Origin of the sequence: Burkholderia sp. RF4-BP95 (genome assembly GCF_001521985.1) — a bacterium.
Classification (GTDB): Bacteria; Pseudomonadota; Gammaproteobacteria; order Burkholderiales; family Burkholderiaceae; genus Burkholderia; species Burkholderia diffusa.
Map to the genome: position 1 here is coordinate 168607 of NZ_LOSX01000087.1, position 49408 is coordinate 218014.

The 49408-nt window shown below is 65.0% G+C and carries 48 protein-coding genes (1 of these 48 cut by a window edge); 24 read left to right on the forward strand and 24 right to left on the reverse strand.

The window, feature by feature from the left end; all coding sequences use genetic code 11:
• From WS46_RS29255 to WS46_RS29280, 6 genes are all read right to left on the reverse strand, one after another.
• Positions 1 to 1639, reverse strand: partial view of a hypothetical protein gene (locus tag WS46_RS29255; protein ID WP_059692634.1) — the 5' portion only. Its footprint begins 296 nt before the window's first position; the window shows 1639 of its 1935 coding nt (coding positions 1-1639); the start codon lies at positions 1637 to 1639; its stop codon lies beyond the left edge, outside the window.
• A gap of 458 nt (positions 1640 to 2097) precedes the next feature.
• The gene (locus WS46_RS29260) at positions 2098 to 3396 is read right to left on the reverse strand and encodes a dicarboxylate/amino acid:cation symporter (RefSeq protein WP_059692637.1); all 1299 of its coding nucleotides are present in this window, start codon (positions 3394 to 3396) and stop codon (positions 2098 to 2100) included.
• 345 nt (positions 3397 to 3741) lie between these two features.
• Positions 3742 to 4947 (reverse strand): MFS transporter, encoded by a 1206-nt coding sequence (locus WS46_RS29265; protein WP_059692640.1) that lies wholly within the window; start codon positions 4945 to 4947, stop codon positions 3742 to 3744.
• 10 nt (positions 4948 to 4957) lie between these two features.
• On the reverse strand, positions 4958 to 5143 hold the full coding sequence (locus WS46_RS29270) for a DUF1289 domain-containing protein (protein ID WP_059508013.1): 186 nt from the start codon (positions 5141 to 5143) through the stop codon (positions 4958 to 4960).
• 2 nt (positions 5144 to 5145) lie between these two features.
• A complete protein-coding gene (dmeF, locus tag WS46_RS29275) occupies positions 5146 to 6441 on the reverse strand; it encodes a CDF family Co(II)/Ni(II) efflux transporter DmeF (RefSeq protein WP_059692643.1) in 1296 nt (431 codons plus the stop codon).
• An 11-nt stretch (positions 6442 to 6452) separates the two neighbouring features.
• Positions 6453 to 6725: a metal/formaldehyde-sensitive transcriptional repressor gene (locus tag WS46_RS29280; RefSeq protein WP_059692646.1), complete on the reverse strand. Its 273-nt coding sequence runs from the start codon at positions 6723 to 6725 to the stop codon at positions 6453 to 6455.
• A gap of 160 nt (positions 6726 to 6885) precedes the next feature.
• On the opposite strand from WS46_RS29280, the gene WS46_RS29285 reads away from it, so the two are divergent.
• From WS46_RS29285 to WS46_RS29310, 6 genes are all read left to right on the forward strand, one after another.
• Entirely contained in the window at positions 6886 to 7863 is a 978-nt protein-coding gene (locus WS46_RS29285) for a chromate resistance protein ChrB domain-containing protein (RefSeq protein ID WP_059692648.1), read from the forward strand.
• Positions 7860 to 9038: a chromate transporter gene (locus WS46_RS29290; protein ID WP_059533591.1), complete on the forward strand. Its 1179-nt coding sequence runs from the start codon at positions 7860 to 7862 to the stop codon at positions 9036 to 9038. The genes WS46_RS29285 and WS46_RS29290 overlap by 4 nt, the downstream gene beginning before the upstream one ends.
• Positions 9039 to 9212: 174 nt before the next feature.
• A complete protein-coding gene (locus tag WS46_RS29295; RefSeq protein ID WP_257130075.1) occupies positions 9213 to 10373 on the forward strand; it encodes an MFS transporter in 1161 nt (386 codons plus the stop codon).
• Between the two features lie 98 nt (positions 10374 to 10471).
• Positions 10472 to 11527, forward strand: coding sequence for a YncE family protein (locus WS46_RS29300; protein ID WP_059692734.1), 1056 nt, complete (start codon positions 10472 to 10474; stop codon positions 11525 to 11527).
• Between the two features lie 210 nt (positions 11528 to 11737).
• Complete coding sequence (locus WS46_RS29305) at positions 11738 to 12355, forward strand: LysE family translocator (protein ID WP_059692651.1); 618 nt, start codon at positions 11738 to 11740, stop codon at positions 12353 to 12355.
• Positions 12356 to 12465: 110 nt separating this feature from the next.
• Positions 12466 to 12714: a hypothetical protein gene (locus tag WS46_RS29310; protein WP_059533587.1), complete on the forward strand. Its 249-nt coding sequence runs from the start codon at positions 12466 to 12468 to the stop codon at positions 12712 to 12714.
• Positions 12715 to 12837: 123 nt separating this feature from the next.
• Here the strand turns inward: WS46_RS29310 and WS46_RS29315 are convergent, their stop codons facing one another.
• The 7 genes from WS46_RS29315 to pobA all read right to left on the reverse strand — a co-directional run bounded on the left by WS46_RS29315 (position 12838) and on the right by pobA (position 19756).
• The gene (locus WS46_RS29315) at positions 12838 to 14196 is read right to left on the reverse strand and encodes an MFS transporter (RefSeq protein ID WP_059692653.1); all 1359 of its coding nucleotides are present in this window, start codon (positions 14194 to 14196) and stop codon (positions 12838 to 12840) included.
• Positions 14197 to 14345: 149 nt separating this feature from the next.
• Complete coding sequence (gene pcaC / locus WS46_RS29320) at positions 14346 to 14732, reverse strand: 4-carboxymuconolactone decarboxylase (protein WP_059692656.1); 387 nt, start codon at positions 14730 to 14732, stop codon at positions 14346 to 14348.
• A 10-nt stretch (positions 14733 to 14742) separates the two neighbouring features.
• Positions 14743 to 15528, reverse strand: coding sequence for a 3-oxoadipate enol-lactonase (pcaD, locus tag WS46_RS29325; protein ID WP_059533583.1), 786 nt, complete (start codon positions 15526 to 15528; stop codon positions 14743 to 14745).
• Entirely contained in the window at positions 15528 to 16901 is a 1374-nt protein-coding gene (locus WS46_RS29330) for a 3-carboxy-cis,cis-muconate cycloisomerase (RefSeq protein WP_059692659.1), read from the reverse strand. The genes pcaD and WS46_RS29330 overlap by 1 nt, the downstream gene beginning before the upstream one ends.
• A gap of 88 nt (positions 16902 to 16989) precedes the next feature.
• Positions 16990 to 17646, reverse strand: coding sequence for a CoA transferase subunit B (locus WS46_RS29335; protein WP_059692661.1), 657 nt, complete (start codon positions 17644 to 17646; stop codon positions 16990 to 16992).
• 18 nt (positions 17647 to 17664) lie between these two features.
• Positions 17665 to 18378 carry a 3-oxoacid CoA-transferase subunit A gene (locus WS46_RS29340; protein WP_059692663.1) on the reverse strand — a complete coding sequence of 238 codons (714 nt, stop codon included), beginning with the start codon at positions 18376 to 18378 and terminating at the stop codon, positions 17665 to 17667.
• Between the two features lie 145 nt (positions 18379 to 18523).
• Complete coding sequence (gene pobA, locus WS46_RS29345; RefSeq protein ID WP_059692666.1) at positions 18524 to 19756, reverse strand: 4-hydroxybenzoate 3-monooxygenase; 1233 nt, start codon at positions 19754 to 19756, stop codon at positions 18524 to 18526.
• A gap of 116 nt (positions 19757 to 19872) precedes the next feature.
• On the opposite strand from pobA, the gene WS46_RS29350 reads away from it, so the two are divergent.
• The 3 genes from WS46_RS29350 (at position 19873) to WS46_RS29360 (ending at position 22333) form a co-directional block, all read left to right on the forward strand.
• Complete coding sequence (locus WS46_RS29350; protein WP_059692669.1) at positions 19873 to 20799, forward strand: LysR family transcriptional regulator; 927 nt, start codon at positions 19873 to 19875, stop codon at positions 20797 to 20799.
• 101 nt (positions 20800 to 20900) lie between these two features.
• Positions 20901 to 21530 carry a GTP cyclohydrolase I FolE gene (folE, locus tag WS46_RS29355; protein ID WP_059692672.1) on the forward strand — a complete coding sequence of 210 codons (630 nt, stop codon included), beginning with the start codon at positions 20901 to 20903 and terminating at the stop codon, positions 21528 to 21530.
• Positions 21530 to 22333: an SDR family oxidoreductase gene (locus tag WS46_RS29360; RefSeq protein ID WP_059692675.1), complete on the forward strand. Its 804-nt coding sequence runs from the start codon at positions 21530 to 21532 to the stop codon at positions 22331 to 22333. Before folE ends, WS46_RS29360 begins: the two co-directional genes overlap by 1 nt.
• A gap of 114 nt (positions 22334 to 22447) precedes the next feature.
• Here WS46_RS29360 and epsC read toward each other — a convergent pair whose 3' ends face one another.
• Entirely contained in the window at positions 22448 to 23368 is a 921-nt protein-coding gene (gene epsC, locus WS46_RS29365) for a serine O-acetyltransferase EpsC (RefSeq protein WP_059533573.1), read from the reverse strand.
• Between the two features lie 137 nt (positions 23369 to 23505).
• The gene (locus WS46_RS29370; RefSeq protein WP_011659947.1) at positions 23506 to 23739 is read right to left on the reverse strand and encodes a hypothetical protein; all 234 of its coding nucleotides are present in this window, start codon (positions 23737 to 23739) and stop codon (positions 23506 to 23508) included.
• A 278-nt stretch (positions 23740 to 24017) separates the two neighbouring features.
• On the opposite strand from WS46_RS29370, the gene WS46_RS29375 reads away from it, so the two are divergent.
• The 3 genes from WS46_RS29375 to fnr all read left to right on the forward strand — a co-directional run bounded on the left by WS46_RS29375 (position 24018) and on the right by fnr (position 26115).
• The gene (locus tag WS46_RS29375) at positions 24018 to 24428 is read left to right on the forward strand and encodes a DUF3005 domain-containing protein (RefSeq protein WP_059692678.1); all 411 of its coding nucleotides are present in this window, start codon (positions 24018 to 24020) and stop codon (positions 24426 to 24428) included.
• A 340-nt stretch (positions 24429 to 24768) separates the two neighbouring features.
• Positions 24769 to 25236, forward strand: coding sequence for a universal stress protein (locus tag WS46_RS29380; protein WP_059533566.1), 468 nt, complete (start codon positions 24769 to 24771; stop codon positions 25234 to 25236).
• Between the two features lie 132 nt (positions 25237 to 25368).
• Positions 25369 to 26115 (forward strand): fumarate/nitrate reduction transcriptional regulator Fnr, encoded by a 747-nt coding sequence (gene fnr, locus WS46_RS29385; protein ID WP_059447453.1) that lies wholly within the window; start codon positions 25369 to 25371, stop codon positions 26113 to 26115.
• 60 nt (positions 26116 to 26175) lie between these two features.
• Here fnr and WS46_RS29390 read toward each other — a convergent pair whose 3' ends face one another.
• Positions 26176 to 27069, reverse strand: a complete 894-nt coding sequence (locus WS46_RS29390) for a LysR family transcriptional regulator ArgP (protein ID WP_059598694.1) — start codon at positions 27067 to 27069, stop codon at positions 26176 to 26178.
• Between the two features lie 106 nt (positions 27070 to 27175).
• Between WS46_RS29390 and WS46_RS29395 the strand changes: the two genes are divergently transcribed.
• A complete protein-coding gene (locus tag WS46_RS29395; RefSeq protein WP_059692680.1) occupies positions 27176 to 27796 on the forward strand; it encodes a LysE/ArgO family amino acid transporter in 621 nt (206 codons plus the stop codon).
• 325 nt (positions 27797 to 28121) lie between these two features.
• On the forward strand, positions 28122 to 29069 hold the full coding sequence (locus tag WS46_RS29400; protein WP_059692683.1) for an aldo/keto reductase: 948 nt from the start codon (positions 28122 to 28124) through the stop codon (positions 29067 to 29069).
• A gap of 85 nt (positions 29070 to 29154) precedes the next feature.
• Here the strand turns inward: WS46_RS29400 and WS46_RS29405 are convergent, their stop codons facing one another.
• Positions 29155 to 30687 (reverse strand): fatty acid desaturase family protein, encoded by a 1533-nt coding sequence (locus WS46_RS29405; protein ID WP_257130070.1) that lies wholly within the window; start codon positions 30685 to 30687, stop codon positions 29155 to 29157.
• Between the two features lie 182 nt (positions 30688 to 30869).
• Between WS46_RS29405 and WS46_RS29410 the strand changes: the two genes are divergently transcribed.
• On the forward strand, positions 30870 to 31433 hold the full coding sequence (locus WS46_RS29410; RefSeq protein ID WP_257127770.1) for a hypothetical protein: 564 nt from the start codon (positions 30870 to 30872) through the stop codon (positions 31431 to 31433).
• On the forward strand, positions 31426 to 32544 hold the full coding sequence (locus tag WS46_RS29415; RefSeq protein ID WP_257130071.1) for a hypothetical protein: 1119 nt from the start codon (positions 31426 to 31428) through the stop codon (positions 32542 to 32544). Before WS46_RS29410 ends, WS46_RS29415 begins: the two co-directional genes overlap by 8 nt.
• Here the strand turns inward: WS46_RS29415 and WS46_RS34690 are convergent.
• Together WS46_RS34690 and WS46_RS29425 are read right to left on the reverse strand one after the other, a co-directional pair.
• Positions 32532 to 33287, reverse strand: a complete 756-nt coding sequence (locus WS46_RS34690; RefSeq protein WP_257130072.1) for a hypothetical protein — start codon at positions 33285 to 33287, stop codon at positions 32532 to 32534. The two genes, WS46_RS29415 and WS46_RS34690, sit on opposite strands and share 13 nt — an antisense overlap.
• Positions 33288 to 33448: 161 nt before the next feature.
• Complete coding sequence (locus tag WS46_RS29425) at positions 33449 to 34435, reverse strand: metal-dependent hydrolase (protein ID WP_257130073.1); 987 nt, start codon at positions 34433 to 34435, stop codon at positions 33449 to 33451.
• An 11-nt stretch (positions 34436 to 34446) separates the two neighbouring features.
• Between WS46_RS29425 and WS46_RS29430 the strand changes: the two genes are divergently transcribed.
• The 3 genes from WS46_RS29430 to WS46_RS29440 are packed head-to-tail and all read left to right on the forward strand — an operon-like array spanning position 34447 to position 38091.
• A complete protein-coding gene (locus WS46_RS29430) occupies positions 34447 to 35382 on the forward strand; it encodes a fatty acid desaturase (protein WP_059692693.1) in 936 nt (311 codons plus the stop codon).
• A 13-nt stretch (positions 35383 to 35395) separates the two neighbouring features.
• On the forward strand, positions 35396 to 36976 hold the full coding sequence (locus WS46_RS29435; RefSeq protein ID WP_059692695.1) for a GH3 auxin-responsive promoter family protein: 1581 nt from the start codon (positions 35396 to 35398) through the stop codon (positions 36974 to 36976).
• 41 nt (positions 36977 to 37017) lie between these two features.
• Positions 37018 to 38091: an aromatic ring-hydroxylating dioxygenase subunit alpha gene (locus WS46_RS29440; protein ID WP_059692736.1), complete on the forward strand. Its 1074-nt coding sequence runs from the start codon at positions 37018 to 37020 to the stop codon at positions 38089 to 38091.
• Between the two features lie 71 nt (positions 38092 to 38162).
• Here the strand turns inward: WS46_RS29440 and WS46_RS29445 are convergent, their stop codons facing one another.
• From WS46_RS29445 to WS46_RS29460, 4 genes are read right to left on the reverse strand one after another with little or no spacing between them, the layout of a single operon-like run.
• Positions 38163 to 38423 carry a PAAR domain-containing protein gene (locus tag WS46_RS29445; RefSeq protein WP_059692698.1) on the reverse strand — a complete coding sequence of 87 codons (261 nt, stop codon included), beginning with the start codon at positions 38421 to 38423 and terminating at the stop codon, positions 38163 to 38165.
• A gap of 19 nt (positions 38424 to 38442) precedes the next feature.
• Complete coding sequence (locus tag WS46_RS29450) at positions 38443 to 40062, reverse strand: DUF2875 family protein (RefSeq protein ID WP_082725419.1); 1620 nt, start codon at positions 40060 to 40062, stop codon at positions 38443 to 38445.
• Positions 40063 to 40076: 14 nt separating this feature from the next.
• The gene (locus tag WS46_RS29455) at positions 40077 to 42251 is read right to left on the reverse strand and encodes a DUF3274 domain-containing protein (RefSeq protein ID WP_059692704.1); all 2175 of its coding nucleotides are present in this window, start codon (positions 42249 to 42251) and stop codon (positions 40077 to 40079) included.
• Positions 42252 to 42262: 11 nt separating this feature from the next.
• Positions 42263 to 45046: a type VI secretion system Vgr family protein gene (locus WS46_RS29460; RefSeq protein ID WP_059692706.1), complete on the reverse strand. Its 2784-nt coding sequence runs from the start codon at positions 45044 to 45046 to the stop codon at positions 42263 to 42265.
• Between the two features lie 418 nt (positions 45047 to 45464).
• On the opposite strand from WS46_RS29460, the gene WS46_RS29465 reads away from it, so the two are divergent.
• From WS46_RS29465 to WS46_RS29475, 3 genes are all read left to right on the forward strand, one after another.
• Positions 45465 to 46175, forward strand: coding sequence for a PadR family transcriptional regulator (locus tag WS46_RS29465; RefSeq protein WP_059692738.1), 711 nt, complete (start codon positions 45465 to 45467; stop codon positions 46173 to 46175).
• A 37-nt stretch (positions 46176 to 46212) separates the two neighbouring features.
• Positions 46213 to 47034: a siderophore-interacting protein gene (locus WS46_RS29470; protein ID WP_059692709.1), complete on the forward strand. Its 822-nt coding sequence runs from the start codon at positions 46213 to 46215 to the stop codon at positions 47032 to 47034.
• 119 nt (positions 47035 to 47153) lie between these two features.
• Entirely contained in the window at positions 47154 to 47378 is a 225-nt protein-coding gene (locus tag WS46_RS29475) for a hypothetical protein (RefSeq protein WP_059533537.1), read from the forward strand.
• A gap of 26 nt (positions 47379 to 47404) precedes the next feature.
• On the opposite strand, the gene WS46_RS29480 is transcribed toward WS46_RS29475, so the two are convergent.
• Entirely contained in the window at positions 47405 to 47986 is a 582-nt protein-coding gene (locus WS46_RS29480) for an undecaprenyl-diphosphatase (protein ID WP_059692712.1), read from the reverse strand.
• A gap of 456 nt (positions 47987 to 48442) precedes the next feature.
• Between WS46_RS29480 and WS46_RS29485 the strand changes: the two genes are divergently transcribed.
• Together WS46_RS29485 and WS46_RS29490 are read left to right on the forward strand one after the other, a co-directional pair.
• Positions 48443 to 49183: an acetoacetate decarboxylase gene (locus tag WS46_RS29485; RefSeq protein ID WP_006485181.1), complete on the forward strand. Its 741-nt coding sequence runs from the start codon at positions 48443 to 48445 to the stop codon at positions 49181 to 49183.
• Positions 49184 to 49235: 52 nt separating this feature from the next.
• Positions 49236 to 49408: SDR family NAD(P)-dependent oxidoreductase (locus tag WS46_RS29490; protein WP_156441434.1), on the forward strand; the 173-nt coding region annotated here is incomplete at its 3' end.

Below are 49408 nucleotides of genomic sequence, written 5' to 3' on the forward strand. Positions count from 1 at the left end.
CCGGATTCGGCTTCGTCGTGTTGCCGGCGCGCCAGCCGTGATACACCTCGATGCGCGTGCCGATCGACGTCCAGTCGGGACTCCCGATCACACCCTGCGCAAGCACCATCGTGTCGCTGTCGGCGAGATAGACGATGCGCGTCAGCGGCTGGATGCTGGCCGGCACCGGCGTCGGCACGCCCGGCCCCCACGAAGGCTTGCCGCTCGCATCGAAACCGGTCAGCGGATAGTGATAAATGGCGCCGGTCTTGTCGAGGCCGGCCCAGACGCCGCCCTTGCCGTCGAGGCTGAAGCCGGCCGACACGCGCCGGGTCGTGTTGAACGCGGGCCCGGGGATCGACCCGTCGGGAATCGCGACGTAGCCATTGGCCGCGTTGAAGTGGAAGAAGTAGTAAACCGGCGGATTCTGCCCCGCCGCGACGAGGATGCGGTTCGCGCCGACCGACGTCAGCAGCCCGAAATGCTCGTCGCGCTGCGTGTCGCTCATGTTGATGCGCGGGTCCGACGGATACGCGAACGGATCGACGGTGTTCGCGACGAAGGTGCCGCCCGCGGTGCCGCCGTAGACGTGGGTGCCGCTGTAGAACAGCGCGCCGTCGGTGGCCGGATCCGGTGCGGCGATGCCTTCGAAGTTGAGCGACTGCAGCGTCCACCGCAGGCTGCCGGCGCTGCTGTACGCGTGAATGTCGGTCGCGCCGTTGCGTCCGAGGTCCCAGCTGCCGCCCCACGGGTTGTTGAGCACGTAGAGGTTGCCGGCCGTGTCCTTGCCGATGCCGGCGACGCGGGTGAAGCGCTTCGCGCCGACCTGCCCCTTGATGCCCGTCGTCGTGTCGAGATAGCCGCCGGGCACGCCGAACGTGCCGGCCAGCGCGGGCCGGCCCGAGACGGCATAGCGCTTGATGTTCATGTCGGGCCCTTCGTCGCCGACCATCAGCTGCCCCGCCGCCGCGTCGAAATAAAGCGCCGACGGCTGCGACCCGGCGGCCAGCCGGATCGTGTTCAGCGGCGCGCCGGCCGGACTGAATTCGACGATCGAACCCGCGCTCTTCTGCGCGACCCAGATGTTCCCCGCGCCGTCGACCGCGAGCGCGCCGGGTGCCGACACGCCGATGTCGCGCTGCCACACGCCGTCGGTCGTGAACACGCGCACGCGATTGCCGTAGAAATCGCTCGCATAGAGCAGCGAGCCGGCCGTGGCGAGCCCGGTGACGACGTCGATACGCGGCTGGTTGGTCGCCGCGGTGACCTGAATCAGCTTGTCGCGGAACCGCGTGGCGCGGTTGTAGCGCCCGACCGCGCCGCTGCCGTATCCGTTGCCGGGCTGCAGCGCGACGAACAGCGACGTCGCGTTGCCCGTGATCGCGCTGCCCTGGAATTCCGAGTGCGAGCCGATCGAGCCGGCGCTCTTGCCGTTCTGGTAGATCGCGACGCCGCCCTCGTCCTCGTCCCACATCGACGCCGTGTAGATCACACCTTCGGGCGCGACCCACATCGCGCGTGCGACGTTGCCGACGTGCGCGGCGAGCGTGCCATAGGTATTCGCGATCCAGTCGGTGGTATTCGCCGCGTTTCCGGCCGGCGCGATCGCGGCGATCGCGGCGGCGAGCAGCACGGCCTGAATCGGTTTTCTGGCAACCATGGCTGATGCTCTCCTGAATGGTGGAGTCATTCACATGAGGGGCAGCCGGATGGTTTTAAAATCTGCAATGCGTAAATACTTCCGCTAAATCACCCGGTGCAGTCGGTATTACATCGCGCGTGCATTCGATAATCGGCAACGCCGAGAATAGCGTCATATAAATCGAAAAAAATTGCGGGCTGCTCGCGCAGGCGGGGCGCGCGACTGCGCGAGAGTGAACGATCACTTGCGCGTTCGCGTGTGCTATCGGGGGTGTGCAGCTTTCGATGGCGGGAATATCGCCGCGGTGTTGAATGCGGCGAATCGGAAATGGCGGAACGTTTTTCGGCGAATCGGGAAAATCGCCGGATGCGGGTAAAGACGGGTAAAGGAATGACCGCTGGCGGTTATCACACCGGCCCGAATCCATGTGGAATCCGGGCCGGCGCATTTCATTTACAGCAGGGAAATCACGCGGACTACGCCGTCTCCCGTGCCTTCACCTGCTTGATCTCGCCGCCGCCGTCCGAATCCGCGTCGTCGCGCGATTCGCCGAGCTGGCCTTCCCACTTCGCGACCACCGCCGCCGCGATCGAATTGCCGACGGCGTTGGTGGCCGAGCGGCCCATGTCGAGGAACATGTCGACGCCCATGATCAGCAGCAGCCCGGCTTCCGGCAGATGGAACTGGTTGAGCGTCGCCGCGATCACGACGAGCGACGCGCGCGGCACGCCCGCCATCCCCTTCGACGTCACCATCAGCATCAACAGCATCGTGATCTGCGTGGCGAGCGGCAGGTCGATCCCGTACACCTGCGAGATGAACAGCACCGCGAACGTGCAGTACATCATCGAGCCGTCGAGGTTGAACGAGTATCCGATCGGCAGCACGAAGCTCGAAATCTTGCGATTCACGCCGAACCGGTCGAGCGCGTCGAGCAGCTTCGGATACGCGGCTTCGGAACTCGCCGTCGCGAACGACAGCAGGAACGGCTCGCGAATCAGGCGGATCAGCGTGAACGCGCGCTTGCCGAGGAACGCCACGCCGGCGAGCGTCAGCAGGCCCCACAGCAGCGCGAGCGCCAGGTAGAAGCTCGCCATGAACTTCGCGAACGTGAGCAGGATGCCGAGCCCTTCCGTCGTGATCGTCGACGCCAGCGCGGCAAACACGGCGACCGGCGCGAACCACATCACCGCGCCCGTCACCTTCAGCATGACCTGCGCGAGATCGTCGATCACGCCGGTCAGGCGCTTGCCGGCGTCGCCGAGCGCGGACAGCGCGGTGCCGAAGAAGATCGAGAAGACGACAATCTGCAGGATCTCGTTGTTCGCCATCGCCTCGGCGATCGATTTCGGCACAAGGTGGACGATGAAGTCCTTCAGCGTGAATGCGCCCGTCTTCAGGTTCAGCGCCGCGTCGGCGGCAGGCAACGGCAGGCTCAGGTGGCTGCCCGGCTTCAGGATCGTCGCGGTCACGAGGCCGAGCAGCAGCGACGTGAACGACGCGATGATGAACCAGCCGAACGCCTTCACACCCACGCGGCCGACCGAGCCGCTGTCGCCCATCTGCGCGATGCCGACCGTCAGCGTCGCGAACACCAGCGGCGCGATGATCATCTTGATCAGCCGCAGGAACACGTCGGACAGCAGCGACACGTAGCCGGCGACTTCCTTGGCCATTTTCGGGTCGGGAAACGCGCTATGACAGGCGTAGCCCACGGCAATGCCAAGCACCATCGCGATGACGATGTACTTGGTGATGTTGTGCTTCTTCTTCATTAGCAATCCAAATTACAGAACTTGTGTTTCCAACGGCAGGGAGATCGCCGGCATCGAAATGAGAGCGGTGGTCCGCGCGCACGGCGCGCCGCTTCGGGTGCCGGTGCCCGTCCGTGGACATGGCCACGGCGAACAGGGGGGGCATTCTATCGCAAACGCCGGACAATCTTTCAAATCTGAAAGCAGCAGGCGATGCGCGGCGCGGGAAAGGCGGCGAGGCGGGCCCTCGCCGGTCGGCGCCGGGGATGGGCGGACGGCGGCGGCGGGTGCGTTCTTCGGGCACCGTCGTGCCCGGCCGTCAGCCCGGCCTTGCGCCGAACGTCGGCAGGCCCGGCCGGCGCCGCATCACGCGTGCGAGGCGCCGGGTCGCGGCATGAACCGGCACAGGCACAGCGGCACGACGACCAGCGCCGCGCCCGCGAGAAACGTGGTCGACGCGCCGAAATGCGTCCACAGCGCGCCGGCGATGCTGCTCGCGAGCAGCATGCAGATGCCGCTCACCAGGTTGAATACGCCGAACGCGGTGCCGCGCAGCGTGGCCGGCGAGGTTTCCGACACCATCGCGGCGAGGATGCCCTGCGTGAAGCCCATGTGCAGCCCCCACACGGCCACGCCGGCGAACATCGAGAGCGTCGACGTGCCGATGCCGAGCAGCAGGTCGGCCACGATCAGCAACACCATGCCGGCCGCGAGCAGCACGCGGCGATCGAGCCGGTCCGACACGATGCCGACCGGCCACGCCGACAGCGAATAGGTCACGCTCATCGCCACCATCACAGCCGGAATCCACGCCGCATCGAGCCCCGTCTGCTGCGCACGCAGCACCAGGAACGCCTCGCTGAAGCGCGCGAGCGTAAACGTCGCGCCGGCCGCGACGACGAACCAGTAGCCGCGGGGAAACTCGCGCAGGGCATTCCAGCGCAGCGGCGAGCGAAAGCGCCGGTCCGGTTTCGACTGCTCGGGCTCCCGCACGCCGAAGACGATCAATGCGATCGCGACGAAAGCCGGCACCACGGCAAACCACAGCACGGTCCGGATGCGGTCGCCGAACCACAGCATCAGCACGATCGCGAGCATCGGCCCGAAAATCGCGCCCACGGTATCCATCGACTGACGCAGGCCGAAGCACGCGCCGCGGATTTCGGGCGGCGCGATGTCGGCCACCAGCGCGTCGCGCGGCGCGCCGCGAATCCCCTTGCCGACGCGGTCGAGCAGACGGGCCGCCACGACGACGGCCGGCGTGGACGCCAGCGGAAACAACGGCTTGGTCAGCGCCGCGAGCCCGTAGCCGACCAGCAGCAGCCCCTTGCGGCGCCCGAGCCAGTCGCTGATCGCACCGGAGAACACCTTGACGATCATCGCCGTCGCTTCGGCCGCCCCTTCGAGGACGCCGAGCGCGGCGACGCTCATGCCCATCGTCGACACCAGGTAGATCGGCAACAACGCATGGATCAGCTCGGACGACAGGTCCATGAAGAGGCTCACGAGGCCCAGGGCCCACACGGTCCGTGGAATCGCAGGTCTGCGGGCAGTCGGTGACGGAGCGCTCATGGTGTCGTGATCAGTCGGTCGTTTCCCGCGTCAGTTTCGCATGCCGCCGCGCGCGGTCGTTCACGATTTGATGACGCCGGTGATCCGTCATCTTCTTCCAGCCGCGCGCTTCATCGCGCGTTCGCAGGCATGCCACGCAGTAGCCGGTGCGGCCGTCGAACGAGCACACGTCCACACAGGGAGACTTGACCGCCATGCTTATCGTCCTCGCGTCGCGGGCACGACTTCGACGGTGACGTGCGACAGGTTCCTGAATCGCTGCAGCACGCCGTGATAGAAGCGCGCATCCCGATCCGGATCGGTCGTCATCACCGACACCACCGCGCTCATGTGCCCCGGCCCGAGCCGCCACACATGCAGGTCGCCGACGCGGTCGCCTGCGCCTTCGATCGCGCCGCGCACCTTGTCCGCCAGACGGCGATCCGAACTCATGTCGAGCAGGATGCCGCCCGTGTCGCGCATCAGGCCGTACGACCAGTTCGCGATCACCAGCGCGCCGATGATGCCGGCCAGCGGATCCATCCACACCCAGCCGAACGCACGCGCGAGCAGCAGCCCGCCGATCGTCAGCACGGAAACCGCGGCATCGGCGATCACGTGGATGTAGGCGGAGCGGATGTTGTGATCGCGCGCCGCCGCCGCGGACGCGCCATGATCGTGCTCCTCGAACGCCAGTTCGTGTTCGCGGCCGTTCAAGCGCACGATCGCCTTGAATTCATGCGGTTCGGGAATGGCTTCGGTCGACTCCAGATACCCATCGCGGCTTTGCATCGCGAACACCTGACGCGAGCCGTCCGGGCGGATCGTCGTCACCGACACGGCGCCCGCATCCACGAGCGTCGTCTCGTGCGTCGCAGGCGCGACGCGGAAAACCGGCGGGACGCCCGCCTCGAACACCGACACGACGAATGCGCCCTGCTGGTCGAAGATCCGGTGCGCTTCCTCTTCGTGGTCATGATCGTGATCGTCGTGATCGCCATGGTCGTGCCCGTGGTGATGACCGTGGCCATGACCGTGGCTATGGCCATGATGATCGCCGCTCAGCAGCCAGACGCTCGCGATGTTGACGAGCAAGCCGGCCACCGCGATCGGAATCGCCTCGCCGAAATGGATCGGGACCGGGGCGAGCAGACGCGCGACTGCTTCGTACCCGATCAGCAGCGCAATCATCGCGAGCACGATCGCGCTCGTGAAACCGGCGAGGTCGCCGAGCTTGCCCGTGCCGAACACGAAACGCGGATCGTTCGCATGCTTGCGCGCATAGGTATAGGCGAACGCGGCGATCAGCATCGCGCCCGCGTGCGTCGACATGTGCAGGCCGTCCGCGATCAGCGCCAGCGAGCCGAACAGCGACCCGCCGACGATCTCGGCCACCATCATCGCCGCGCACAGCGCGATGACCGTCCAGGTCCTGCGTTCGTTCTGCTCGTGCGCCGCGCCGAGAAAAATGTGGTCGTGCCCTGCGCCGAAGGCGTCATCGCTGAAATTGCTCATTGCGCCTCCGTTTATTTGAAGTAGCTGTGTACGACTTCGATCAGCTGCTCGGTCGCGCTGCCTTCTTCGTCGTGCCCTTCGGCGTCGACCAGATGGCTGCGGATGTGATCCTCGAGCACGACCGCGAGCAGGCCGTTCATCGCGCCGCGGCCGCTCGTGATGAGGCGGAGGATTTCGTTGCAACCGCGCTCGTCCTCCAGCGCGCGTTCGATCGCTTCGACCTGTCCCTTGATGCGGCGGACACGGTTCAGCAGCTTCTGCTTGTCCTTGATGGTGTGGCTCATGGTAGTCCCTTCATATAGCGGGGGGGACTATATCTCAAATCGCCTTTCCATATAGGGGGGAGGGGTATAGATTCGGCTAACGCAAGACGGGGGCGACATCACATGACGATCGCGCGAAGTATTTTTGTAGTAATCGCAACTTTCATGTAGATTTGTCTACATGAACACAATCTCCACCTGGTCGCTCCTCGTTCTGACCCTTCCGACTGAAAACGCGACGGCCCGCATGCGGTTCTGGCGCGCGCTGAAGGCGAAGGGCTGCGCGGTATTGCGCGACGGCATCTACCTGCTGCCGTACACCGAAGAACATGAGGGCACGCTGCGCGACCTCGCGGGGTCGATCGCCGAAAGCGGCGGCACGGCTCACCTGTTACGCGCGCCGAGCCTGGATGCGCAGCAGGAACTGGAATTCCGCGCGCTCTTCGATCGCGGAGAGGAGGACGCCGCCTTTATCCAGGCCCTTGCGGACGCCCGCAAGACCCTCGCCGGCCAGTCGGCCACGGAATTGACACGTTTGCTGCGGCGCATGCGCAAGGATTTCGACGCCATCCGCGCGATCGACTATTTCCCGGGCGACTCGGCCACCCGCGCCGAAGTCGCGCTGCAGGATTTCGCCGCGCTGGTCGACACCGTGCTGTCGCCGGGTGAGCCGCACGCCGCGGACCGCGCGATCCGCCCGCTCGTGGTCGACGAATATCAGGGCCGCACCTGGGCGACGCGGCAGCGGATGTGGGTCGATCGCGTCGCCAGCGCGTGGCTGATCCGCCGCTTCATCGACGCACGCGCCCGCTTCATCTGGCTCGCATCGCCGGCGGATTGTCCCGCTGACGCGTTGGGCTTCGATTTCGACGGGGCGACGTTCACGCATGTCGGCGAGCGCGTGACGTTCGAGGTGCTGCTGGCCAGTTTCGGCCTCGACAAAAGCCCTGCGCTCGCGCGGCTCGCCGAGATCGTGCACGCACTCGACGTGGGTGGCCCCGCGGCGCCCGAGGCGATCGGCTTCGAAGCCGTGATGGCCGGCACGCGCCAGCGCACGGAGAACGACGATCAATTGCTCGAGCAGATGAGCGCCGTGCTCGACGCCCTGCACGCGCATTTCTCGTCGAGCGGAAAGAACGAAACCGGAGCCAGGTCATGACCACTGCCATCGCCACGACCGAACCGACCTACTCGCTCGGCGAACTGGTCGCCTACATGTTGCGTCTCGGCACGTTCGGCTTCGGCGGGCCGGTCGCGCTTGCGGGCTACATGCGTCGCGACCTGGTCGAGCGCCGCGGCTGGATCACGGAGGCCGACTACAAGGAAGGGCTCACGCTGGCCCAGCTCGCACCGGGGCCGATGGCGGCTCAGCTCGCGATTTATCTCGGCTTCGTTCACTACCGCATTCTCGGTGCGACACTCGTCGGCTTCGCGTTCGTGCTGCCGTCGTTTCTGATGGTGCTCGCGCTCGGGTTCGCGTACGCGCATTTCGGCGGGCTGTCCTGGATGCAGGCCGTCTTCTACGGCGTCGGCGCCGCGGTGGTCGGCATCATCGCGATGAGCGCCTACAAGCTCACGACGAAAACCGTCGGCCACGACAAGCTGCTCTGGGCAATCTTCGTGACGCTCGCCGCCGTGACCTTCATCACCGAATCGGAAATCGCGTGGCTGTTCCTCGTCGCGGGCCTGGTCGGCTGGCTGTGGCGCGCTCCGCCCAAGTGGCTGCACCGGGGCGGACTGAATGCGGTTGCCGCGGCCAACCTGCCGGCCGCCAGCGGAATACTGAGCGGCATCGATCTGCCGCAGCTCGTTCAGATCGGCGCGTTCTTCACGAAGGCAGGCGCGTTCGTGTTCGGCTCCGGGCTTGCGATCGTGCCGTTCCTCTACGGCGGCGTCGTCACCGAACATCACTGGCTCAACGACAAGCAGTTCGTCGATGCGGTCGCGGTCGCGATGATCACGCCCGGTCCCGTCGTGATCACCGTCGGCTTCATCGGGTATCTCGTGGCGGGCTTGCCCGGCGCATGCGTCGCGGCGCTCGGCACGTTCCTGCCCTGCTATCTGTTCACCGTCATTCCCGCGCCGTACGTGAAGAAGTACGGGCACCGCCCGGACGTCAAGGCGTTCGTGGACGGAATCACCGCCGCGGCCGTCGGGGCGATCACGGGCTCCGTCCTCGTCATCGCGAAACGCTCGATCGTCGACCTGCCGACCGCACTGCTCGCCGTCGGTACCGTGCTGCTGCTGTGGCGTTTCAAGAAGTTGCAGGAGCCGGTCATCGTCACGGCTGCCGCGCTCATCGGGCTGGTGGCCTACCCGCTGCTCCATCATTGAGCCTCGCTGCGGGGAGACGGCCATGGCTGATTGCGCGATTCATCGACGATGCGCTTTACGCGTGGTGCCGGCGTGATGCCCCTGCCTGACAGCCGACATGCGTCGACGCTCGCCAGCCGAATACTGCCGGCGGGCGTGGACGAGGCCGCATGGCTCATCCTCGCGAGCCGCGGCCTGCGCGGTTTCTGCGATGGCTTCATTGCCGTGCTGCTGCCCGCGTATCTGCTGTCGCTCGGGCTTTCGCAACTGGATGTCGGCCTGATCGGCACCACGACGTTGGCGGGTTCCGCAATCGCGACGATCGCGGTCGGCATGCTCGCGAGCCGCTTCACGCAGCGCCGCATGCTGACGCTCGCGGCGGTGCTGATGGCAGCGACGGGAATCGGCTTCGCGAGCTTCTCCGCATTGTGGCCGCTGTTCGTCATCGCCTTCGCCGGCACGCTCAATCCGAGCTCCGGCGACGTCAGCCTGTTTCTGCCGCTCGAACAGTCGCGTCTGGCGCAAGCAGCCGACGGCGACGCGCGCACGGCGCTGTTTGCCCGATACAGCCTCGTCGGGGCCGTCTCGGCGGCGGTCGGATCCCTTGCGGCCGGCCTGCCGATCTTCGTCGCATTACATACCGGAATCACCACGCTGAGCGCGATGCGCGGCATGTTTCTGGTCTATGCGGCGACGGGTATCGTCGTCTGCATGCTGTATCGGCGACTGCCGCGCCCGGAGACGCACGCCGCAACGCAGGCGCCGCCGCCGCTCGGCCCGTCGCGCCCGATCGTCATCCGGCTGGCGATGCTGTTCAGCGTCGACGCGTTCGCGGGCGGTCTCGTCGTCAACTCGCTGTTGTCGCTGTGGCTGATGCAGCGCTTCGGCCTCTCGATCGCCGCCGCCGGCCGGTTCTTCTTCTGGGCGGGCCTGCTTTCGGCCGGCTCGCAGCTCGCGGCCGCGCCGTTGGCGCGCAGGATCGGCCTGCTGAACACGATGGTGTTCACGCATATCCCGTCGAGCGTCTGCCTGATCGGCGCCGCCCTCGCGCCAACGTTGCCGCTGACGTTGACGCTGCTGCTGATGCGCAGCGCGCTTTCGCAAATGGATGTGCCGACACGAACCGCCTACGTGATGGCGGTCGTCACGCCGACGGAGCGACCGGCAGCGGCCAGCTTTACATCCGTCCCGCGCAGCCTCGCGGCCGCGCTCGCGCCGACATTGGCCGGCGGCCTGTTCGGTCTCGGCTGGCTCGGTGCGCCGTTGCTCGCATGCGGTGTGCTGAAGATCGCGTACGACCTCACGCTGCTCGCAGCTTTTCGGCACGTCGAACCAAACGACGAGCGGCCGCGATAAGCGGCGACCATGGTGGAACGACAAACGAGCGGGGAACCATGCAAAGCGACGACGACGCCGCATCGCAAATGCGGCGGCGGCCGTCGCGGGAGAAAATCATGAAGCACGCCGGACACTGGCGCTCCAGCCTGCCCCTGCTCGTCGCGCTGTGCGGCGGGTTTGGCGCGTCGGGCCCGTCGATTCAACAGGCTTTCGCCGCGGGCGACGATACGTCGATCGGCGCCCTGCCGCTGAAGCACGTCGCGGACATTCCGTTGCCGGGCAGACCGACCCGGCTCGACTACGCAAGTCTGGACTCACCCCGCAACCGGCTCATGATCGCCCACCTCGGCGACGACGAAGTGATTGCTTTCGATACGCGTGCATCACGCGTGATCGCACGGATCACGGCGGTATCGTCGGTACATGGCGTGCTTGCCGTGCCGGAGCTGTCGCGCATCTACGCATCCGCGACCGGGTCGGACGAAATCGTCGCGATCGACGCCGCGACGCTGAAAATCGTCGCGCGCATGCCGGGCGGGCATTATCCCGACGGGATGGCCTATGCCGCCGACGTGCACAAGCTGTACGTATCCGACGAATACGGAAAAACGGAAACGGTCATCGACGTCCGGAGCAACCGGCGCGTCGCGACGATTCCGCTCGACGGCGAGGCCGGCAACACGCAGTACGATCCGGTCTCCCGACACATCTTCGTGAACGTCCAGACGCGTCGTCAGCTCGTCGAAATCGATCCGGCGACGGACCGTATTGTCGACCGTCTCGACTTGCCGGGTGCGAAAGGCAATCACGGTTTGCTGATCGAGCCGCGCAGCCGCCTCGCCTTCATCGCGTGCGAGGACAATGACACGCTTCTCGTCTTCGATATGCGCGCGCGGCGTGTGGTTCGAGCGTTCCATATCGGTGGCGGGCCGGACGTGCTGGCGTTCGATTCCGCGTCGGACGTGCTCTATGTCGCGGGTGAAGCCGGCGTCGTTTCGATGTTCGGCGTCGGAGGCTCGGATGTCGTCAAACTCGGCGAAGGCCGGCTCGGACCGAACGCACACGTCGTCGCTGTCGATCCGGCCACGCATCGCTCGTACTTTCCGCTGAAGGACGTCGGCGGCCGGCCGGTGCTGCGTGTGATGGAAGCGGAGCGTGCGGCCAACCCATGATCGACCTGTCGGCTGGTAGCCCGGCCGTCGAGCGTCGACGCCAACCGATTCGCACCACCAGCAACCCGAGCACGATCCGACGATTCCGCCCCAGTCCGCACCTCCCCCTCCCCGTACCGGCATCCATCCATCAAACTGTATCGGTACTGTACATAAAACCGTCGCTACACTGACTCCATCCCAGTCCCGAACACGAATGGAGAATCCGCGATGGACTTCCTCACCGTCAGCGCATTGCCCGCCGGCATGCTGTTCGCGCTCGTCACGTCGATCACACCCGGCCCGAACAACACGATGTTGCTCGCCTCCGGCGTCAATTTCGGTTTCCGTCGCACGATGCCGCACCTGTTCGGCATCAGCATCGGCGTCGCGATCCTGATGCTGTGCGTCGGCTTCGGTCTCGGCGAGGCGTTCCGGCGCGTGCCGGTCCTGTACACCATCCTAGAAATTGCGAGCGTCGCGTACCTGCTGTACCTCGCATGGCGCATTGGCACATCGGGCGAGGTAAAGGCGCAGGGCGCCAAGCCGCGGCCGATGACGTTCCTCGAAGCCGCCGCATTCCAGTGGGTCAATCCGAAGGCATGGATGATGGTGCTGACCGCCGCGACGACGATCCGCCTGTCCGCCGACTACGGGATGAACGCCGCGTGGATGGCCGTCGTGTTCATCCTGATCGGCTTTCCGTGCATCAGCCTGTGGGCCGCGTTCGGCCAGGGCCTGCGCCGCTTCCTGTCGAACCGCCGCGCGCTGCGCATCTTCAACGTGACGATGGCCGTGCTGCTGATCCTGTCGCTGTATCCGCTCGTCGCGCATCTGCTGCCGCAGTAAGCGCTCACAAGCGCCCCCGTTGAGCTTCACGCCATGCAGGCGTACCCTTTTGGTAAGGGCGCGTGCAGCCGCTTCGCCGGCTGCACCGCCGCCCTGCATGGAGATTGCCGATGAAGCCAATGCTGAAAGCCGGCGAGCACATCGAAGGCATGCACTGGATCGCCGAGTACCACCCGCTCACGCACGAGATCCGGGTGCTGCGCGAAAACATCGAGGTGGGCACGTACTGCGCGCCGCCCACGCTGTTCGGCGAGGAAGAAGAGATGGGCGCCGCGAACCATGCCGATCATCGCAGCCAGGAGGCCGCGCTGCGCGCGTATCTGCGCAACTTCGTCAAGGAACACGACGCGGAAGAGTAGCGGCGCGACGGCCGTAAAGTCGACGGGCCGCCAAAGCGGCCCGGTCCGTCGTTGCGTGTCGGCCGGCTCACGACCTTTCGCAACAAGCAAAAGGCCGGCGCATCGCCCCGGCCTCGATCCCGCTCAATGCCCGAGCGACTCGATCTTGCCGCCCGGCTGCGCGACGCCGTGCGGCCGCGCCCTCTGCTTGATCAGCAACGCAAGGCACGCAAGCAAGCCCGCGACCGCGATCGTCGCGAACACGCCCGCGAACGAGAAGTGCCGGCGCGTCAGTTCGGCGACGAGGAACGACCCGGCGATCCCGCCGAAGCGGCCGACACCGAGCATCCACGCCACGCCCGTGCCGCGCCCTTCGGTCGGATAGAACGCGGCGGCAAGCGCCGGCATCGACGATTGCGCGGTGTTCATCAGCACGCCGGCGATGAACACGACCAGCACGAGCAGCCCGACGTTCCCGGCCGCCTGCCCGATCGCATACACGCTGATCGCGGTCAGCGCGTAGCACACGGCGATCACGCGATTCGCGTTGAAACGGTCCATCAGCACGCCGCACAGCACCGCGCCGACTCCGCCGAGCGGGAACAGCGCGGAAATCAGCGTCGCGCTCTTCGGCGTGAGGCCGGCATCCTTCAGCAGGATCGGCATCCAGTTGATCGACGCGTAGAAGATCACGAGGCCCATGAAGTACGCGAGCCACAGCATCACCGAGCCGACGACGTACGAGCGCGACAGCACGACGCCGATCCCCTTGCTGCCCGTCTGCGGCGCGGATTCGGTCATCGCGAACGAGCCGGCGTTCAGCGCGTCGCGCGAGATCCGCGAAAGCGTCGCGCGGATCCGGTCGATGCTCTGGCCTTGCGCAACCATGAAACGCACCGATTCGGGCATCTTCAGCAGCAACAGCACGCCGAGCAGCAGCGGCGTCACGCCGCCGAGCATCAGCACGCTGCGCCAGCCGAAATGCGGGATCATCCACGCGGCGAGAAAGCCGCCGAACGCGGCGCCCAACGGGAAGCCGCAGAACATCAGGTTGATCACGGTCGCGCGGCGTTTGTCCGGGCAGAACTCGCCCATCATCGTGACCGCGTTCGGCATCGCGGCACCGAGGCCGACGCCGGTGACGAAGCGCAGCACCGTCAGGTGCCCGATGGTCGTCGAGAACGCGGACGCGAAACACGCGGCGCCGAACAGGAACACCGAGCCGAGCAGCAGCGAACGGCGCCCGAGGCGATCGGACAGCGGGCCCGACACGAGCGCGCCGCATGCAAGGCCGAACAGCGCGGCGCTCAGCACGGGTGCAAGATCGGGTTTGGTGAGGTTCCATTCGCCGAGCAGCGACGGCGCGATGAAGCCGATCGCGGCCGTATCGAAGCCGTCGAGCAGCACGATCACGAAACACATCAGGAATACGAGCCACTGGAAGCCGCCGAACGGCTGCTCGTTGATGAAGGTCTGGACATCGACCACGGGTGCGCGATTCATCGCGAGTCTCCTATGTAAACAACGCGACCTGATGGCCGCGTCTTTCCTTGTTTGCGCGCCGATTCGCCGCCGGCGCGTCATGCATCGTCGACACCTGCCGGCAGCGGCAGGCATCGCGATCGGGTCACGTCCGGCGCGAGCCGGCCGTGTTATTCAGCCGCATCCTGTTCCTTGAAGATCTTGTCCGCGAGATGGAACGCGGAGTTCGCGGCCGGCACGCCGCAGTAGATCGCGGTCTGCAGCAGCACTTCCTTGATCTCGTCGCGCGTCACGCCGTTGTTGCGCGCGGCGCGCAGATGCAGCGCGAGTTCCTCGCCGCGGTTCAGCGCGACCATCATCGCGATGGTCAGCAGGCTGCGCGTATGGCGCGGCAGGCCGTCGCGCGTCCAGATCTCGCCCCACGCATAGCGCGTGATCAGGTTCTGGAATTCGTCGGTCACTTCGGTGCGGTTCTGGATCGAGCGGTCGACATGCGCGTCGCCGAGCACCGCGCGCCGCACCTTCATCCCCGCTTCGTAACGTTGCTGGTCGTCCATCGTCGGTGCCTCACGCGGTCAGGAAGTCGAGCAGCGCGCGGTTGAAACCGTCGGTGCACTCGATGTTCGAAATATGCGCGGCGTCGAATTCGACGTGACGCGCGCCGGGAATCGCGGCGGCCAGCGCACGGCCCTGGTCGGGCGGCGTCGACATGTCCTTCGCGCCGGTCACGACGAGCACCGGCAGCGCGATGCCCTTCACTTCCTCGCGCAGGTCGGCCGCGTTCAGCGCGTCGCAGTTCGCCGCGTAACCGTCCTTGTCGGTATGCACGAACGTGTCGCGGATCGCGTCGAACAGGCGCGGCTCGCGATCGACGAACGCGTCGGTGAACCAGCGCGGCAGCACGGCGTCGGCCAGTGCGGCCATCCCTTCCGCACGCGCCTTTTGCGCGCGCGGCGCCCACACTTCGGGCGAGCCGATCTTCGCGGCGGTGTTCGACAGCACGGCGCGCACGATGCGCGACGGGAAGCGCGCGGCGAGCGCGGCGCCGGTCAGGCCGCCCATCGAAATCCCGCAGAAGTACGCGCGATCGATGCCGACGTGGTCGAGCAGGCCGATCACGTCGCCCGCGAGCTGGTCGATCGTGTACGAGCCGGCCGGTGCTTCGGAATGGCCGTGGCCGCGCGTGTCGTAGCGCAGGATGTTGAAGTGCTGCGTGAGCGGGCGAATCTGCGGTGCCCACATCTGCAGGTCGGCGCCGAGCGAGTTCGAGAAGACGAGCCACGGCGCGTCGTCGCGCGCGGCACGGTCGATCCGGTAATGCAGTTTCACGCCGTTGACAGTGGCGAAAGGCATCAGTGTTCTCCTGGTTGTGTCGTGCCCGCGTGCGACGCGAGCACGGCGTCGACGTAGGCCTGCGCCTCGCCGACATAATGTGCGGGATCGAGCAGCCGCGCGAGCGCGTCGCGCGACAGATGGGCGGATACGGTCGGATCGGCGGCGAGCACGTCGAGCAGCGTCGCGCCGGTGCGCACGGCTTCCTTCGACGCATGCTCGACGACATGATGCGCATCGAGCCGGCCGATCCGGTCGCCGAGCGCGAGCATCACGGCTTCGCCGAGGATCAGCCCGTGCGTCAGGTCGAGGTTCGCGGCGAGGCGTCCGGTGTTCACGTCGAGGCCCGCGACGATCTGCGCGATCTGCGCGAGCGCGCCGCCGGTCAGGCGCGCGAGATCGGGCAGCGCATCCCATTCGGCCTGCCAGCCGCCGAGCGCGCGCTCGTGCTCCTGGACCATCCCGGCAAACACGGTCGCGACGAGGTTCGGCGCGCGCACCGCGGCGGTCAGCACGGCCGCGCAGCCGACGGGGTTGCGCTTGTGCGGCATCGTCGACGAGCCGCCCTTGCCGGCAGCCGCCGGTTCGCCAAGCTCGCCGACTTCGGTCTGCATCTGCAGCGACACGTCGCGCGCGATCTTGCCGAGGGTGCCGGTCAGCATCCCGAAGCAAGACGCGGCTTCCGCGATGCGGTCGCGCTGCGTATGCCACGGCACGGCCGGCAGCGCGAGCTTCAGGTCGGCCGCGAGCGCGGCGCTCACGCCGGCCGCCTGCTCGCGCAGGCTCGCCAGCGTGCCGGCGGCGCCGCCGAACTGCAGCACCAGCGCGCGCTCGCGCAATTCGGCGAAGCGCGCGCGATGGCGCAGCAGCGCGTCGAGCCATTGCGCGAATTTCAGGCCGAGCGTGATCGGCAGCGCCTGCTGCAGCCACGTGCGGCCGATCATCGGCGTCGCGCGATGCGTGCGCGCGAGCGTCGCGAGCGACGCGCACGCTTCGTCGAGCAGCGGCTCGAGCACGTCGAGCGTGTCGCGCAGTTGCAGCACGGTCGCGGTATCGATGATGTCCTGGCTCGTCGCGCCCCAGTGCACGAACTTCGCGGCCTCGGGGTCGTCGGCTTTTACCTGGGCGGTGAGCTGCTTGACGAGCGGAATTGCGAGATTGCCGCCGAGCGCCGCGCCGTGCGCGAGTGCGTCGGCGTCGAGCCGGCCGGCGTCGCACGCGCGTTCGATCGGCGCGACCGCGGCGGCGGGAATCACCTGCCGCGCGGCGAGCGCACGCGCGAGCGCGGCCTCGACGTCGAGCATCCGCTGGATCGTCGCGCGCGGCGACCAGATCCGGTTGAGCGGCTCGGTGCCGCAAATGAGGGAGGTCAGGCGGGCGCTGTCTTCGAGCATGGCATCAGAGTGGGGAAACGGCGTGCGCCTATTGTCTACCCAAGCGTGCCGGCGTGCGCGCGATCGCGCGCGCCGGCACGCTTGCCGTTCAGGCCGCGGCCTTGTGCGTCGCGTCGATCAGCGGCACGCCGGTCAGCTTCTGCAGTTCGTCGAACGACAGGTCGGTGAAGATCTCGCTCACCGCGAGGCCGTCCGCCGTCACGTCGAGCACGGCGAGATCGGTATAGATGCGGCTCACGCACTGCACGCCGGTGACCGGATACGAGCACTGCGCGACGATCTTGCTCTCGCCCTGCTTCGTCAGATGTTCCATCATCACGAACACCTGCTTCGCGCCGATCGCGAGGTCCATCGCGCCGCCGACGGCCGGAATCGCGTCGGGCGCGCCCGTATGCCAGTTCGCGAGGTCGCCGTTCGCCGACACCTGGAACGCGCCGAGCACGCAGTAGTCGAGGTGGCCGCCGCGCATCATCGCGAACGAATCCGAGTGGTGGAAATACGCGCCGCCGGTGAGCAGCGTCACGTGCTGCTTGCCGGCGTTGATCAGCTCGTCGTCTTCCTCGCCGGGCGCCGGCGCCGGGCCCATGCCGAGCAGGCCGTTCTCGCTGTGCAGGAAGATTTCCTTGCTCGGATCGAGGTGGTTCGCCACCAGCGTCGGCACGCCGATGCCGAGGTTCACGTACGCGCCTTCGGGGATGTCCTGGGCGACGCGCTTGGCCATTTCATCGCGGGTCAGTCGTTTCATGTCGGGTCTCCTCTGCTGTCAGGCGGCTTGCGATGCACGTTCGGCGGCCAGCTCGGCCGCATGCGCGGCCTGCGGCACTTCGACGACACGCTGCACGAAAATGCCCGGCGTCACGATGTGTTCCGGATTCAACCAGCCGAGCGGCACGACTTCCGACACCTGCACGATCGCGACCTTCGCGGCGCTGGCCATGATCGGCCCGAAGTTGCGCGCGGTCTTGCGATACACGAGGTTGCCCCAGCGATCGCCCTTGTATGCCTTCACCAGCGCGAAATCGGCGTGGATCGGCGTCTCGAACACATACGACTTGCCGTCGATCACGCGCGTTTCCTTGCCTTCGGCCAGCTTCGTGCCGAAGCCCGTCGGCGTGAAGAAGCCGCCGATGCCGGCGCCCGCCGCGCGGATCCGCTCCGCGAGGTTGCCCTGCGGCACGAGCTCCAGCTCGATCTCGCCCGCGCGGTACAGCGCGTCGAACACCTGCGAGTCGCTCTGGCGCGGGAACGAGCAGATGATCTTGCGCACCCGCTTCGCCTTGAGCAGCGCCGCGAGGCCCGTCTCGCCGTTGCCCGCGTTGTTGTTGACGATCGTCAGGCCGCGCGCGCCCTGCTCGATCAGCGCGTCGATCAGCTCGGACGGCATGCCTGCCGTGCCGAAACCGCCGATCATGATGGTCGCGCCGTCGTGGACGTCCGCGACCGCCGATTGAAGCGATTCGAAAATCTTGTTGACCATGTCTCTTCCTGATACGAACCCGCGGCACGATGCGCGGCCTGTCGAGGGGGCACGCGCGTGTCGCGTGCCGCGTCGAAGGCCGTCGTCGACCTTCGGCATTTGTTCGCTAATCGAACCTAGATTCGATTAGCGAACGATGCGCCGATCATAGAGTCGTGCACAGCGCGTTGTCAAGGCGGGATCCCTCGGGGGGTGTCTGGTCGTCGAACGGCAGGCCGACGTAGTTTTCGGCGAGCGACTGCGCGGCGGCCCGCGAGCGCGTCACGTACTTCAGCTCGGCAAACTTCAGGCGATTGACGAACGGCGAGTCCTCCGGCGACGAGTGCAGCATGTTCGTCATGAAGTACGAGAAATGCTCGGCGCGCCACACGCGTTCGAGACAGGTCGCCGAATAGCGCTCGAGCGGCGTCGCGTCGCCGTTGCGGTAGCGCGCGCCGAGCGCGCGGGACAGCGCGCGGACGTCGGCCACCGCGAGGTTCATCCCCTTCGCGCCGGTCGGCGGCACGATGTGCGCGGCGTCGCCCGCGAGGAACAGGCGGCCGTGCTGCATCGTCTCCGACACGAAGCTGCGCATCGGCGTCACGCTCTTCTGCGTGATCCGGCCCTCGGTCGGCGTCCAGCCGGTGTCGTTCGAGAAGCGCGTGTGCAGTTCGTCCCAGATCCGCGCGTCGGACCATTCGGCGAGGTCTTCGTCGGGCTTGCATTGCAGGTAGAGGCGCGTGACCGTCGGCGAGCGCATCGAGAACAGTGCGAAGCCGTTGTCGTGATGCGCGTAGACGAGCTCGTCGAGCGAGGGCGCCGCGTCGGCGAGGATGCCGAGCCAGGCGAACGGGTAGACGCGCTCGAACGTGTTCAGCCGCTCGGCGGGAATGGTCTGCCGCGCGATGCCGTGGAAGCCGTCGCAGCCGGCGATGTAGTCGCAGTCGATGCGGTCCGCGCGGCCGTCCGCGTGCTTGAACGTGACGAACGGGTGCTCGCTTTCGATATCGTGCAGCGCGACATCGCTGACTTCGAAGTGCATCTGGTGCCCATGCGCGTCGCCGGCCGCGATCAGGTCGCGCACGACTTCGTGCTGGCTATAGACGGTGATCGCACGCCCGCCGGTGAGCGCGCTCAGGTCGATGCGATGGCGCTGGCCGGAGAACAGCAGCTCGATGCCGTGATGTTCGAGCCCTTCGCGGCGCATCCGCTCGCCGAGGCCGGCTTCGTTCAGCGTGTCGACGGTGCCCTGCTCCAGCACGCCGGCGCGGATGCGGTTCTCGCAGTATTCGCGCGAACGCGCTTCGACGAGGACGGAATCGACGCCTTGCAGGCGCAGCAGATGGGAAAGCAAAAGGCCGGACGGACCGGCGCCGATGATGGCGACCTGGGTGCGCATTGTTCGTCTCCTGAACATTGGTTCGAATAATGGAACCCATTTGAGCGCTTTCCCGACTATGCGGCAACGCGATTTTGGAGATAAGTTGTATACGTTTCCCGGATACCGGCCTCACGATGGATACGCTCGATCTGAACCTGATTCCCTACCTCGTCGCGCTCGACGACACGCGCAACGTCAGCCGCGCCGGCGACCTGCTCGGCGTCAGCCAGCCGCGCGTGAGCACCGCGCTCGGCCGCCTGCGCGAGTATTTCGGCGATCCGTTGTTCGTGCGCACGTCGCGCGGAATGGAGCCGACGCCGCGCGCGCTCGCGCTGCTGCCGGCCGCACGCGATGCGCTCGCGCAGATCGAGCGCGGCCTCGTCGCGCCGCACGACTTCGATCCGGCGGCAAGCACGCATACGTTCTCGATCGCGCTGTCGGACGTCGGCGAGATCGTGTTCCTGCCGAAGCTGCTGCAGGCGTTCGCGACGCGCGCGCCGCACGCGAACCTGCGCTCGGTCTCGCTCGGACACGACGAAGTCGGCCGCGGCCTCGAAGCCGGCTCGATCGATCTCGCGGTCGGCTACTTCCCCGATCTCGACGGCAACAACTTCTTCCAGCAGCGTCTGTTCACGCACCGGTTCGTCTGCCTGATGCGGCGCGGCCATCCGCTCGAACAGGCGCGCCCGTTCACGGCCGAGCAGTTCCTCGCGTGCGGGCATGCGGTGGTGCGCGCCGAGGGGCGCAGCCAGGAGGTGCTCGAGAAATACCTCGCGAAGCAGCGCATGCACCGCCGTGCGGTGCTCGAGACGCCGCACTTCATGAGCCTGCCGTTCATCCTGAGTCGCACCGACCTGATCGCGACGGTGCCGCATGCGATCGGCTATGCGTATGCGGCCGAACATGCGTTCATCGTGCCGGTCGAGCCGCCGTTGCCGCTGCCGCGCTTCGACCTGAAGCAGCACTGGCATCGCAAGTTCCACAACGATCCGCGCACCGCATGGCTGCGCGGCGTCGTCGCGTCGCTGTTCAACGACGAGCAGGACGAATGGCCGAAGTGACGCGGGGTGTGCGGCAGGCCGCACGCACGACCCGCGAAAGCATGAAACAATGCCCGGATATCCGCGCCGCCGCAGGCGGCCGCATTCGATGGAGCGACTAGATGGGTAAAAAATCCGTGCGGCCCGAGCCGGCCGCATCCCGGCCGAGCCGGAAAGAAGCCGAGGATGCCGTTCGCGTGCTGCTGCGCTGGGCCGGCGACGATCCCGCCCGCGAAGGCCTGCTCGACACGCCGGCACGCGTCGTGCGCGCCTATGAAGAGTTCTTCGCCGGCTACGCGCTGGAGCCGCGCGATATCCTCGCGCGCACGTTCAGCGAAGTCGACGGCTACGACGAAATGATCGTGCTGAAGGACATCCGCTTCGAGAGCTACTGCGAGCACCACATGGTGCCGATCATCGGCCGCGCGCACGTTGCGTATCTGCCGAACCATCGCGTCGTCGGCATCTCGAAGCTCGCGCGCCTCGTCGACGCGTTCGCGAAGCGCCTGCAGATCCAGGAAAAGATGACCGTGCAGATCGCCGACACGCTGTTCGACGTGCTGCAGCCGAAGGGCGTCGGCGTGATCCTCGAAGCCGCGCATCAGTGCATCTCGACGCGCGGCGTGCACAAGCCGGGCGTCGAGATGGTCACGTCGCGCATGCTCGGTACGTTCCGCACCGATCCGTCGACGCGGCGCGAATTCCTGTCGATCGTCGCGAATCCTTCTTCAGTCAACCTGACGAATACGTAATGCAGTCCACGAAGCAAGCGGCAAACGCGCCGGTCGTGCTCGTGACCGGCGCCGCGCGCCGGGCCGGGCGCGCGTTCGCCGAGTATTTCGCCGCGCACGGTTATCGCACCGCGGTCCATTACGACCGCTCCGCCGATGCCGCTCAGGCGGCGGCCCGCGCGATCGCCGAACGCGGGCACGATTCGGTCGCGCTGCAGGCCGACCTGTCGGATGCCGCGCAGATCACCACGCTGATCGACCAGGTATATGCGCGCTTCGGCCGCCTCGACGTGCTGGTCAACAACGCGTCGGTGTTCTGGCAGGACCATTTCCCGAGCTTCGACCTCGCGGCGTTCGACCAGGCGTGGGCCGTCAACTGCCGCGCGCCGATCCTGCTCACGCGCGCATTCTACGAACGGGCCCGCGCGGCCGGCACGCAGGGCGTCGTCGTCAACGTGGTCGACCAGAAGATCAAGGAAAACTTCCACCGCGACCATTTCAGCTACACGGTCGCGAAGGCCGCGCTCGGCAACCTCACGCAGATGCTCGCGCTGTCGTCGTCGCCGGTGCTGCGCGTGAACGCGGTGTTCCCCGGCCTGATGCTGCCGAGCGACGACCAGACGCAGGCCGACTTCGAACACGCGAGCCGCGCATCGACGCCGCTCGCGCGCATCGCCGGCCCCGACGACGTCGCGGGCGCGATCCTGCTGCTGACGGGCAGTGCGTACAACGGCGTGGATTTCGTCGTCGATGCGGGGCAGAACCTGATCCGCGTCGACCAGGACGTGCTGTACAAGCATCGCTCGCCGGCCGGCAAGCACTGACGAACGGCCGGGTCGGCGGCAGCCATGTGCGCCCTTCGCACGCCGGCGCGCGGGTATCGGCATACGCCTTCCCCTGCGCTGCGCGAACGACCGTTACGCCGTTCGCGCGCCGCGTTACGGCTTCTCGGCGCTGCCGCCTTCGCGAACCTTGCCCTGCGCGACGCTCGTGCCGGGCGGCACGCTGTGCGTGAGCCACACGTTCCCGCCGATCACCGAACCGCGCCCGATCGTCACGCGGCCGAGAATCGTCGCGCCCGCGTAGATCACCACGTCGTCCTCGACGATCGGATGCCGCGCATTGCCCTTCACCAGCGCGCCGTCGCCATCGGCCGGGAAGCTCTTCGCGCCGAGCGTGACGGCTTGGTACACGCGCACGCGCTCGCCGATGATCGCGGTTTCGCCGATCACCACGCCGGTGCCGTGGTCGATGAAGAAGCTCGGGCCGATCTGCGCGCCCGGGTGAATGTCGATGCCGGTGGCCGAGTGCGCGATTTCATTGATGAAACGCGCGAGCAGCGGCACACCGAGTTGGTGCAGCGCATGCGCGAGCCGGTGGTGCATCATCGCGAGCACGCCGGGGTAGCACAGCAGGATCTCGGTGATGTGCTGCGCGGCCGGATCGCCCGCGTAGGCAGCCTGGATGTCGCTGACCAGCAGCGCACGAACCGCCGGCAACTGCCGGCCGAACTCGCGCGCGATCTCGAACGCGCGTTCGTCGAGTTCGGCGAACGGCGTGTCCGCATGCTCGGGCAGGAACGGCAGCGCGCGGCGGATCTGTTCGGACAGGATCCGCAGCGTGCTTTCGAGCGTGTGGCCGACGTAGTAGTCGACGCTTTCGTCGGTCAGATCCGGCGCGCCGTAGTGCGTCGGAAACATCGACGCGCGCAGGCCGGTGACGATCTTGCAGATCGCGTCGCGCGACGGCAGCTCGCGGATGCCGCGCGGATGTCGCGTGCGATGAAGTTCCTCGCGCGATTCGCGCAAGCCGGCAACGATTTCTTCGAGGCCCCACTGACGGGCGGGTGATGTCGACATATGCCAATGCAGGCGGCCGCGCTCGATCGCACGGCCGCTAATAAAGTGACGGGTTCCAGAAGATTACCGCGTTTTCGTCCGGCAGCGGCACGCCCGGGGATCGGCCGGACGGCCGATGCCGCCATCGCGCGACGGCGTCAGATCGTAATACTGCTCGCATCGATCCAGCGCACGGCCCAGTCGCGCGCGTGCGCGATCGCGTCGCCTTCGTCGTTGAACTGGAGCTCGGTCGGAAAAAAACGGTTCGCGACGAGTTCCCCGTCGCTCGATCGGGAGATCACGACGTAGGGTTTGAACGAGCCGTCGCTGGCGCGCGCGGGCGCGCAATTCAACAGATAACCGCGGTGCGTGAAGGCAGTAGTCGCTTGCATGAATCCGCCACCTCTAGTCCCTTGATTTGTTGTTCACTACCCGTCTTAAGGGTGCTGCGGCGCCCCGGTGCGGGCAGAGGCGGCGAGACCGCTTCCCCTGTCGCCGCTTCGCAGGAAATGAATCATACTCTGTAGAAAACGGGTCTTCTAGCTGAAATAAATCATGACAAATCAGCGCGCGCGGCACGACGGCGGCGACCGTCCGCGCGCCGTTTTCCCGTCTTGCCCGGAACGGGATTTGCTTCGATCCGGAGCGCTTCGCCGCCAGGAGAGCCGTGATGGAAACGACAGCTCCAGCCCGCGCCGCGCGTCCGCGCAGCATCGAACTCGACAACGACGACACGCACGACAGCACCGTCGACACCGACGGCAAGAATCGCGAGGCCGCGCGTCTCGCGAGCGGCCGCGCCTTCTCGCCCGACCAGATCACGCACAGCAACGCGTCGCTCGTCAATGCGATGCCCGAGGCCGGCGACGGCTTCGCCGGCTTCGACAGCCGGCCGGGCGGCAATCATCCGGCGTTCGCGCTGCGTGCCGGCTACATGGTGATCGAGAAGGGGTTCGACGCGCCGTCGCACGCGGACGACGCGCTGTACGGCCCGGTTCACCGGATGTACGGCAGCGCTTACTGGCCCGGCCATGGACGCCGGCCGGAACGGGTGATCGAAATCACGCCGGTGCCGCGGTGACGCGCGCGGCGTTTGAATCGACCGTTCGTTTGGCGGGTCGGTGCGCGGCCGATGACCGATGGCGGCGGAGCGACGCGCGCGTTCGCGCGCTGGTCCTCCGAATCGGCGCTGGAATCGATATCGGCGCCGGGTTCGCGTTCGACACTCGGGTTTCGCGACGTCGATGCATCGGCGTTGATCGAAGTCACGTGATCGCGACACGGATGATATTCAATGCACACTCGCGACGACCGGCACGTCGCTGCAAAGTCCCTGCCGTTGGTTTACCCTGCCTCGCAGCGACGCACGGCCTGCTCGGCCGTTCCGCCGACTTCCGTTCAACCCGCCACCTGGAGACACCATGTACAAGCGCATTCTGGTTGCCATCGACGGCAGCGACACGGCCCGCCACGCGTTCGATGCCGCCCTCGCGCTCGCGAAGGAGCACGGCGCCGAACTGCAACCGTTCTACGTCGTCGAAAACGCCGCGATCTACTACAACGTGCCGGGCTACGATCCGTCCGTCCTGCGCGACCAGCTCATCGCGCAAGGCAATGCGCTCGCGGCGGAGTTCAAGAAGCTGATGCAGGCGGCCGGCGTGAAGGGCGAGACGGTGACGAGCGAGGCGTCGTCCCTCAACGACGTGTCGACGCTGATCCTCGACGGTGCGAAAGCGTTCGGCGCCGACCTCCTCGTGCTCGGCACGCACGGCCGCCGCGGGTTCCGTCGCCTCGTGCTCGGCAGCATCGCCGAACAGTGCGTGCGGCATGCGACGCTGCCCGTGCTGCTGATCCCGGCCGCCGCGCATACGGACGATCAGGAAGGCTGAGCGGTGTCGGCATGCGTGCATGCCGATGCGATGCCCGCGACATGTGCGCACGGTCGCGACGTTTTGTCACCCGACAGCGGCAACTTGCGGTGGGACAATGATTCGGTCGATTCAATGCCGGAGTAAACGATCATGTTGACGCCCGTCGCCACACGTCCCGCCGCCTCGTCCCATGCAGGCAACTGGGCTCCCCGCCAGGCACCGCACTGCTCGTCGTGCGCAATGCGGCACCTGTGCATGCCGCAGGGCCTCGCACCCGAAGCGCTCAGCCGCCTCGAATCAGTCATCTGCGCGGCGCGTCCGGTCAAGCGCGGCGAAGCGCTGTTCCGCGAAGGCGACACCTTCGACAACCTGTACGCCGTGCGCTCGGGTTCGCTGAAAACCGTCGCCACGCGCCACGACGGACGCGAGCAGGTCACCGGCCTCCACCTCGCGGGCGAAGCGCTCGGCCTCGACGGCATCTGCGACGACACGCACCCGCGCACCGCGGTTGCGCTGGAAGACAGCTCGGTCTGCGTGATTCCGTACAGCGCGCTCAAGTCGCTGTGCTCGGAAGCCGGCACGATGCAGCTGCGCATGCACAAGCTGATGAGCGAGCAGATCGTGCGCGAAACGTCGCAAACCATGCTGCTCGGCTCGTTGAACGCCGAAGAGCGCGTCGCCGCGTTCCTGCTCGACGTGTCGTCGCGTTACCTGAAGCGCGGCTACTCGCCGTCGGAATTCAACCTGCGGATGACGCGCGAAGACATCGGCAGCTACCTCGGCATGACGCTCGAAACGGTCAGCCGCACGCTGTCGAAGTTCCAGAAGCGCGGCCTGATCGAAATGCACGGCCGCCTCGTACAGATCGTCGACTTCGACGGCCTGCACCACGTCTGACCCCGCGCGACGCGTATCCTGCGCGCCGCCGCTCGCCACCGTCCGCCGCGCCCGCTTCGATCAGTCGAGAAACAGCGCGGCGCGCGCCTTCAGCGCCGCGCTGAAATCGTCGAGCCAGCCGATCGACAAACGCCAGCTCTGCCAGTACAGGTCGATATCGACGGTCCGCCCGCGCGACATGTCGACCAGTTCGCCCGCCGCCAGTTGGCGATCGACCATCCGGTCCGGGCACATTCCCCATCCCAGCCCCGTTTCGCATGCACGCAGGTAGCCCGCGACGTGCGGGATCCAGTGTTGCGGTGGATCGAGGTCCGCGCGCGTCACGCGCCGGATGAAGCGCGCCTGCAAACCGTCCTTCGGATTGAACATCACGCACGGCGCACGACGTAGCGCATCGCGCGTGATGCCCGCGCCGAAATAGCGGTCGTAAAACGCCGGCGAACACACCGCGCGATAGCGGATGCGCCCCAGCCGCGTCGACCGGCATCCCTGGATCGGCTCGGCCTGCGCGGTCACCGCGCCCTGCACGCTGCCGTCGCGAATGCGCGCGGCCGTGTAGTCCTGGTCGTCGATCACGAGGTCGAGCAAGGTCTCGCGCTCGGTGCAGAACGGCCCGACCGCATCGATGAACCAGGTCGCGACGCTGTCGTCGTTGACGGCCACGCGCAACATCGGCCATGCGCTTGCGATTTGGCCGGGCAATGCCGGCATCCGGCCACCCAGTTCGGCCTCGAGCAACTGCACGCGCTCCGTATGCCGGCACAGCAACGCGCCCGACGTCGTCGCGACGCACGGCTGCCCGCGCTTGACGAGCACGCTGCCGACGCGCTCCTCCAACAGTTTCACGCGCTGCGATACCGCCGATGGCGTGACGTTCAGCTCCCTGGCCGCCCGTTCGAACGAGCCATGCCGGATCACCGCCGCGAGAGCGTCGAGCAATGCGTAGTCGAGCATTAGATTTCCTTAATCGGCATTAGATGAATTAGCTTCTCTTATGATCCGGCTGACCGCAGACTAGCGCCAACCGATTCACCCGTCTACTGCTCCATCACTTCCCATCATGAACTGGATCGCTTTTTCCCACGGCGCCGCCCTGTGCGGGTCGCTCATCGTGACCATCGGTGCGCAGAACGCGTTCGTGCTCCGGCAAGGCATCATGCGCTCGCATGTCGGCAAGATCGTGCTGCTGTGCGCGCTGTCCGACATGATCCTGATCGGCGCGGGCGTCGGCGGCGCATCGGTTCTCGTCGAGCGCTATCCGACCTTCGTCCACATCGTGCTGTACGTCGGCCTCGCATATCTCGCGTGGTTCGGCATCAACGCGCTGCGTCGCGCGTTCAAGCCGGGACACGAAACGCTCGACTTGCGCGGCGATGCCGTCGCGCCGCCGACGCAGAGCGCGGTCGCGATCGTGCTGATGACGCTCGCGTTCACGTGGCTCAACCCGCACGTGTATCTCGATACGTTCCTGCTGATCGGCACGGCCGGCGCGCGCGAGCCGGAAGGCTCGCGGCTTGCGTTCGCGATCGGCGCGATGGCGGTCAGCGTCATGTGGTTCCTCGGGCTCGGATACGGCGCGCGGCTGCTTGCGCCGTGGTTCCGCAAGGCCGTCGCGTGGCGCGTGCTGGATGGTGCAATCGGCAGCATGGTGCTGTTTCTGGCGGCCGTGCAGTTGCGGTAACGGATTGAAGCGCCGATCGATCGCGGGCGGCAACTTTGCCGCCCGTTTTTCGTTCCGCTCCGTCGAAGTGGTGCGATACGCCGGATCTCCGCCTGCCTCTCCCCGGATGCCTCAAGATTCAGTTCCGGATCGAACGCCGCCGCACGGATCATCCATCTGCCGGACGGACAATCCGCCGTCCGCTGCACGATTCCGCCCGATCAGCGAGAATGTTCCGGTGTCCGCGACAACGGCGAAAGCGCTTCGCCCGTTCGCCTTCCCGTCGCATTCATCCCGGCCAATCCTGTCGTCTCATCCCGTCACCCCTCAGATTCCGGAGAGCAACATGGCACTACGCACCCTCGGCACGTCGGATATCCAGGTTTCCCCGCTCGCCTTCGGCGGCAACGTCTTTGGCTGGACCGTCGACGAGAACGCATCGTTCGAACTGCTCGACGCGCTCGCCGACACCGGCATCAACTTCATCGACACGGCCGACGTCTATTCGGCCTGGGTGCCCGGCAACAGCGGCGGCGAATCGGAAACGATCATCGGCAAGTGGCTCAAGCGTTCCGGCAAGCGCGATCAGGTCGTGATCGCGACCAAGGTCGGCCTGCTCGCGGCGCGCGCCGGCCTGACGAAGGACAACATCCTGAAGGCCGCCGACGATTCGCTGCGCCGCCTGCAGACCGACTACATCGACCTGTATTTCTCGCACCGCGATCTCGCCGACACGGCACCGCTCGACGAAACGCTCTCCGCTTACCAGACGCTGATCGACGCGGGCAAGGTGCGCATCATCGGCGCGTCGAACTACAGCGGCGCACGCCTGCGCGAAGCCGCCGACGTCAGCAAGCGCAACGGCCTGCCCGCGTATCAGGTGATCCAGCCGGAATACAACCTGATCGACCGCGCCGAGTACGAGCGCGATCTCGAACCGGTCGTGCGCGACCTGAAACTGGGCGTCGTCAACTACTACGCGCTCGCGAGCGGCTTTCTGTCGGGCAAGTACCGCAGCGAAGCCGACCTGAAGAAAAGCGTGCGCGGCGATCGCGTCGCCCGTTATCTCGATGCGCGCGGCCTGCGCATTCTCGCGGCGCTCGACGACGTATCGGCGAAGCACGGCACGCAACCGGCCGCGATCGCGCTCGCATGGCAGATCGCGCGGCCGACGATCACCGCACCGATCGCGAGTGCGACGTCGCTCGGGCAGCTCGCATTGCTCGGAGAGGCGATCCGCGTGCGACTCGACGAGGAAGACATTCGCAAGATCGACGCAGCGAGCGCGGTCTGAGGTTGCGGGCAACGGGCCTGCGGCTCGAAGCGCCGACTCACAATGAACCGTCGCCGACTTCATGCGCGAGGCCGCCCGGGCAACGTCACTGCATCGTGGCCGAGCCTTTTCCCTCTTTTGCTACCCGGACTGGACTCGATGCGCCGGACCAGAGCAAAGCCGGCAGTTGCCGCGACGACAGAACCGGCTCGTCCGCAGCACGTAATCCGGGCAAACGATGCCACGCCACGCCGGGTTCGCGGTGATGCTGTTGGTGATAGTTGATGTGGTACGGCCAGATAAGGAAGCGCCCCAGTAACCCAACGCGCCACGAGTAAGTCCAGTCGTGCCAGCCTGCCGTGACGCCCGGGCCACCGCTGTGTTCCGCCATGCTGCGGATCTTCTGCAGCAGTGCCCCGATCGTCACGAGAGGAACGAACCAGAGCGCTGCCAGGGTCAGCAGTTCGCGCGCCGTGCATCCATGGACCAGCGGCGCCAGCAAAATGCCCCAGATCACCATCGCCGAAAGCCCCGAGCGTGACATGGTCGCACCTCGCCTGTTCGCCCGCCGGTAGGCGCGCATGTTTTTCACCATGTTGACGACGAGCAGATCGCCGAGCAATTGCCGGATGAGCGGGAGCGTGTCGAGCGGCCCGAACTTCCATGGCTGCGCGTGATACAGATAATTCCGCTCGGGATCCTGCGAAGTCCCGACGTGACGATGATGGGCGAGATGCAGCGGTCGATAGAATTCGACCGGCACGAGTCCCGGTACGCCGATTGCGACGTTGATCAGAAAGTCGTTCGCGAAACGGCGGCGCGTCAAATGATAGTGCGTCGCGTCGTGATACAGGATGAATAGCGCGTGTTGTCGGGTCGCGACAACGACGGCCGCGACGAGGTAGCCTGCCCAGTGCGCAGCCGACAACGCCACTCGCAGCGTGACGATGATGCAGAGCCATTCGAGCAGCAATGCCCCCGCCGTACGCAAGTCAACGTCGAGACGAACGAGCACGGCCGTCGCACCGCCCACGCCAATGCCGAGCGCGACTCCGGTGAGCATGTCCGCGACCAGATGCTGCCCCGTCGTCAGGACCGTGAACGCCAACACTGCGCTCCACGCAGCGTAATAGCACGCGGCACGAACGCGTAGCGCCGTCAGCACCACCGTGATCGCCACCGGCAGCGCAACATGCCCGCATGGACTCGCGGCGAGCGGCGTGTCGATCCGGTACAGCCATGCGAGCCATCCTGTCGCGGCCGGCGGACGAACGACCGCGGTCGGCCAGAACAGATGACTGACGAGGCACAGGCCTGCGGCAAGTGCACCTGCGAAAAAGGCGGGCAACAGCCAGGCACGGCGCCGACCGAACCAGACGATCGACGGCATCACGAGCGCGTAGCTCAAATAAAGCGGCACGCTGGCGGGCACGCGCGGTACAAGTGCATCGTACCGCCCCGGCCGCAACAGCACGACGGGCGCCATCGGTGCGTGCGTGACCCAGAAGTACAGTACGCCCGACACGGCCACGTAGACTGCGAGCCACCGCCACGCATCGAACGCTGACGGTACGCTGGAAACGGAAACGGAAGGTATGGCGCGCATGGGAAAAAAGGGAGCGGCTCGATCGCGTATCATGATAAATCGTTTCAGCTTGCATGAATAACGACGCTATGCCGCTTCGAGCCAGTTCCATCACGCGTGCGCAACTGCGCGACGTCGACGTTGCAGATATGTATGCGCTCTACTCGACCTGCTACCGGGATACGGAACGGGCACGCTTCGAGCACGATCTCGACGACAAGACACATTGCGTCATCATGCGCGACGACACGGGTGCACTGCGCGGCTTCTCTACGCTGAAACTCTACGAACAGCAGTGGCGCGGCACGACGCTGCGCATCCTGTTTTCCGGCGATACGATCGTGGATCCCGCGTGCTGGGGCAGCCAGCAACTCGCATTTTGCTGGATCCGGCTCGCCGGTGAACTCAAGCGCCACGCGCCCGATCTGGCGCTCTACTGGTTTCTCATCTGCAAGGGTCATCGAACGTACCGCTACCTGCGCGCGTTCGCGCACGACTTCATCCCCCGATTCGATCGGCCTGCTGAACCTGCGAGTCAGGCGTTGCTCGACCATCTGGCTGTCGAGCGCTTCGGGCACGCATACGACACCGCGTCCGGCGTGCTCGACTTTGTGGTGCCGCAAGGCCGCCTCACCACCGCCCTGGCCGATGTTCCGGACATGCACCGGAGACTGCCGGACGTCGCTTATTTTCTCGAACGTAATCCCGACTACGCGCGCGGCAACGAGCTCGTCTGCCTGTGCGAACTGACGCCGGAAAACCTTCGGCCGATGGCAAGGCGGATCTTCACCGGTGAATGAGCCGATGACGCGGATCCGTCCAGCCACTGCGGTCGACAACGAGCGACTCTTGGCGTTTCAAACGCGCTACGCGATGCGCGGCGACATGCCGCTTCGTTTCGATCGCTCACCGGATTACTTCGCGCTGCATCGGTGTCATTCGAACGACTATCGAACCTGGCTCGCGGAGGACAGCGCCGGTCGCGTCAAGGGGATGGCCAGCATGGTCGTTCGCGACGGCTACCTCGCCGGCGAGAAACAGCGCATCGCTTACCTCGGTGACTTACGCATCGCACCCGATCGTGAACTGGCGCGCACGTGGGTCGACTATGTCGTCGATCGCCTCGCCGATCTTGCCCGGAACGAAGATGTGCTACATACGTACTGCTGTGTTATTCGCGACAACCGGATCGCAACGCAATCGCTATTCAGGACAGGCAAGCGGACCCAGCTCGGATTTCGACATTGGCGCGGCTACAGTAACGTATCGATCTACGCGCGGCGTATTGCTGCGCGGTGCGCCGGCTCCGTCAGGATCACGGGCGCGTCAGCCACCGATGCCGACGCGCTCTGCGCATTCCTGGACCACGAGTCGCGCTTCCAACCTTTCGGTTGCGTCTTTACTGCGGACGAATTCGCGCGCCGCCTGAGCACCTGGCCCGACTTCGGGATCGAGCGCTTTCTGGTCGCACGCGACACGCACGGTCGTATCGTGGGCTGCGTGGCCCCGTGGGATGCGGGACGTATCAAGCGCATCGTCCTGGAACGTTTGCCGCGCTCACTCGGTGCGCTGCGTTACAGCTTCAACGCTATCGCGCCGTTGCTCGGTCGCCCCACGATCGCAGCACCCGGCCAGCCGCTTCGTGACATTTACCTGACTCATCTGCATGTGAGCGGACGCGACCCGGCCATCGCGCATGCGCTGCTCGATGCGGTCTGGCAACGAGAGCGGAGCCGCTACGCCTTGCTGCAGCTTTGCTTGTACGATCACGATCCGCTATGGCCCGCGCTGCACGGCTATCGGTACACCGCACTGCCGATGGATCTATACACGCTATCCACACCCGGCGCGTGCGCACTCGATCCGGGCGGTACCGAAGCGATCCCGGGATTCGAGATCTATCTCGTCTGACCGCTCGCGACCGCTGCCACTCGCGTCTCGTTCAGGAGCGTGACGAGTGCAAGCCAAAACCGCCCCGCATCGAAACCGGCGCCGCCAAGTACAGGCTGGCCATGGTCGAGATGCGGCACACACACTTGCGGCATGCCGCGTATCGTCTGATGGTCGAGATAGAATTGTCCGTCATGCGCGCAACCAGGACGGTAGCGGTCGAGGCGTGCGTGATGTGCGTCGAATCGGGACGTGCGTTCTATCGACCAGCTCACGACATGCATACAGTGCAGGCCATTGGGCAATACGGACAACAGATTCGCGATATCCGCGTCGCGCCCGCTGCCGATATCGCGCGAGCCGGCATGCAGCCAGCGTGTGCGCAGCAGTCTCCCGGCGGCTCGACCCAACCATGCTGGATCGATAGGCGCCCCTCGTTGCCCGAGCAGGCCGTCGACGATCGCACTCGGGCCGACGGGCGGCTGAACGAGTGCGATACCGTCGCAGCGAGCACGAAGCCCTGAATCCGCACGCAGCGCCGCCAATGCATCGAGGCCGCCCTTGCTATGGGCGAGGACGATGAAGCGGCGGTCATCAGGCAGGCGCGCATACAGGTCGCGCACGATATGCGCCCCCTGCTCGGCAACCCCGCGCGACGAGCGGACCGGTACACGCAGGATCGGGTGCCGCGCGGCACGCAACGCGCTCGCAGCATGCCGGAAGCAGGCAGGAATCCACTCGGAATAAAGTCCAGCAATCAGCACGATTACGGTATCCGGAGATGCGTGAGCGCCACGCGCGTGCCAACAGTCGATGAAGCGCCCGGTCCAGTCGAGTGCCGCAGGCGCCGGTTCGAACGGCGTCGATGGGTAGTGTTGCCGCCACTCGTCGAAACCGGACGGCGACCACGCCGGGCACCGCGCTCTCATGCCGGCTCCGTCGTCACGCCATCGGCAGCGAGCGCCGCGCGGGCGGCAGCCAGCGTGGCCGGATTCCCGATTCGGGCCGGGTGAAAACGCGGCGAGAACCATGCCAGCCATGCAGGCAGCACGCGGGTAACAATGCCCGGCGCACCGAACAGCCACCAGCCAAGCTGTGCCCAGCTTCGCCAATTGCCGACGTCGCGGTCGGCATGCGCAAGACGGATGATGAAATAACCCAGATCGACGATGAAGCATGCCGTGACGCCGAGCATCGCCGCCGTCCGCATGAAATAGCGCTTGATCGCGCTGCCGCCGCAGGCGCGAAATACATCGAACGCGACGGCCTTGTGTTCGGTTTCCTCGATCGCATGCCACCGCCAGATCGCGGCCATCGACGGGTCGACACCGTCGAGAATGGCCGGATCGCGCAGCAGCAGATCGGCCAGAATGGCCGTGTAGTGCTCAAGGCATGCGGTGAAGGTCAGTTGAAGTAGCGGTGACGCGACACGCCGGCACTGCTGCTGCCGTTTCCGCATGAGCGCCTCAAGTGCGTCGACCGGCATGCCCTGGCGAGCCAGGCGCCGGTTATACGCGCGATGCTCGCGGATGTGTGCGGCTTCCTGGTACAGGAAAGCATCCACTTGAGTGGCGAGTGTGCCGTCGGCCGGCAGCGCGTCGCGGTACTGCCTCACGCTGTCGACGAAAAACTTCTCGCCAAGCGGAAACATGATCGAGAACGCGTCGAAAAAGCGCGTCACGCGGCGTTTATCGCGATACCAATAGCGCGGAATGTGGTCGGCAAAGCGAAAACGCGGATTGCGCCGACGGATGTCTGCTGCGTCGTTGCGGCGTTCATGCATTGAATCGTCGGTTCGTTTGGCGGACATGGTCATGGCCGATCGTGGCGTAACGCACAGAGTCAGCGCAGGCGGGCGTATTGTTCGATGATGGCGATCGAAGGTATGCTCTGCGTCGCCGCCACCATCCATGTCCGAATTGTATGTTCGTTGCCAATGCAAGCGCCATAGATAATCGTTCGCGACGTTTCGATCGGCTGAATCTCTGCGTGCTCGCGCTGCAGAGCGTTGCATGGGCCGGTATCCTGACGTGGCTGTCGCACGGGACGAACCCCTTGCGCTGGGTATCGCTCGTACCGTTCTGCCTGATCATGCAAGGTGTATTTTCGATGATGCACGAGACTTTTCACGGTTTCGGGCATCGGCGCGGGAGAGTCAACTACTTGATGATGTGGTGGGCATCGACGATGTTCGGCGCGGCGGCAACGCTGATCCACGTGAATCATCTCGGTCACCACGTACGCAATCGAACGCCTGCGGAGCGGGTGGACTTCGTCGAGCCGGACACTTCGCTGTGGCGCAAGCGAATCGAATACTACGCGGCGATCGTCGGCGGCATCTGGTTCGCGAGTTTCGCGGGCAGCTTCATGCTGACCGTGCTACCAAGCCGCATCCCGTATGGCTGGGCGAAGTACGGACACGACAACACGTATGCGGCTGCGTTCAAAGACTTCGACCGGGCCGAATTTCGACGAATTCGATACGAGACCCTGGCAGGCGTGGCCGCATGGATTGCACTGGGTGCATTGCTCGACTGGCACGTACTCGACATCGCGCTTGCCTACGTCGCATTCGCGTTTTCGTGGTCGTCGCTCCAGTGGGTGTATCACATGCACACGCCGCTCGACGTCATCGAGGGTACATACAACATGCGTGCCCCCGCACTGATCCGCTGGGCGTTCCTCAACTTCAACTACAACCTGACGCATCACCGGCATCCGAGCCTGCGCTGGCAGGAGCTTCATGCATGCTCCGACGCGGCGGAGACGCGACCGCTATGGTACGGTTGGCTGCATGTGTTCGAGGCGCCCCGGCGCTTGCCCAGCGATCTGACACAGCTAGAAAAGACCTATTTCTGATGAGAGGACGCACGTGCGTGCACAGAATGCGTGGGCGACGTTTGCCGCTGCTGCAGAACCCTACCGCCGCGCTTGGCTGACCGCACTCGATGCGCCGGGCGACGCGCAGGCGGCCTATCTGTCACGCTTGCTCGCCGCGAATCGGAACACGGCGTTCGGCACTGCCAACGGGTTTGCCGAAATCGCAGATCCGGCACAATTTCGCGAGCGCGTGCCGGCGGCGCCCTACGCCGACATGTCCCGATGGATAGATCGTGCACTCCAGGATTCCGCTCCGATCCTGACCGCGCAAGCGCCGCGTTTCTTTGAGCGCACGAGTGGCAGCAGCGAGCAGCAGAAGCTCATTCCCTACACGCAGGCTTTTCTCGAGGAATTGCAGTTCGCGCTGATCGTCTGGCTCTCCGATCTGCACCGCGCCGTGCCCGGCGTCGCGGCCGGGCGTGCGTACTGGTCGATGTCGCCTCCAATGCAAGCGCGCGAACGCGCTCCCAACGGCATCATGATCGGATCAGAAAGCGATCTCGATTATCTCGCCGACAGCCCGCTCGTCGATCTGTTGCCGACGCTCGTCGCACCGTCGCTGTCGAGTGATGACAGGACGTGGCGCAACGAAACGTTGCGCGCGCTGATCGCTGCCGATGATCTGGCCTTCATCAGCGTATGGAGCCCGACCTTCTTGACCAGTCTGCTTCGCCCGCTGTTCGACCACGCCGAACCGCAACGCCGCGATACGCTTGCCTTTCTGTTCGATTCGCTGCCGTCGCACCGTACGGCAGCGCTGCGGCGTGCACTTGACGATGGCCACTGCGATCGGTTGTGGCCACAACTCGCCGCAGTGAGTTGCTGGATGGACGGTCCAAGCAAGCGGTTCGCGGCACATGCCCGCACCTTGTTTCCGCACGCTGCGTGGCTTCCGAAAGGCCTGTTCTCCACCGAGGCGGTGATCAGCGTGCCGTTCGGCGACTCGGCCGGCTGCCCCCTCGCCGTCTGCAGCCACTTCCTGGAGTTCCTGCTCGACGACGGAACCGCGATAGGCGTGGAAGAATTGAAGCCGGGCGATACGGTCGAGGTCGTCGTGACGACCGGAGGCGGTCTGTACCGCTATCGGCTCGGCGATCGAGTCCGTATAACCGGATATGCGGGACGAACGCCGTGCGTGGCCTTCGTCGGACGGGCTGGCACGCAAAGCGATCTGGTTGGTGAAAAGCTGGACGAAGCCTATCTGGCTGCGTCGCTTTCCGAGGTGCTGCAACCGGGCGATGAAGGTTGCGTGATTCCGTGCGCGCACGCGGATCCGCCACATTACATGCTGCTACTTGCAACCGGTACGCACGACGTCGCCATCTTGCGCGACGCTCTGGAAGAGTCCCTCGCCCGCGCTTTTCACTACCGGCACGCGCGCACGGTCGGCCAGCTTGGCCCGTTGCGCGCGGTTCGCATGCCCGGGGGCGCCGCCCAACTGGCGGATCTCGTCCAACGCGCCCACGAGCGTGCCGGCATCCGGGCTGGCGATGTAAAACCCCGCGCACTGGTAGCCAAGCCCGCCGTGGTGGACGCACTCCGCGCATTCATCGAGGACGCGTGCTCATGTTGAACATATCGATCGCATCAACGCATCCCTCTTGCGACGAATCCGTGCCGGATTTCGATGGCGAAGCTTTCGGCGCGCTCGTCGAGCAATGGTACGTCGCGTGCACCGAAGTCGAGGTCAAGCGGGACAAACCGTTCAGCACGCGCGTACTCGGCCTCGGCATCGTGCTATTCCGGGCGGCCGAGGGCGAGATCGTCGCGCTCGTCGATCAATGCGTGCATCGCGGCACCCGCTTGTCGGCCGGGAAGGTCATCGACGGTTGCCTCGTCTGTCCGTATCACGGCTGGCATTACGACCAGCACGGCAGCGTCACCCGAATTCCCAGCATCGACGGCGCGAGCGCCGCACCGACCGCTACGACCTATCCGTATCGTCAGCGCAGGTTGCCGGTGCAGACTCGGCACGGTCTCGTCTGGGTCTACCGCGGACGAGGCGATCCAGCGCTGAAGCAGCCGTTCAACATGCCACACCACGGCGAGCGGCCGTGGCAGTCGTATTACATGGTCAATACGTTCGATGGCGATCTCGGCGCGTTGGTCGAGAACTTCATGGACGTCCCGCATACGGTGTTCGTGCACGACCGGATCTTCCGCTCGTCCACTGGACGGCGACTACGGGCGACCGTTGAACTCACGCGACAGAGCGTCGAGGTCACGTATCACGATGACAGCGACAAGATCGGTATGCTGGACTGGCTGACCAATCCGGCCAGGGAACCGCTTCGGCATACCGATCATTTTTATGCACCGAACGTCACGCGGTGCGACTATCACTGGGGCAGCCGCTCGAGTTTTCTGATCATCAGTCAGATCACGCCGCTCGACACGCGTCGATCGCGCGTCTATACGTACATCGCCTATCGCTTTGCTTTGCCGGCCGCGGTGCTGCGCGCGCTGAAACCGTTACTGCATCTCTATACGCATTCCGTGATCCAGCAAGACGTGCGAATCATGCGTGCGCACCGCGAGGGACTCGACAACGCCGCAGGCTTCACCCCGTCGAGCGTGCGTGCCGACGTGGTTCATATCGCGATCGGCCGGTTGTTGGCCGCGGCGCAGCGTGGCGAACCGTTGCCCGATGCGCAATGCGGCACGAGACCGATGGAATTCGTGATCTGAGCACCGCCGGTGCGATCGGACGCGGACCGCGCAGACCGAGCGGCGCACCGCCCACGTGCCCCGTCTTTCCGTTAGCCGCCGGTCTGATCCTGGCTCGCGATCAGGCGCGCTCCGCATGCCAGCAAGTCGCCGTCGCAGGCGGCGACCTGCCCGTCGAACCGGGCGTGGCCCGACACCGTCGCAATGAAGGTCAGGCCGTGAATCGCGCAAATCGCGGGATCGTGCAAGCGCGCAATCGCGCGTCCGTTGATTCGCGAGTTCGGCGCCCCGGACACAACGCGTCCGCCGTGGCTGTGCAAATCGCCTTCGATGATGTATCGCTTTTGACCCATGACGTGTTGATCCGGTCCGTCAAAAATCCCAGCTGAACGTCTGCGGATGCGCCTGCCGCGACGCCGCGTCCGGCGGTGTCAACATGACGATCGTGGCGTGCAGCGGATCCCGCATGTTGATCAGAGCGCTCGTCTTCCCGTCGCCATAACCCATCATCAGCGCCAGCGCGGTCTGGACCCAGATCGAGCTCGTTCCAGTATCGCCGCCGATACGGCGCTGCATGTCGAAGGCGTCTTTCGGATCGTCAATGTCGATATGCTGCGGGTTGTCGTGCAGCGACTGCACCAGCAATGCGAGATCGGCGGTCGAGGCACCGGTATCGTAAAACATTCGTCCCGGTTGCTCGCCGGGCGCAAGCGTGCCCACTGCCTGCTGCCAGCCGGCGCGGATCTTTTCGATTCGCTCGCCCTTCTTCAACGGCGCCCCGTGCCCATTGCTAAGGTCAACCCGGACTGGCCGATGCAGATTGGCCAGGACCGGCCATCTGTCGTACTCCTTCAACTGCCACGTGGTCCAGGGAATGGGCACCCACGGGTTCGGCTTGAAGCCGTTCGGCATCTTTGGCGACGCGGTGTTCCAGAACTCGGGGAGCTTCGCCTGCCAATAATCCACCGGCATCTCCTTTTCACCCTTCTTCCAGTGGGCTTTCTGAAGCTGCCAAAAATAATTCCAGAGCTTGATCACGTCATAGCGCGTTTGGGTGTTGTCAATTGCCTCTGGTGCATCCACCACATATGGGCGAATTTGTCGGTCAACGCGATCCTTTCTCGTCACGAGCAATGCAACGTAACTGTCCGGATGCTTTGGTACGAAATTTCCATCTTTCGTGGACAAACCCAGATAATCGGCACCCGGAGTACCCAAATAGGATCGCGTATTGATTCCATCCTCAACCAGCAATACCACTGCCGGCAAGTCCGGCTCTCGGTCAAAAATATCAAACGCTCTGGAGACAACATCATCCCCGTTCGCAGTATGTATTTCATCGAGTCTCGTATAAAGGGTATTACCAATCCCCGCTCCGTTATCCGCGCTACTGATATGGGTTGCCATCCGGTCCGCATCCGGATCATTCTCGTTTCGCGGCGGCCCGGCAACTATCACGGGAATCGGCCAATAATCGACCCATCCGCGCAATGTATAGCCGAAAACGTTGTTTTCGCGCTTATGTCCCGCAAAGCTTCGATCACTACTCGACCACGGATATTGTTTGGGATCCTGCAGGAGCAACGTTCCATTGGCCCCCGCCTCGTCCAGCCGCATCAATAGCGCACGCTGGCGAAACCGGTCAACGGCGACGCCAAAGCGTCGTATCTCCAATGTGAACCGTGCATCGCGCGATCCCTCCCCGGCAACGACAGCCTCATTTGCGCTGGAGGGACGAGCGGCGGCCAGCGTGTCTCGAGACGCCGAGTCTCTACGCAACGAGGCACCATAGGCAATACTGACGCCTGCCGCCAGCAGTAGCGGCGGCAAGATCAACAGCGACAAGCGTCGATACATTGCAATATTTCCTCCCAAAAACCCCTCCTTTCCAACAACAAATTCGAAGACTGCGATCCATAAGAGCGTCAGGATCGCAAGTGCAAGTAGAAATATTCGTGCAGCTGGTGGTCGCGTGACGTTTGTCGTAATCATGGTGCATCGATTTGTCATTGTATCGATCGTGCCTCTTTTACATCTTCACTATTTCGGCTTTTCCTGGTTTCGCTGACCACACCGTAGGGAAAATCCTTGGGCACGATATCATCTTCCGGAAAAACTCCACTTTCGTAATAGCTGCAATTTGCTTTTACTATGCTGGATGTTACGGAGTCGAGTTTTTTCCCGAGTTTCCTCTCGGCTTTTACTATATCGCTCTCCGGAAGTCTCCAATCAGCAATAGCCCGCAGGAGTTTTGCCCAGTCCGGATCGTCAAGCACACGTGCCTGACCGACCGACACATCAAACGCGGTCGCACAGCGGTGATTTCTACGACCGCTCATGACCGCCGAGTGATATGAGCTTTCTCCCAGATGCGTATTCATCAGCCGCACCTTCGCCTCGTTGAGCGTCTCCTGCCGATAGACGACGATGTGCCCGGGCGACGGCGGTACCGTCGACACGACCCGGCCTACCTTGCACTGATCGTCGGGATCCTTGCCCGCATTCAACGACGCCGCCACCTCCGCGGAGGTCGGTAGCGTCCCATCCTCGCTTGTTGGCCAGTCGATGGTTTGCGCGGGCAATTGCTGCAACGCACCTTCGCCACTGTTCGTGCTCAATGCAATTTCCGCTTCGAGCTGGTCGATGGATTGTTTGCCGGGCGCATACTCGCCAGCACTTTTTTCCGAGAGCGGCTTTGCCTCCGTTCCAGGCAACACATTGCCTTCCATTTCGGGATCGAACGGTGGGGTCAATGCTTCGCCATTGATATTGCGCTCGGTACCGACGCCGATCTGCGTCGATTTCACCCATGTCGTGAAACCGCCGGGCAAGCCATGGGATGTTTCGCCCTTTTCTCGCATCGTAAATTTTCCGGGCGGCGTACCAACCTGAACCGGCTTGCCCTGCCGCAGACGCCGGGTAAAGACACGCTGCCGGAAAGCCGCCGACAGCAGATTGATTTTCTCGAGCTTGCTTCCCCGCTGCGCTGCACGCACGTCGATTGAGTCGGGCAAGCCCGAGCACCCCATGCCATTGACGCCACGCAGACCGACGGTCGCATCCTCCGGGCTGAAGTACATATACACTTTGCCGCGATTGTCGCGCTCGGCGAACACGACGCATTCGTTGCCTTGCAACCCGCTCAGGCGCGTCGCCTGCGCAGGATCCCAAGTTGGGCCGACGATGCCAAAATTGTCCCGTCCTGGCTCGTACTTCAATTGATCGAGTGGCGGCGTCGGATATTTACCGCCCGCCACGTGCCCAGCCAGGTTTGCCAGGGTCTTTGCACGCGCGTAGGTCGTCTGCTGCTGGTCCCCGCGTTGCAGCAGCCGATCCATGAACTCCTCGCTCAGGCTGTAGGGCGAGTCGATCAGCACCAGCGTGTCGGCAGGCCGATCGGCCGGGCCACATTGGTTTGGAATCAGCCCCTCGACGAGATAGGCCTGGGCGAGCAGCGATATCAGCGTGCCCTGACTGTGCGCAATGATGTTGACTGTCCCGTCCGGATCGATAAGGCGAATTTGCCGCACCAACGCCGCGAGCCGTCGAGCTGCCAGCAACATGTAATGCCGATTTTCCGCCTCACGAAGCGGGTGCGTCGGATCGCCCTGCATCCGGTCGAGAATTTTCGTCGTCAATCCCCCTTTGAAATTCGAGTCGAACATGTCGGGGATGTTGTTGGTCGCATTGGCGAAGAAGCCGCCGTTGCGCGCGCGGTGCTCATCGAGGCGGTTACCGAACCGGTCGACATACTGGCCGTTGACGGTCTCCTTATTGGGGTCCCGGGGCAAATCCTCCTTCCCCACGCGCAACCCCCAATAAAACGGAATCAACGGGCTTTTTGTCTCTTCGCTTTCCTGCCGACGATAGATGACGTCGTCCATGTTCTTCATCATGTCGGCGACGCTCACCTTGCTCGGGTCGTTCGCCATGCGGCCATGCGAGTACTCGGCGCCCTTGAAATCAGTGCGACCGAGGCGGTCGTTCAATCCCTCGCACAGTCCGCCTTCGACCGTGCCGAAATCCGTTCCGAGGTCATTCACGCCATGGATCAGAATCGTCGTGCACGGAAAGCGATTTTGTACGTCGGTATTGACGAACGCATCCTGCGGCCGGTTGCAATTGAGAATCGCCTGACGTTCGCCGACGATCCGGGCCGACGAGGTTGTGGTATCGGACATGGTCGCCTGCCTTAAACGTCGAAAACCTGGATGTGTGCAATGTGCATCGCGTCACTCGATGCCAGTTCCGTCAGCCCGTGTGCGTCCGAGACCCCGTTGATAACCTGGCCGTTGCGCAGCGTGATCTTGTATGGACGGTTCGGTACGGGATGCGTACCGTCATCGCCGTCGGTGCCGGGATACCGCAAGCGGAACTTCTGATCGGCTCCGCCGCGATTGAACGCCGGCGGCGCAACGTGGTCCGTGTTCGGACCGACGAAATCATGCCCCGCCGTGTGCGCGGTGAACGCACCGTCGGAACCGACCTCGACGCCGCCACCGACTTTCACGTAGCTTCCGTCTTCCGCGACGAGCCGGATCGACTTGCCCGAGATCAACACCTCGTCGCCGACCGACATGATCTGTATTCCCTTCTGCGCGGTCGCCGCAAGTGTATCCTTCTGCGCCTGCAAGACAACGGGGCCTTCACCGGCAATCGCACGGACGCCTTCTCCGCGCCCGAACAGGTGGATGCCCTGGCCACCCGTTGTGATCACGCGCTGACCGCCCACGAATTGCAGGTTCTGCCGCGCGATCTGATCGATGTTCTCGCCGGCGTACGTCACGTAAGTCTTCGGGGTGATATTGAGCGCACCCGCCTTTGCGCCGAATGCCATCAGCGCCTGAGAGTCGCCTGCGTCGGCGTTCGGCGCACGATCGTCGCCTGCAGCGCGGCCGCCCGGCGTCCATCCCTTGAAGGCGGTCACGACAGCTTGCTGTCCCGTTGCATCGGTTGCCGTGCCGCCATGCTGTCCCGCGTAATCTCCCAACGCCTTGAACAACTCCGCGCATTCTCCGAGCAACTCAACGAGTTCATCACGATCAAGCTGTCCGCCGCTCGCCTGTGTACGCGCGTATGTCGTCAGCAGCATCCCTTGCGCCGCGCGCAGCGCAGCTGCCGCGTCCGTGCGCAATTCGGCGCCTTGGCCGCGGTCTGCACCCTGTCCGTTGTCGCGTGGTTGCGTCAGGTAGCCTAGATTCAGCTGGCTATGCGCATGCTCCGATGCAAGCTGCGCGCTGATTTGCTGCGGTGTGTCGTCAAGACGAAGCTGGTTGTAGCGCTGCCCCTTGATTTCCTTCGTCTTGATACCGGAGAGAAAGCGGTTGCCCGGCAAATTGCCCGTATGAGTGAAGCTCGCCGGCATGTTCGCGCCGTTTGCCAGCACGCCGATGATGACCAGCCGGTCCGGATCCCCGCCGAGACTCCCGAGCAGAACTTCGGTGCCCACCCGCGGCAAGAAAGTCTCTCCGAAATTCGGCCCGGCCAGACTGGAGGCCACGCGGATCGGTGCGCTGTCGCTCTCATTGCTGTTCGTTCCTGCGCCCTGCGCATGCGCATGATCGCGGGAATCCTGACCGAGAATCTGCACGAACACGCAGCCATTCTCGTCGCAACTGACTTCTTCTCCATCGGCACCGACCACACGTCCGGTAATCAATGGCGTCGGCGGAAGATCGGTCTTCGGATCGTACAGCGGCGTGAGCGGCGTGCCGCGCGGCACGCACGAGAATGCATTCTCGTAGCGCGTATCCTGCCCGGACAAATCGCCATCGGTCATCGTTCGCGGCCGTTGCAGCGTATGGCTGGCCGCGAACAGCGCCTTCGCACGCTCGTTCAACCCCTTGGGCAGATTGTTCCAGAGTTCGTGGTGCAGCGACGTGATCACGAATTGTTGCTTGTCGGAAGGGAGCATGCCCCATTCGTCGTCGCCGGCGATCGTGATCCATGATCCGACGGTGAGGTCGCGAATGCCGCTGATACCGTCGTATCGAACCGCTTGCGCTTCGTGAGCCAGAATGCGGTCTTCCGTCATCCGCTCGTGGTCGGCCCACGAATCCGCCATATGCGGGACGTCGATCACGATGTCCGTCAGCAATTTCGCGAGATCGTTGCCCGATTCACCCTGGTCGATCTTCGTCGATGCGCTCGACAGGTCCACGCGGGCGTAGCGATAGTCCCACGAAGGTCGAACCGATTCTCCCGATATCAGTTGCTGGCGCATGGTCAGCGCGGTGATGGTGTCTCGCTGTTCCGTACCGGCGTCACGCGGATGAACGCGCACCGTACCCGCAGAGGACTCGCTCAGTTTCTGCGAGTCATCGCAGAACACCAGCGTATGCACGGGCGGATCGCCATCCCTTGTATCGCCGGTGACCCGCCCGGCGCGCACAAACATGGTGATGCCATCGCGGCGCGCGATCCGGGAGACAAAGCGCGCGTCAGATTCGTTGACCTGCCGTACGAAGGATCGACTTGGATAGCGAGATCTGTCCAGTTGCGACACATCGAACTCGAACGCCTGCGCGAGGGCCACACTGCGCTCTCGCCATTCGTTCAGGACGATGCCGAGTACATCGACGACACTCACGTTACGGAAGATGCGAGAGTTGGTGCGCTTGTCCAGCAGCTTCACCGCGTCGGACACGGTGAACTGGTAAACCGTCAGCTCCCCGTCGGTTCGCCCGATCTGCACGGCGCTGACGATCGCATTGATCGCGTGCAGCTGGCCGCGATCCGTAACGACACCAACCGAAACCGGTGCGCCGATGAAAAGCTTCGGAGACAGGTCGCCTTGTTGCGAAATGCAGGTCAGATAACCGTTGATGCCAGTCATCATGCTTTCGTGGATGCTCGCGTGCTGCAACGCGATTTTCGACTCCAGCGCGTGCTGCGCTTTACCCCAATTCAGCACGACGGGCCGCCGATTCGCATCGATTCCCGATACGAAATTGCGAAACGACTCTCGGATGTTCACGGCGGTCTCTCAGTTTGATTCGTTATGGGCCGCCGAATGGTGCTGTTCTATATAGGGCTAGCGGCTTCGCGCGAGTTTATCAAAGTGTCACAAGAAAATAACAATGTCGTGCATCGATTGGCAATTTTTCACATTATTCGACGAAAGATACTAAATCCCGCCGCGCCATGATGGCCGACGCGATGAGCGTGTCACGGTCTCTTCGTTTCCCGAAATATCACTTACCGAAAAACTGCGCATCCTACGCCGGCGCCGAAATCACGAACAAGCACGTCCGGTCCGCCACGTCGATCCGGGTGCCTTGTCGCAGCATAGATTCTCGACCGCCGCGGCCTCTCCATCCCCAATATTTGTCCCTTGACACCCTATCTTTCGATATATATCTTTCGATATGTTTTACGACATACAGGACACAATCATGCGACACAACTCCTCCCGCGGCCATGCCCGATGCGACGGTCATGGTGCGCATGCCGGCCCTGGCTGGTACGCCAGCATCTGGCAAGCAATCGGCCGGCATCGGCGCGGCCACGATCCATTCGGCGGCGGCCCGTTCGGTGGCCGTGGCGGACGCGGCGGCTTTGGCGATTTCGGTGACGACGGCATGCCGCGCGGCCGCCAGTTCAGCTCCGACGATCTCCAGTTGCTGCTGCTCGCGCTGGTCGCCGAGCAACCGAGCCACGGTTACGAACTGATCAAGGCGCTCGACACGCGCTCGAACGGTTTCTATAGCCCGAGCCCCGGCATGGTGTATCCGGCGCTCACGTATCTCGAGGAAGTCGGCTTCGTCGCCTCGCAGGCGGAAGGCAACCGCAAGCGCTATGCGCTGACCGACGCCGGCCGCGCGCACCTCGATGCGCAGCGCGAACGCGTCGACACCTTGTTCGCACGTCTCACGCACCTCGCGCGCAAGATGGAATTCATGCGCCGCGCGTTCGCCGGCGAATCGGCAGGCGGCGAAGCGCGGGACGAAGCGCAGCCCGGCTGGCTGCCCGAGTTCGTCGAGGCCCGCCTCGCGCTGAAGCGGGCGCTGCTCCACAAGAGCGCCGCCGACGCCGACGAACAACGGCGCATCGCCGCAATCATGCGCCGCGCGACGGCCGAAATCGAAGGAGGCACCGGCGCGTGATCCGCGCCGCCCGTCAAAACCCAAGGAGAACGGATTGATGCAGAACCCATCCGGACGCGCCGTCACCCGCGTGCGCCATACGCTCAAGTTCCGCCTGCTGCAGGTCGTGCGCGTGCACGCAGTGACGCCGCACCTGCTGCGCGTCACCCTGGGCTGCCCCGACCTCGCGGATTTCGAATCGTCGTCGTTCGACGATCACGTGAAGGTGTTTTTCCCGCCGCCCGGCGCCGACCGGCCCACGATGCCGACGCTCGGCGCGAATGGCCCCGAATTTCCCGAAGGCCAACCGAAGCCGGTCGCGCGCGATTTCACGCCGCGCCGCTTCGACCGCGCCGCCTGCGAACTCGATCTGGAATTCGTGCTGAACCATCCGGGCCCCGCATCGCAATGGGCGGCGCAGGCACGCGTCGGCCAGTGGCTCGGCATCGGCGGTCCGCGCGGTTCGTTCGTGGTCCCGATCGATTTCGACTGGCACCTGCTGATCGGCGACGATACGGCGCTGCCCGCGGTCGCGCGGCGTCTCGAGCAATTGCCGGCCGGTGCGCGCGCGGCGGTCGTGCTGGAAGTCGCGGATCGTACCGCGCAAATCGCGTTCGACACGCGCGCCGACGTGCATGAAATCTGGCGCTTTCGCGCCGAAGCCGACGCGGCAGACGGCGACGTGCTGCTGAATGCGGTGCGCGAGCTGCCGCTGCCGTCCTCCGGCGACGGTTACGTGTGGGCGGCAGGGGAAGCGCAGTCGATGCGCGCGGTGCGGCAGCACCTGACCGGCGAGCGCGGCGTCGACAAGTCGCGCATCCGCGCGGCGGCATACTGGAAGCGCGGCGCGGCGGCCGTGCACGAAACGCTGGAAGACTGACGCGAACGGGTGCCCGCGCTGCGGCGGGCTTGGCATCGGCGGGGCGGCTGGTATATATCTATGTCTGCGACGCCGCTGTCGGGCGACAGCCGCCGCAGCCCGCCCAGGAGCGCCCGGTCATGACAAAAGAAAGCCACGCTTCGCCTTTCCTTCGCAACCTGAAGATCGCCGGCTATTGCGGCCTGGCGGCCGTCGTGCTCGCGCTGTTCGTTGCGATGTGCGCGATCCTGAAGGAAAGCGCACTCGAACGTGACGCCGCACAGCACCCGGGCGAGACGCCCGAACTGCACGAAGCGGGCGGCGGCCCGTCCGCTTCGGCTGAAGCGGCCAAGACGCCCGGTTGACGGCGTCCGGCCCCTGGTTCTCCCGCTCAGGGCGCGCGCTCGCGCCCCATCATCACCGCGTGCACGACGTCGCCGATCCGTTCGAGCAGCTCGACGATGCGTTGTCCGTACAGATGCGCGGCCAGCGCGCCGGCCGTCCCGACCAGCACGCCACCGGCCATGTCGAACGGCCAGTGCACGCCCGCATACACACGCCCCCATGCAATCACGACGGCCATCGCGGCCATCACGAACCCGGTCAGCCGCGTGCTGCCGGCGAGCATCATGCCGACCGCAAGACTCCACGCGAACGTCATGTGATCGCTCGGAAACGAGCTGTCCGGCGCATGCGGAATCAGTTGCGTGCCGACGCCGACCATGAACGGCCGCGGCGAAAACCAGAAATGCCCGATCACCTGCGCGAGCGCCAGCGCCACGCACGTGCCGACGCCGGCTTCGATCGCCTGGCGGCGCGTCGGGCGCTCGCCGAAGATCCAGGTCAGCAGCAGCATCGCGGGCAGCGCATAGACGAGCCAGTCGGCGGCGAAGATCGCGACGCGAGCAGCACCGGGGTGCGACACGGCGCCGGCATTGACGGCGGAAAACAGGGTGAGATTGAGGTTCTGCATGAATGCGGTTGCGTGGGGGCGTAACGATTGGACCGGGCGTGCCGGTCGGTTGGAACGATGCTAGTGCTCACTCGCTTAAGCAATGCTTAATGCGTCGGACGGCCGGGGATAAGAACCGGGCGCGTGCGTCGCGCGCGAACGCACTTAGAGCCTGCACTGCAACACAAGTTCACGCAATTGTCACATTCCCGCGCGACCGTCTCCTGTAAAAGCTCACCAACCATCCCGTAAAGGCTCACCTTTTTCACATCGTGGCGTCATCGACGCCTGAGAATATCGGACCGCCCCATGCGCTCCATGCCGTTCGCACCGTTCGCCTCAATATTTGCGTTGCAAATAATTCGAAATCGGCAACAATTAATTCCAGATGCGGCATCGCACAACGGCAACGCACAGGCATAGGATTACGGGCTTACGAGCACTCATCCACGAAGCGATCAACAACAAGGAGTCCGCATGAAACCCAGCGATGTCCGATCGAAAGCGTTTGCGATGCCGTTGACCAGCCCCGCCTTTCCGATGGGCCCGTACCGTTTCGTCGATCGTGAGTTTCTGATCATCACGTATCGCACCGATCCGGACCGTCTGCGTGAAATCGTGCCCGAGCCGCTGCAGGTCACCGAGCCGCTCGTCCATTACGAATTCATCCGCATGGCGGATTCGACCGGCTTCGGCGACTACACGGAAAGCGGCCAGGTCATCCCCGTCGAGTACAACGGCCAGGCCGGCGGCTATACGCTCGCGATGTATCTCGACGATCACCCGCCGATCGCCGGCGGCCGCGAACTGTGGGGTTTCCCGAAGAAACTCGCGTCGCCCACGCTGCACGTGAACACCGATCACATCCTGGGCACGCTCGACTACGGCAAGGTGCGCGTCGCGACCGGCACGATGGGCTACAAGCACAAGGAACTCGACATCGACGAGCAGACGAAGCGCCTCGCCGGCCCGAACTTCCTGCTCAAGATCATCCCGCACGTCGACGGCACCGCACGCGTATGCGAACTGGTGCGCTACTACATGCAGGACATCAAGATGAAGGGCGCGTGGACGGGCCCTGCCTCGCTCGAACTGGCGCCGCACGCACTTGCGCCGGTGGCCGACCTGCCGGTGCTCGAGATCGTCGAAGCGCGCCACCTCGTCGCGGATTTGACACTCGGCCTCGGCGAAGTCGTCTACGATTACCTGGCTCAGTAACACGTCCGCAGTCCTTTCTCCCTGTAAAACCTTTCACCACGGGAAATTCGAAATGAGCAACCTGAATGGCAAGACCGCAGTCGTCACGGGCGCCGCAAGCGGCATCGGCAAGGAAATCGCACTGGAGCTCGCGAAGGCGGGCGCCGCGGTCGCGATCGCCGACCTGAACCAGGACGGCGCAAACGCGGTTGCCGACGAGATCAACAAGGCAGGCGGCAAGGCGAT

Excerpts from the sequence above, each read along its gene's own strand:
- dmeF (WP_059692643.1), bottom strand. The coding sequence starts at position 6,441 with ATGAGCAATTTCAGCGATGACGCCTTCGGCGCAGGGCACGACCACATT.
- WS46_RS29400 (WP_059692683.1), top strand. The coding sequence starts at position 28,122 with ATGGCACTACGCACCCTCGGCACGTCGGATATCCAGGTTTCCCCGCTC.
- epsC (WP_059533573.1), bottom strand. The coding sequence starts at position 23,368 with ATGTCGACATCACCCGCCCGTCAGTGGGGCCTCGAAGAAATCGTTGCC.
- WS46_RS29450 (WP_082725419.1), bottom strand. The coding sequence starts at position 40,062 with ATGATTACGACAAACGTCACGCGACCACCAGCTGCACGAATATTTCTA.
- WS46_RS29350 (WP_059692669.1), top strand. The coding sequence starts at position 19,873 with ATGGATACGCTCGATCTGAACCTGATTCCCTACCTCGTCGCGCTCGAC.
- WS46_RS29410 (WP_257127770.1), top strand. The coding sequence starts at position 30,870 with ATGCGCGACGACACGGGTGCACTGCGCGGCTTCTCTACGCTGAAACTC.
- WS46_RS29485 (WP_006485181.1), top strand. The coding sequence starts at position 48,443 with ATGAAACCCAGCGATGTCCGATCGAAAGCGTTTGCGATGCCGTTGACC.
- WS46_RS29340 (WP_059692663.1), bottom strand. The coding sequence starts at position 18,378 with ATGGTCAACAAGATTTTCGAATCGCTTCAATCGGCGGTCGCGGACGTC.
- WS46_RS29425 (WP_257130073.1), bottom strand. The coding sequence starts at position 34,435 with ATGGATGGTGGCGGCGACGCAGAGCATACCTTCGATCGCCATCATCGA.
- WS46_RS29455 (WP_059692704.1), bottom strand. The coding sequence starts at position 42,251 with ATGTCCGATACCACAACCTCGTCGGCCCGGATCGTCGGCGAACGTCAG.
- WS46_RS29445 (WP_059692698.1), bottom strand. The coding sequence starts at position 38,423 with ATGGGTCAAAAGCGATACATCATCGAAGGCGATTTGCACAGCCACGGC.
- WS46_RS29310 (WP_059533587.1), top strand. The coding sequence starts at position 12,466 with ATGAAGCCAATGCTGAAAGCCGGCGAGCACATCGAAGGCATGCACTGG.
- WS46_RS29395 (WP_059692680.1), top strand. The coding sequence starts at position 27,176 with ATGAACTGGATCGCTTTTTCCCACGGCGCCGCCCTGTGCGGGTCGCTC.
- WS46_RS29480 (WP_059692712.1), bottom strand. The coding sequence starts at position 47,986 with ATGCAGAACCTCAATCTCACCCTGTTTTCCGCCGTCAATGCCGGCGCC.
- WS46_RS29390 (WP_059598694.1), bottom strand. The coding sequence starts at position 27,069 with ATGCTCGACTACGCATTGCTCGACGCTCTCGCGGCGGTGATCCGGCAT.
- WS46_RS29475 (WP_059533537.1), top strand. The coding sequence starts at position 47,154 with ATGACAAAAGAAAGCCACGCTTCGCCTTTCCTTCGCAACCTGAAGATC.
- WS46_RS29280 (WP_059692646.1), bottom strand. The coding sequence starts at position 6,725 with ATGAGCCACACCATCAAGGACAAGCAGAAGCTGCTGAACCGTGTCCGC.
- WS46_RS29305 (WP_059692651.1), top strand. The coding sequence starts at position 11,738 with ATGGACTTCCTCACCGTCAGCGCATTGCCCGCCGGCATGCTGTTCGCG.
- WS46_RS29270 (WP_059508013.1), bottom strand. The coding sequence starts at position 5,143 with ATGGCGGTCAAGTCTCCCTGTGTGGACGTGTGCTCGTTCGACGGCCGC.
- WS46_RS29285 (WP_059692648.1), top strand. The coding sequence starts at position 6,886 with ATGAACACAATCTCCACCTGGTCGCTCCTCGTTCTGACCCTTCCGACT.
- pcaC (WP_059692656.1), bottom strand. The coding sequence starts at position 14,732 with ATGGACGACCAGCAACGTTACGAAGCGGGGATGAAGGTGCGGCGCGCG.
- WS46_RS29470 (WP_059692709.1), top strand. The coding sequence starts at position 46,213 with ATGCAGAACCCATCCGGACGCGCCGTCACCCGCGTGCGCCATACGCTC.
- WS46_RS29375 (WP_059692678.1), top strand. The coding sequence starts at position 24,018 with ATGGAAACGACAGCTCCAGCCCGCGCCGCGCGTCCGCGCAGCATCGAA.
- WS46_RS29360 (WP_059692675.1), top strand. The coding sequence starts at position 21,530 with ATGCAGTCCACGAAGCAAGCGGCAAACGCGCCGGTCGTGCTCGTGACC.
- WS46_RS29465 (WP_059692738.1), top strand. The coding sequence starts at position 45,465 with ATGCGACACAACTCCTCCCGCGGCCATGCCCGATGCGACGGTCATGGT.
- WS46_RS29330 (WP_059692659.1), bottom strand. The coding sequence starts at position 16,901 with ATGCTCGAAGACAGCGCCCGCCTGACCTCCCTCATTTGCGGCACCGAG.
- WS46_RS29300 (WP_059692734.1), top strand. The coding sequence starts at position 10,472 with ATGAAGCACGCCGGACACTGGCGCTCCAGCCTGCCCCTGCTCGTCGCG.
- pobA (WP_059692666.1), bottom strand. The coding sequence starts at position 19,756 with ATGCGCACCCAGGTCGCCATCATCGGCGCCGGTCCGTCCGGCCTTTTG.
- WS46_RS29265 (WP_059692640.1), bottom strand. The coding sequence starts at position 4,947 with ATGAGCGCTCCGTCACCGACTGCCCGCAGACCTGCGATTCCACGGACC.
- WS46_RS29370 (WP_011659947.1), bottom strand. The coding sequence starts at position 23,739 with ATGCAAGCGACTACTGCCTTCACGCACCGCGGTTATCTGTTGAATTGC.
- WS46_RS29315 (WP_059692653.1), bottom strand. The coding sequence starts at position 14,196 with ATGAATCGCGCACCCGTGGTCGATGTCCAGACCTTCATCAACGAGCAG.
- pcaD (WP_059533583.1), bottom strand. The coding sequence starts at position 15,528 with ATGCCTTTCGCCACTGTCAACGGCGTGAAACTGCATTACCGGATCGAC.
- WS46_RS29430 (WP_059692693.1), top strand. The coding sequence starts at position 34,447 with ATGTTCGTTGCCAATGCAAGCGCCATAGATAATCGTTCGCGACGTTTC.
- folE (WP_059692672.1), top strand. The coding sequence starts at position 20,901 with ATGGGTAAAAAATCCGTGCGGCCCGAGCCGGCCGCATCCCGGCCGAGC.
- WS46_RS29290 (WP_059533591.1), top strand. The coding sequence starts at position 7,860 with ATGACCACTGCCATCGCCACGACCGAACCGACCTACTCGCTCGGCGAA.
- fnr (WP_059447453.1), top strand. The coding sequence starts at position 25,369 with ATGTTGACGCCCGTCGCCACACGTCCCGCCGCCTCGTCCCATGCAGGC.
- WS46_RS29380 (WP_059533566.1), top strand. The coding sequence starts at position 24,769 with ATGTACAAGCGCATTCTGGTTGCCATCGACGGCAGCGACACGGCCCGC.
- WS46_RS29335 (WP_059692661.1), bottom strand. The coding sequence starts at position 17,646 with ATGAAACGACTGACCCGCGATGAAATGGCCAAGCGCGTCGCCCAGGAC.
- WS46_RS29260 (WP_059692637.1), bottom strand. The coding sequence starts at position 3,396 with ATGAAGAAGAAGCACAACATCACCAAGTACATCGTCATCGCGATGGTG.
- WS46_RS29405 (WP_257130070.1), bottom strand. The coding sequence starts at position 30,687 with ATGATACGCGATCGAGCCGCTCCCTTTTTTCCCATGCGCGCCATACCT.